Below are 57671 nucleotides of genomic sequence, written 5' to 3' on the forward strand. Positions count from 1 at the left end.
CATATCCTTGAAGGCTTAACGCCTTTCAAGGTTATTTTTTATTTTAGTTATATAAAAAAGTAGAAATTAGAATCTAGTCAGGTAATACAATAAATGCATTACATATTATCAACTTTTCTTAAGCTGCAATAGCTATATTATAAAATTACTTCTCACATGCAATGCCATCTTTATCACGGTCGCTTTTAATGTTAGCTTCATAAATCTCTTTTGATACAAAAGGAGTAAATTTAGTTTTTCCGCCTTTGTTTTTAATATTTGCAGCCTTGGCTACTCCACCTTTATAGGTTTTGTTTAACTCTGTGCAATTGCTAAATTCCTTAGCTGCCGCCTCTGTCTCTGTCGGTGCTGTTGTAGAAACCCCAAAAATTAATGTTGCGGAAAGTATGATTACAGAAAATCGTTTCACAGTAAATCCTCCTAAGTTTTTGAACTAAGTTGTGGTGAGTCAAAAGGTGCGTGTAAAGATAACTACATATCACAATATAATATGGGGAAATCTCCTTTACTTTTACCAAATTATTCAATGTAACCTAGACTTTAACATAAAGTAGACGAATATGTATATAGCATATAAATTAATTCGATTAATTCTACTGACATAAAATCCTCACATCTTTCTTAGTTCTGTCACTTGTCTGTAGTGGCTCCATTCTACTAAGATGGAGAGATGGGGAGGTGCTATGATAATGTTATTGGAAGCACAGGACTTTATTCATCTTTTTTATAGGGAAACTGGTAAGGCGGAAATAGACATGCATATACGTTTAAAAGAAATAGAAAGTCAGATTAATACAGTAGGTGCCTACGAACACACTACTGAAGAGCTAGAATTCGGTGCCAAGGTGGCATGGCGTAATAGTAATAAATGCATAGGTCGTCTGTTTTGGCAAAGCCTTACCGTTTTTGATAAACGACATTTACATAACGAGGAAGCTGTATTTGAGGCACTCATCGCCCATATGCAGTTTGCGACAAATGAAGGTCGAATTCGGCCGACTATCACAATATTTTCACAAAAGGATATTCGCGTATGGAATCATCAGCTTATACGATATGCTGGCTATGAAACGGAGAACTGGATTATTGGAGATTCCGATTCCATAGAATTTACGAAAAAATGTGAGGAACTTGGATGGGAGGGGAAGAGAACCAATTTTGATGTGTTGCCACTTGTTATTCAGGTGAAGGATCACCCACCGAAATTATTTGATATTCCGGAGCAGTATATTTTAGAGGTACCAATTCGTCATCCTGAATATGATTGGTTTGAAGATTTAGAGATGAAGTGGTATGCAGTACCCATGATCTCGAACATGAAGTTGGAGATTGGAGGCATTACGTACGCTGCTGCTCCGTTTAATGGATGGTATATGGGCACAGAAATTGGTGCACGAAACTTAGCTGATGACTATCGCTACAATATGTTACCTTCAGTTGCCAGAGGAATGGGATTAGATACGAAATCTAATGCTTCTCTGTGGAAAGATAGGGCTCTTTTGGAACTAAATACAGCTGTATTGTTTTCCTTCAAAAAAGATGGTGTCAGTATTGTAGATCATCATACGGCTGCGCAACAATTTAAGAAATTTGAAGAAATTGAGAAAGATACAGGTCGTGACGTCACAGGTAATTGGACATGGCTTATTCCTCCAATGTCACCTGCCACCACGCATATTTTTCATAAGCCATATAATAATGAGAAAGTAACGCCGAATTATTCCTATCAACCTTCACCGTATTAAAAAAGGAAAGGAGCATGATTAATCATGCTCCTTTTAAACGTGAATTTAATTGTTCTTTAGACTTCCTTCGAAACAAAACGATCTCTTCCTGCATGCATTCCAGCAAAGAAAAGAAGAATAACAGTAACGATAAATAGTATTTTAGGAATCTCCCAGCTACCCGTTGCATCATGGATAAATCCAAAAAATACAGGACCGACTGCTGCAAGTAAATAACCAAATGACTGCGCAACACCCGATAAATCTGCTGCTCCCATAGGGGTACGCGAACGAAGAGAAAAGAACATCATGACCAGTCCGAATGATGCCCCACCACCTAAGCCTAGTGCAACCATCCATAGAAGTGTCAGTGAGATATCCCCATATAACAGTCCAGTGAAGCCTATTAAATAGAAAATCGTAAATACCAAAACTAATATTCGCTGATCCTTAAATCGACCCGCAAGAATTGGGATAAGAAAAGTCATTGGAAGTTGTGCAAATTGCATAATAGAAAGCATCCAGCCGGATTTTTCGGCCTCCATTCCTTGGGTTTGCAATATTTCAGGAATCCATGCTGCAGTTGTATAAAATATGAGTGATTGTAAACCCATGCATAAAGTGATTGTCCATGTTAGAGGTGATTTTAATATTGACTTGGCTTTTTCTACATTAGTTGAAGAGGGCACGACATCTATTTCTTGTTTTTTCTTGACCTGAGGTAACCAAATAATACATGCAATTATTGCAAGAATAGCCCAAAATCCAAGCGCACCTTGCCAACCATAAGATGTTCCATCTGCTATTGGATAGCTGATACCTGCTCCAATACCCGCAGATAAGTTCATAGAAACAGTGAATACTCCAGTCATAATTCCAAGCTGTAAAGGAAATTTTAGCTTTATAAAACTTGGAAGTAGTACATTTCCAAATGCTATAGCTACACCAATAAGCGCAGTACCTAAAAGTAAAAGAAAGGGCGTTCCGAGCGAACGAATAATAATTCCTATTGCCAACAATAGAATAGCTAGAAATAGTGTCATTTCCATCCCAAGTCGTCGCGCAATCTTTGGGACAAAGGGAGAGACAATAGCAAAAGCTAGCAGAGGAATCGTTGTGATAAATCCTGCTAGAACATTGGAAATGTCTAATCCATCTCGTATATACGAAATAATTGGTCCCACGGCGGTAAGTGGCGCACGCAGAGTGGTGGAGATGAAAACAATTCCAATTATCAATAAAATAAAAGCCTTTTTATTCATTTCATTAGTAGTTAACAAATATCTTCTCTCCTTACGAGATTATGTAGTCCAACTTTAGAAAATGCTACACTCTTTGTCCTTGAAGTTCAATAGTTAGAATTAGAAAGAATTTTCTCTATATCAAAATAATGGAATATTAAGAGTATTGATATGATAATATGAATATGTAAATATTTAGAATTTGAGAATGATATATACAGAGGGGGAGTATGATGAATACTAAAAAAGTGTTGTCACTGAATGGTGTTTCCAAGAGTTTTGGACACAAACAAGTATTAAAAGGTGTCAATTTAGATGTATATGAAGGTCAAATTATTGGCTATATCGGACCAAATGGAGCAGGGAAAAGTACAACTGTCAAACTAATGCTTGGTCTAATAGATGGCTACACAGGGCTTATTGAAATTTTCGGAGAAAATATTATTAAAGGTGATTATTCCTATAAAAAACGCATTGGCTACGTGCCGGAGACAGCCGAGCTCTATGAAAATCTAACTGCCTTTGAATATCTCACCTTCACTGGCGAGCTTTATGGATTAAGCAGTAAAGAGGCGGAGGTAAAGGCTTTCGGATTGATGAAGGAATTTGGTTTAGAGGCTGTTTTTCATCAACGAATTTCCTCCTTTTCCAAAGGGATGAAACAGAAGGTATTAATCATATCTAGTTTGCTACATAACCCAGATTTATTGTTTTTTGATGAACCGTTAAGTGGTCTAGATGCAAACAGTGTCATGGTTATTAAGGAAATACTTGCAAAGCTTGCAGAGCAAGGGAAGACTATTTTTTATTCTTCACATATTATGGATGTCGTTGAGAAAATTAGTAATAGAATTGTACTATTAGTAGATGGTCAAGTTGTGGCAGATGGATCTTTTGAAGAGTTGAAAATGCAAAACCAGGAAGGTTCTTTAGAAGACATCTTCAATCAGTTGACTGGTTTTACTGAGCATGAGGAAATTGCAGAGCGATTTGTGAATTTAGTTCGTGGAGGCAGGAAAGATGAATGATTTTGCGTCACTGAGAATTCTAGATCGCTTTAGGTCCGTTTTTCAAAGGTTGAATATAGACTATGATGTGATGCGTTTGATCTTACAGCTAAAGCTGACGATGGATAGTAGAAGAATGCCTGCAATTTTTAGTGGTTCTAATGTGAAAAAAGAAGGAAATCAGTTTCTTAAATCCTTATGGATGTATGGGTTATTTGGTGTTCTCTTTTTAGTTCCTTTTCTATTTTTAGGCAATGAGTTTCTGTTCTCTCTTACTATCATGTTTAGCTCTTTATTTATCATTTTAATGACATCGATGGTTTCTGATTTTTCTGCTGTTCTACTAGATATACGAGACAAAAATATTCTTCATCCGAAACCTATTAGCGCAAAGACTTTAAATGCAGCGAAGATTACTCATATTATGATATATATGGTTCTATTAACTGGTTCGTTTGTAATTATTCCTCTCATTGTCAGTGTCTTTAAGTTTGGTATTATATTTGCGCTCCTGTTTTTAATCGAAATATTATTGGTTAGCAGTTTGTCTGTAGTATTGACTGCCTTTGTATATCTATTTATCCTACGTTTCTTCAGTGGGGAAATGTTAAAGGATGTTATTAACTACGTGCAAATTTTCCTGGCGATTGGCATGGCGATTAGTTATCAATTAGTGGGTCGTGTGTTTCAAATAGTTAATATTGACATTACGTACACTTTTACATGGTGGCATATGTTCCTCCCGCCATTTTGGTTTGCCGCCCCCTTCGAATTAATCTTAAATAAAGATTTTTCCGTTCCGATTATTATTTTATCGCTGTTTGCTATTCTAGCTCCATTTCTTGCAATAGCACTATATATACGTTTAATGCCGTCCTTTGAAAGAAATCTTTCTAAATTACAAAGTGATGCTAACAGAACGAAAAAGCGAAACCGTAAATTACAAGGAGTTTGGGCAAGAATTCTTTGTAGAACTAAAGAGGAACGGACTTTTTATAAGTTTGCCACTCTACTGTTAAAAGAAGAAAGAGAACTAAAGCTCAAAATATTTCCTTTGTTAGGATTTGCGATTATTTTTCCTTTTATCTTTTTATTCAATACGATAAGCTCTAGTTCCTTTGAGGAAATGAGAAGTGGAAGTTCTTTTATGGTCATCTATTTTTCCTTAATAATGATTCCATCCGTTGTGCAAATGCTAGAGTACTCTGGTAACTATAAAGGGCAATGGATTTTTTATGCAGCTCCTATCAAAAATAAAGCCCTTGTATATAGTGCAACTTTAAAAGCGAGTATCATGAATTATTTCATACCTATTTTAGCGACTTTAAGTGTAATATTTCTCTGGATTTTTTCTTTCCGAATTTTTTTGGACTTAGTGGTTGTTCTACTAGCTACAATCGTTCTAACACTCGTATCCTATGGGATTTTTAGTAAAGGGAAGTTCCCTTTCATAAGCTCACATGAGCATACACAAACTAATGGCTTCATCAAAGTTTTCGGCAGCATGTTCCTAGTTGGGGTTATGGCAGCGATACATGCATTTATTTTGCTCATTCCTTATGGTTTACCGACATATGCGGTCATTCTGTTTATAAGTATTATCATAGGTTGGAAATTAATGTTCTCAAGAGGGTAACAACGAGGGAGGTTAGGGCTTTGCAAACAACAGAAGATATAAAAAATTTAATACTAGAAGATAAATGGATGATGGATATATTAGGAGCAGCTCAACAATTAGACCTTCCAGACTGGTGGATATGCGCGGGATTTGTTCGGTCCAAAATCTGGGATGCATTACATGGCTATATAGAAAGAACGCCTTTAGAAGATATCGATGTAATTTATTTTGATGCTAACAATAAGGAAGAATCAGAGGAAAAAAAGTGGGAGCATCAATTACGTATACTAATGCCCACAATTCCTTGGTCAGTAAAAAATCAGGCGAGAATGCACAAGATCAATAATTTGCCGCCTTATCATTCTTCAGCGGAGGGAATAGCCAATTTTCCTGAAACGGTGACTGCCATTGGAGTGAAATTACTTGGACAAAATGATATTGCGCTCGTAGCTCCATATGGGGTAGCGGACATTCTGAAGCTACATGTGAAACCAGTCCCTCACTTTGCAAAAGATAAAAATCTTATGGCAGTATATGAGCAACGTATTCAGCGGAAAAACTGGCAGTCAAATTGGCCTAAAATAACAATTAAATAGACGTATGATGTGACAAAAAGTGAGTTAATCATGGTTTTCCTCTTTTTATTCTACATAACATTTGTAACAAGATGAACCGATTGGGCGATGGGCGCATATGATGTTATGACTTGATTACAAGGAGGAAAAAAATGAAACACATGCGCCATATTGTGACGAAAGCTGTTGTTGCGAAAGGTAAAAAGAGAACAGAATCCTGTGAAGTGCTTCGTCCACCGAATACACCATCGAGTATTTTAGGTTGCTGGGTTATTAATCACACATGTTCGTCTAAAAAACACGGAAGATATGTAGAAGTAACTGGGAAATTTGATATTAACGTTTGGTATGCGCACCATGACCATTCCAAAACGTCCGTATTCACGGAAACAATCAATTATAAAGATCGCATTAAACTACATTATCGCGATAAAGACACTACAGGAGAAGAAGTACATGTACGTGTGCTGCAACAACCAAACTGCACAGAGGCAATTATTATTTCAGGTGGTACACAATTCCAAGTAACAGTAGAAAGAGAGATACTTGTTGAGGTCGTTGGGGAAACAACTATTTGTATTCAAGTACATGAAGCGGAATTTGAAGAAGAATGGGCATATGGAGAAGAAAGTTCATCTAGTTCATCTTCCAGTTCCTCTAGTTCGAGTTCCACAGGCTCCTCTAAAGAAGTGGATGATTCTTCGTCCATTTAACAAGCCGGCTATTACTACCGGCTTTTTTTTTGACGAAAAATAATTTAAGCACTGTATCATTTTTCTCTCGTTAGCTTTAAAAATACCATTTTCAAATGAAAATATGCAGGCATGTAGTAAAGAAATTTTGGGAAGTGCTTATAAAGTTCATTCCATTATAAAACACTGAATATCTCTAGTGATAAAGGAAAAACTAACAAAGATTAAAAACGAGAGGAGTGTTCTCAATGAAAGAACGTAAGCAACCACATGAAAAGTTCAAACTAAAAGATAACGGATTATCATCGATGCAAGAAGTTATATATCCAAAAGAATTCAAGCGTGCTGACAAAGAGTCATTTAAGAAAAATCCAATTAAAAAGTAACAGACTATTTGAACCCTGATTAGGTTACTTATTCAGGGTTCATTTTATTCGTCATGAATAGATGAATCCTTTCATTGATTCTTCCAACTCCCTCATTTTTCATTGTTTTTTGGTATAATCATTATATTAGTAAAGAAGAGAGAAGGATTTAAATGACTACACAGACTCCAATGATGCAACAATACTTAAAAATTAAAGAAGACCACATAGATGCGTTTTTATTTTTTCGTTTAGGTGATTTTTATGAATTGTTTCATGATGATGCTATTAAAGCTGCCGCGATTTTAGAAATTACATTGACCAGTAGGAAGGACAATATTCCGATGTGTGGCGTTCCTCATCATTCTGCGCAAGGATATATTGAAACACTTATAAGTAAAGGATATAAGGTCGCTATTTGTGAGCAGGTAGAAGATCCAAAGCATGCAAAGGGTGTTGTGAAAAGAGAGGTTGTACGTCTGGTTACACCAGGGACGCTTATAGAAGGAAAAGCAATGCAAACCAAGTCTAACTATTTTATTGCTTCTGCTGACTTACTTGCATCAAACGAAGTTGCTTTTGCTTATTTGGATGTTTCGACAGGTGATGGTTTTACGACTATTCTTTCTGGTGATGAAAAAGAGGTCGTACAGGAACTACTCTCCATCCAAGCAAAAGAACTAATCGTCAGTGAACAAATGTATGTACTGATTAATGATTTATCAACAATCCATGATTTTACGGTTTCGATTGAAAAAGAGGAGTTAACAGATGAAGCGATTCAAAAGTACATTCCGAATCATCCTAAACAAACGCATCAAACAGTAAAAAGACTTTTACAATATATTCAAAAAACACAAAAACAATCTCTTTTACATATTCAGCCTTTCACGTTTCAGCAAAGAGAATCCTTTTTGGCAATGGACTACCATTCCAAACGGAATCTAGAGCTAATATCATCTATCCGAAGTGGTGACCAAAAAGGGACGTTATTATGGCTACTAGATGAAACGGTAACGGCAATGGGAGGTCGAAAGTTAAAGCAATGGATTCATCAGCCACTCGCAAACAAACAATCGATTGAAGCACGTCAAGAAATAGTGACAAGTTTTCTAAATGACTTTATGCTTCGTGAGGAGATTAAAGAAGCTTTTAAGGAAGTATATGATTTAGAAAGACTTGTAGGAAGAATTGGATTTGGAAGTGCTGGAGGAAGGGACCTTGCTCAGTTAAGACAATCTCTTTCAAAGGTGCCAATTATAAAGCAACTACTCAGTGAATCGGAAGATACGGTGTTGCAAAAACTTGGAGCTGCTTTAGAGGATTGTGAAGTTATTTGGAGAAAGTTACAAGAAGCAATCAGTGAAAATCCTCCGATTGCCGTAAAAGACGGTGGAGTGATTAATAACGGTTACCATGAACGACTGGACCAACTTCGCGATGCTTCCGTTAACGGTAAAAAATGGATTGCCGCATTAGAGCAAAGAGAAAGAGAAATTACAGGTGCCAAAAATCTAAAAATAGGATATAACCGTATTTTTGGCTACTATATTGAGTTAACTAAATCGTATATTCATTTAGCAGATGAGTCTAGATATGTTCGAAAACAAACGCTTGCGAACGCTGAAAGATATATAACAGATGAACTGAAAGAAAAAGAATCTCTTATTTTATCTGCAGAAGATGAAAGCCTAGTACTTGAATATGAACTATTTACCCAAGTTAGGGAAGAAATTAAAACATATATACCGCTTGTTCAGAAATTGGCAAAACAAATTAGTGAGCTAGATGTCTTTATATCATTTGCTCAAGTGGCAGAGGACCATCGTTTAACAAAGCCTGTGTTTCATGATTCTAATGCCATGATCATTAAAGAAGGTAGACATCCAGTTGTTGAGAAAATGATGAACAATCAGCTATATGTACCGAATGATTGTGTACTTACGGAAGACACCAATATGCTGTTGATCACCGGACCAAATATGTCGGGTAAAAGTACTTTTATGAGACAAATCGCGATTACAACGGTGATGGCGCAAATAGGGTGCTATGTACCTGCAGAATCTGCAAAGTTACCAATTGTCGATAAAATATTTACTCGTATTGGAGCTGCGGATGATTTGGCGGGTGGCCAAAGTACATTTATGATTGAAATGATGGAATCACAGCATGCTATTATGAATGCAACAAATAAGAGCTTGCTTTTGTTTGATGAGATTGGGCGCGGTACTTCCACATATGATGGCATGAGCTTAGCTCAGGCAATGATGGAATATATTCATGAAAATATAGGTGCTAATACGCTATTTTCTACACATTATCATGAACTGACTGAGTTAGAAGAATCGTTATCGAAGCTTCGAAATGTTCATGTTTCAGCAACAGAAAAAGATGGCAAAGTTGTCTTTCTACATAAGTTAAAAGATGGCCCAGCGGATAAGAGTTACGGTATTCACGTAGCTGAGTTGGCGCAACTACCAGAACAAATTATTTCCCGCGCCCGTGAGATTTTAGCAACTTTTGAAGATCAGGAAGAAAAGGGAGAAAGTGCTGTAAATGTAAGCGAAACGCAATTATCATTTTTTGATGAGCAACCAAAGATACGTAAAGAACTAGTTACTATCCCAGAAAATAAAGCGACAGATAAAATTATGAAAAAGTTAAAGAAAGTCAATATATCGGGTACTACTCCATTAGAAGCGTTACAACTTTTATACGAGCTACAAAAAGAGCTAGAATAACCCAAAAGTAGGTGAATGAAATGGGACAAATCATTGTAATGGACGAATTGCTGTCCAACAAAATTGCAGCCGGTGAAGTGGTGGAAAGACCAGCTTCTGTTGTAAAAGAATTAGTTGAAAATGCCATAGATGCTGATAGTACTTCTATTGAAATTACGCTGGAAGAAGCAGGACTGTCTAAAATTCAAGTTACCGATAATGGTAAGGGGATGGACGCAGATGATGCGCTAAAATCATTTTCTAGACATGCGACCTCTAAAATAACTACAGAGCATGACCTTTTTAGAATCCGTTCATTAGGTTTTCGGGGAGAGGCACTTGCTAGTATAGCCTCTGTATCTAAGATTAGTTTATGGACATCAAATGGTGAAAATATTGGGTCAAAAGTAGAGTTAGAAGGTGGGAGGGTAATATCTAGTACCCCAGGTCCGATTCGGAGAGGAACGGATATTGTTGTAAGTCAACTATTTTACAATACGCCAGCTCGTTTAAAATACTTGAAGACGATTCAAACGGAATTAGGTCATTCAATAGATTTGATAAATCGCTTAGCAATCAGTTATCCAGGGATTGCCTTTAAACTTACGCACAATCAACAAACCATTATGCAGACGAGTGGTAGGGGCGATTTAAAACAAGTTTTGGCTGCCATATACGGAATATCTAACGTGAAAAAAATGGTCGCTTTCGACAATGATTCATCGGATTTTCGTATTTCTGGTTTTGCGACATTACCAGAAATAACGAGAGCATCTAAAAACTATATAACGGTTTTAGTGAACGGTCGTTGGGTAAAGAACTATGGTATAAATAATGCGATAGTAGATAGCTACCATACATTGTTGCCGATCGGTAGATATCCAATAGTAGTTCTAAATATTGAAATGGATCCAATTCTTACCGATGTCAATGTTCATCCGGCCAAGCATCAAATTCGACTAAGCAAAGAAAAAGAGCTAATGGAATTGGTTCGTATAACAATCCGTTCTATTATGCATCGAGTGCAGAAACCACCAGAAATTATAGAGAAGCCAGTTGAGAAAAAGCAACCAAGTGTACAATTCAATTTCTTTAAACAGACGTATGAGCCAGTTCAAAAGGATCCAATAACACCTGCCAATGATGGAGTGTATTTTGACCAGGCTCACAGTTCACCTGAAAAACAGACAAGTATCATATATGAAGAAGTAGATCCGTTTACAGACTTCGAAGTCCAACCAATTGAAAATATCGAAGAGAAGAAGCCATTTCCTGATTTACATGTAGTAGGTCAAATCCATGGAACATACATTGTTGCCCAAAGTGATGATGGTTTTTACTTGATAGATCAACATGCTGCACAAGAACGGGTTAAATATGAGTTTTACAAGGAGAAGATAGGGGAAGTAAATGCAGATGAGCGACAATCGCTGTTGCTGCCGCTAACTTTTCACTATTCTTTGGACGAGGCATACCGTATTAAAGAGTCTTTGGATGAATTAATAAATGTAGGGATATTTTTAGAGGAGTTTGGTTCTTCAAGCTTTGTCGTAAGAGATTATCCTACATGGTTCCCTAAGGGTCAAGAAACAAAGATTATTGAAGGTCTAATCGAACAAGTATTGAATAACCGTAAAACAGATATAAAAAAACTGCGAGAAGATGCAGCAATTATGATGAGCTGTAAGCTTTCTATCAAAGCAAATCATTATTTAACGATGAGGGATATGGAGCAGTTGCTTGAAAGCTTAAAAAATGCAAAGCATCCATTGACTTGTCCACATGGTAGACCAGTTATCATACATTTTTCTACTTATGAAGTGGAGAAAATGTTCAAACGAGTTATGTAGGAGGAAGCCAAAATGGGAAAATATATATTATCGATCGATCAAGGAACGACAAGCTCTAGAGCAATACTATTTGATGAGCTCGGCAATATTGTTCACTCTGCTCAACGAGAATTTAAACAATATTTTCCTAAATCTGGTTGGGTTGAGCATGACGCAAAAGAAATCTGGGGATCTGTATTATCCGTATTAGCTGCTGTTCTAACGGAAAGTGGTAGCCAACCAGAGGACGTTCATGCTATTGGAATTACAAACCAACGGGAGACGACCGTTGTATGGAACAAACACACGGGAAGACCAGTATACAACGCGATTGTTTGGCAATCGAGACAAACACAATCCATCATTGAAGAATTGAAGAAGGCTAATTTAGAAACGTTTTTCCAAGAGAAGACGGGCTTGAAATTGGACCCGTATTTTTCTGCAACAAAGGTAAAATGGATTCTGGATAATGTGGATGGTGCGAGAGAACAAGCAAAAGCAGGCGAATTACTTTTTGGAACGATAGATACATGGCTAATTTGGAAGCTCTCTAATGGAAAAGCCCATGTTACGGACTACTCTAATGCTTCCAGAACAATGCTCTATAATATATATGATCAGCAATGGGATGCAGAGATTTGCGAGAAGCTTGCTATACCTATGGAAATGCTTCCAAAGGTTGCCTCATCATCTGAGGTATATGCACAGACAGATCCTTCTGTTTTCTTTGGTAAAGAAATAGATATAGCAGGAGCTGCTGGAGATCAACAGGCTGCGCTTTTTGGGCAATGCTGTTTTGACAAAGGCATGGCGAAAAACACATATGGCACTGGCTGCTTTATGCTTTTAAATACGGGCGAAGAAGCAGTTGCCTCTCCGTCTGGTTTATTGACAACTATTGCGTGGGGGATTAATGGAAAAGTAACCTACGCGTTAGAAGGTAGTGTATTTGTTGCTGGCTCTGCAATTCAGTGGCTTCGAGATGGGCTTCGCATGATAAAAAGTGCACCTGAATCTGAAGTTTATGCAAAAAAAGTTGGATCCACAGACGGGGTCTATTTTGTTCCCGCATTTGTAGGATTAGGAACGCCTTATTGGGATTCTGAAGCGAGAGGCTCTATTTTCGGATTAACTAGGGGAACAACTAAAGAGCATTTCATCCGTGCAACGATAGAATCCCTCGCTTATCAAACAAAAGATGTTCTTGATACGATGGAAAAAGATTCTGGAGTAGATGTAGAGACATTGCGAGTTGATGGTGGAGCAGTAAGCAATGAGTTTCTTATGCAGTTCCAGAGTGATATGTTAAATTTGCCTGTTGAACTTGCCAAGCTTAATGAAACCACGGCATTAGGAGCGGCTTTCCTAGCGGGTCTAGCTACAGGCTTCTGGAAAGATGAACAAGAGCTTACTAACTTGCGAGAAAGTCAAAAGCAGTACAAGCCAAAAATGGAAACGAAGAAAAGAGATCATCTATATAGAGGTTGGACAAAAGCAGTTGAGGCAACACGTATTTTCAAACTTTCAGATGAAGAGGTGGAATGATTGAAGTCTTCTGTAGAACGCGAGCAAATAGTGAATACTTTAAATTATTATGAGTTTGACTTATTGGTGATAGGTGGAGGTATAACCGGGGCGGGTATTGCGCTAGATGCCGTTACTCGAGGCATGTCTGTTGCGTTAGTAGAGATGCAGGATTTTGCTGCGGGAACTTCTAGTCGGTCAACAAAACTTGTGCATGGTGGTTTACGATATTTAAAGCAATTAGAAGTGAAAATGGTTGCGGATGTAGGCAAAGAAAGAGAAATAGTGTATGAAAATGCAGTTCATGTGACGGAGCCTATATGGATGCTACTGCCCTTTCATAAAAAAGGAACATTTGGTCCTCTCACTACATCAGCTGGGTTGAAAATGTATGATTATTTAGCTGGTGTCAAAAAAGATGAGAGAAGATTAATGCTTTCTGACCATGAAGCTCTGGAAAAAGAACCCCTCCTAAAAAGTAAAGGTTTACTTGGTGGAGGTTATTATGTTGAATATCGTACGGACGATGCTCGATTAACCATTGAGGTCATGAAAAAAGCAATGGAAAAAGGGGCAGTGTGTTTAAACTATGCTAAAGCTCGTTCCTTTATTTATGATGACTATAACCAGGTAATTGGAGCGGAAATTGTTGATACAGTAAGCAATAAAAGAATTTCGATTCATGCAAAAAAAATAGTAAATGCTACTGGTCCTTGGGTAGATGGAGTTCGTGCTTTAGATGCTATTGAAAATAACAAAAAACTGAAGCTCACAAAAGGTGTTCATGTGGTTATCGATCAATCTGTTTTCCCTCTTAAACAAGCTGTCTATTTTGATACTCCTGATAAACGAATGGTTTTTGCTATCCCAAGAGATGGAAAAACGTATGTAGGTACTACGGATACATTCTTTGAAGGTGATATTCGACATCCTGTAGCAACGCCGGAAGATGTCGATTATCTAATTGAAGCCATTCATGCTATGTTTCCATTAGTTCACGTTACAGCAAATCAAGTGGAGTCTACTTGGGCAGGGGTTCGTCCATTAATATATGAGGATGGTAAGGATCCATCTGAAATTTCTCGAAAAGATGAGATTTGGCAATCGGAGGCAGGCTTATTTACAATAGCAGGAGGTAAACTAACAGGATATCGGAAAATGGCAGAAACAATAGTAGATAAAATATCCAAACAATTAGGAAATGAAAAATATGGTCCATGTGTAACTAAGCGTTTACCATTATCCGGTGGGGATATTGGTGGCTCTGAGCAATGGGAAGCCTTTCTTACTCAGAAGGAAGAAATGGCTCCAGCTTATGGTCTATCTCGTATAGAAGGTAGAAAATTGGCTAAAATGTATGGGACGAATGTCGATAAAGTATTTCAGAATGCACAAATTCTTTCTACTATCCCTTCAACTTTGCCTTTATCGCTTATCGCTCAAATCTATTACGCGGTGCATGAAGAAATGGCATATTCTCCTGTAGACTTTTTAGTAAGAAGAACAGGTATGCTCTATTTTGATATACAGCATTTTAAAGAGTATAAAGAAGAAGTAGTAAAAGTGATGGAGCAATTATTGCATTACTCCAAAGAAGAAACGACTGCGTTTAATAAACAACTAGAAATACTTTATACCGAAGCTACATTAAAAGAAAGCAGGGATTAAGCTGAAAACTATCTTAGAAGGCAAAATGTCAGATAATCATCTTATTCATATTGTGAAGTTTTCCCCTGATATACCCCCAATAGCTCATATCCATCTTCTGCATGGAATGGTAGAGCATATCGGTCGTTATGATGAATTCGCAACATTTTTAATGAGTAAAGGTTTTGTCGTTACTGGTCATGATCATCGTGGTCATGGCATAACTGCTGAAAAAAACGGTGAATTTGGCTATTTTGCAGATAAGTTAGGATTCGAGCGTGTAACAGAAGATGTTCGGGAAGTGTTATTGCATGTGCGAGAGGATTTGGGTGATATGCCGCTCATTCTATTTGGCCATAGTATGGGGTCGTTTGTAGCTCGTAGATATATGCAAAAGTATAGCGACTCATTAACTAAAGTGGTCCTCTCAGGTACTACTTTTAGTCCTGGAGTTATGGGTGAAATCGGTAAAGTGGTCGCTCAGCTTGTATCCGCTGCTAAAAGCCCAAAATCTGAAGGGACTTTGATAAATGGTATGGCATTCGGAGGATTTAATAAACAAATTCAAGATACGAAGACACCATTTGACTGGCTTACAACTGATGAAACAGAAGTACAAAAATATATAGAAGATCCACTATGTGGTTTCGTACCATCGAACCGATTTTATATAGACCTATTTGATGGGTTAAGAATAATCCACGATGACAAAAAAAATAATCATATAAAAAAAGATTTACCTGTTTTAATTATTAGTGGTATCAAGGACCCTGTTGGTAAGGATGGCAAGGATTTATTTAAAGTCGCAAAGGGCTATAAAAAAGTCGGAATGTCTAAAGTTACTGTCCATTTGGTAGAGGATGCAAGACATGAAATACTAAAAGAGGTAAACAAACTTCAAACATATGAAATAATTGTAAATTGGATGTTGGAATAATGCTAAGTAGAACAAACGTAATTGCTATAGTCGGGCCAACTGCTGTTGGGAAAACAGCTTTAAGTATTGAATTGGCTAAAGCATTTAATGGAGAAATTATTAATGGCGACTCCATGCAGGTGTACCGTGAGCTTGATATTGGAACTGCAAAAGTTACAAAAGAAGAAATGGAGGGAATTCCTCATCATCTTCTAGATATTAAAAGTCCAGAAGAGAGTTTCTCTGTAGCGGAGTACCAAAGCCTCGTCCGAGGAAAAATTGAAGAAATTACAGCAAGAGGTAAACTTCCGATAATAGTAGGAGGAACTGGTCTATATATTCAGTCGGTTCTGTTTGACTTTAGATTTACGGAACAACCGGATCGCGATGAAAACAGACTCGCCGAATTAGAAAAAATGTCTCCTGTTGATCTATTTGACCTTTTGCATTCTCTGGATCCAGAAGCAGCAATGGAAATACATCCGAATAACGTCCAACGGGTAATTCGGGCAATTGAACGAGTAGAGCTTACAGGGAAACAAAAGAATGCTATAGAGCAAAACCAAGGCCATGAGAAAGTATATCATCATTATATTATTGGCCTATCCATAGATCGGGAGCAATTATATAATCGTATCAATCAGCGAGTAGATATAATGTTGGAAAATGGCCTTCTAGGAGAAGTGAAAACGCTCCATAGTAAAGGGATCAGAGATGTGCAATCCATCCAAGCAATTGGCTATAAAGAAATATATGCTAATTTGGACGGAGAAGTTTCCTTCGATGATGCAATAGAACAATTAAAGCAAAACTCGAGAAGGTATGCAAAAAGGCAACTAACCTATTTCCGAAACAAAATGGCTATTAATTGGTTTAATCCTTTCACGGATGCAAAAAAAATATTGAAAGAAATTAATGAGTTTATGCAGGAAAAAGAATAAAAAAAGCGAATATTAACATAGTAGTGTGTTTAAACATGCAAATTGTATAATGGGGGTATTGGGATGAAACCTACAAATATTCAGGATTTATATTTAAATCAACTTAGAAAAAACGACATTTTTGTAACAGTATTTTTGTTAAATGGTTTCCAACTAAAAGGGTTAGTTAAGTCATACGATAATTTCACTGTTCTGTTTGAATCAGATGGAAAGCAACAGTTAATCTACAAACATGCAATTTCCACATTTGCTCCTTCAAAACCAGTTAAACTTACAGAAGAATAATATGGATTGTTTGACAGATAGCTATGCTCCCATTATGATTTTATAGAAGAAATCACAGAAGCGGAGAGTTTAAAATGAATGTTATTACAACAGAACAACTTTTAGAAAAATTAGATGCTGGTGAGCAAATCAGTGTCATAGATGTACGTGAAAGTGATGAAGTGGCAACTGGGATTATTCCTGGAGCTAAACATATCGCTTTAGGTCAAATCGAAAACAGCATGGATCAACTCGACAAATCAGTTCCTCATTACATAGTTTGTAAAGCAGGTGGGCGTAGTGCGATGGCCTGTGAGATTTTAGAGGAAAACGGATATGAGGTTACGAACATTGCTGGTGGTATGATGGACTGGGACGGCGAGTTACAGTTCTAACTTAACTTATCAAATTACAGTGGTCTTTATCGATAGAGCTCGATAAAGTCTGGGCTCAAATAGGCCAAGGTATATTTGATAATAACTAAGGGCTAATTTCATTTATGAGATTAGTCTTTTCTATTTGTAATATAAATATTAGGAGAATATAACATGACATTTACAACAACTTTATCGAAGGAAATATTAGAGCTTGCTGAGAAGGTAGAATCCAAAGTAGCGCCATATCAAAAGCTTGTAGAAAAAACTGCCTTTTTAAATCAACAAAAAGTAATTCAAGCCTTTAAGACACATGGTGTTAGTGATCATCATTTTCACCCATCCTTTGGATATGGCTATGATGATGAGGGACGAGATACATTAGAAAAAGTGTATGCAACGACATTTGGTTCAGAGGCTGCGCTTGTTCGCCCTCAAATTATTTCAGGTACACATGCTATTTCTATTAGTTTGTTCGGCGTCTTAAGACCACAGGACGAATTGCTATATATAACCGGTAAACCATACGACACGTTACAATCGATCGTAAGTGGTGGAGAAGAGGATACAGGGTCTTTAGCTGACTTTGGTATATCGTATAATCATATAGATTTACTGGAAACTGGGGACATCAATTGGGATGCTGTAAAAAATGCTGTAAAAAGCAATACTAAGGTAATTGCTATTCAACGTTCGAAGGGCTATGCGGTACGTCCTTCGTTTACAATAGATCAGATTAAGCAAATGGTTATCGAAATTAGAAGTATAAAAGAGGATGCAGTAATTTTCGTAGACAATTGTTATGGAGAATTTGTAGAAGAGTTGGAACCTACAGATGTAGGGGCAGATCTAATGGCTGGTTCTCTGATTAAAAACCCAGGTGGTGGGCTAGCGAAAATTGGTGGCTATATAGCGGGTAAAGAAGAATTTGTCACTAAATGTGCATACCGTATGACTTCTCCTGGTATAGGAGCGGAAGCAGGCGCTTCTTTACATGCATTAATGGATATGTATCAAGGATTCTTCCTTGCCCCACATGTCGTATCTCAGGCAGTCAAAGGAGCTATCTTCACTTCAGCTCTTTTAGAGGAGGTAGGAATGAACACGGAACCCCATTTTGCCGAGCCGCGCACCGATTTAATACAATCGGTCTCTTTTCAAAATGCTGAACAAATGATTCAATTTTGCAAAGCAATACAAATGCATTCTCCGGTAAATGCTCAATTTATGCCTGAACCGGCTTATATGCCTGGTTATGCAGATGATGTCATAATGGCGGCAGGTACATTTGTACAAGGTTCTAGTATGGAGTTAACAGCTGATGGACCGATTCGTCCTCCTTATACAGCGTTTATCCAAGGTGGATTAACATATGAACATGTGAAATATGCTATTTTAGGGGCCGTACAAACGTTAAACAGATAGTAAAGTCAAGCCATTTCGGATTAAAAGGGAGTGGTTTTAATTTTCTGAAAAATAATTGTTAGTTTTCCTGACATGATGTTGACATGTTAGCTAACATAACATATAATAATCTTATAACCTACTAGGAGGTGCAGTGATGGAAAAGGAATGGAGACGCTCAATGCCATTACTTTCGATGAATATTGTTATGCAGCTGACTGGTTTGACCGCTAGACAAATTCGTTACTATGAAGAGCAAGAACTGGTACACCCTGCACGGACGGAAGGTAAACAACGCATGTTTTCATTGGATGATATAGATATACTTTTGGAGATTAAGGATCTACTAAAAACAGGAGTTAATATTGCTGGGATTAAACAAATCTTTGAAATGAAAAATAGTCCAATTACTACGAAAGATGTTCGACAAGTGATTTCGGACAGAGAACTACGTGCGATTGTAAAAGAAGAAATGCATTTAGCTCAAAGGCAACAAAGAGCTTCTTTACGACAAGGGGACCTATCTCGATTTTTCAGATAATCGAGGTTCATATATAACTTAAATAGGAGAGTGAAATAATGAGCAAGTATACAAAAGAGGATATTAAAAAGTTCGTTCAAGAACATGAGGTGAATTTTATTCGTCTTCAGTTTACAGACATACTAGGTACTATTAAAAACGTAGAAATTCCAGTGGGTCAGCTCGATAAAGCTCTTGACAATAAAATGATGTTCGACGGATCTTCTATTGAAGGATTTGTACGAATTGAAGAATCAGATATGTACTTAGTACCAGATTTAGATACATGGGTAGTTTTCCCGTGGATTACGGGCAAAGGGAAAGTAGCTCGTTTAATCTGTGATGTAAATAAAGCAGACGGAACTCCATTTGCAGGAGATCCTCGTAATAATTTAAAACGTGTCTTGAAGGAAATGGAAGAGTTAGGATTTACAAGCTTTAACTTAGGACCTGAACCTGAATTTTTCCTTTTCAAATTAGATGCGGCGGGAGAGCCAACACTTGAACTGAATGACCATGGTGGTTACTTTGACTTAGCACCTATGGATTTAGGTGAAAACTGCCGCCGTGATATCGTTTTAGAACTTGAGGAAATGGGCTTTGAAATTGAAGCATCTCATCATGAGGTTGCTCCAGGTCAACATGAAATTGACTTTAAATATGCTGATGCAGTGACAGCATGTGATAATATTCAAACGTTCAAACTGGTTGTTAAAACAATTGCACGTAAACACGGATTGCATGCGACATTCATGCCAAAACCACTATTTGGTGTAAATGGTTCAGGAATGCACTTTAACGTATCTCTATTTAAAGGGAAAAACAATGCATTCTATGATGAATCAGCTGAAATTGGCTTAAGTGAAACAGCTATGCAATTTATGGCTGGAGTACTGAAGCATGTACAAAGCTTTACAGCGATTACAAACCCGTTAGTTAACTCTTATAAACGTCTCGTACCTGGATACGAAGCACCTTGTTATGTAGCTTGGTCAGGACAAAATAGAAGTCCTTTAATCCGAATTCCTTCTTCAAGAGGTGTAAGTACACGTATTGAAGTTCGTTCAGTAGATCCTGCAGCAAATCCATATCTTGCAATGGCAGTAATTCTACAAGCAGGATTAGATGGTATCAAAAATAAACTAACTCCTCCACCAGCAGTAGACCGTAATATTTACGTGATGACAGAAGAGGAACGTATTGAAAATGGTATTCATAATCTACCTCCTACTTTACATGCTGCTGTACAAGAATTAGGTAAGAATGAAATTATTCGCGGAGCACTTGGTGAGCATATCTACGCTAACTTTGTAGAAGCGAAAGAAATCGAATGGGATATGTTCCGTACAACTGTACACCCATGGGAACGTGAGCAATACTTGAAAATGTATTAAGCTTGATATAACAGGGTTTATTGAATAAGATCATGGGGTGTTTAAAGCGAAATAATTATGCGAAATTATCCGCACCCCCATTTCACCCCGAAAAAAGAGAAAAAAACATCATTTAAAACATCGTTCAGTCGTGAGTTGACTCGTTCGGTGTTTTTCTTTTTTATTTTACTTGAAACATGAGCATATACATCTGCGGTTATTTGATTACTACCATGACCTAGTTGTTTTTGAATATATTTAATGTCCGTTTCTGCTTCCATAAGCAAAACTACATAAGTTATGAGCACTTTTATCCAACAGTTAAACGAGGGGATAAGTAATGAAATTGCAGGATTGAAAGGAAGTCGTTTTGTAAGTGCCCAAGAAACAGAAAAAGGACGAGCATTTGGAGAATCAAAGATTAAACAACTTACTGGTGGAGATACGGTAAAAGTTCGATTCTTACACAAAGAGTTTTTTGAATACAATCCACAATTTAAAATTTTTATTGTTGGTAATCATAAGCCAACTATTAACGAAACAAAAGAAGCAATTTGGAATCGAATAAGACTTATACCTTTTACAGTAAGAATTGAAGGCCATGAAATAGACCTACACCTACACTTGAAAGAGAAGCTAATGGCTGAAGCTCCAGGTATTCTGGATGATTAAAGGGTGCATGGATTGGTTGGAAAATGGACTGCAATGCCCATCAAGTGTAAAATCTGCCACTGAAGAATATCGAGAAGAAATGGATGTAGTGAATAGATTCTTAAATGATTGTTTCGATATTAACCCATTAGCAAAAGTATCATTTAAAGAAATCTACGCTAAATTTAAAATATGGGCTCACGACAATGGAGAAAATGAAATGAGTGGTAAAGCTCTAGGGGGAAGTTTAATAGAAAGAGAGTTTGTCCCTAAAGGAATCAGCGGACAACGATTTTATGTAGGATTATCATTAAGAAAAGATGAATAGCTAGATAACAGCTGAACTACTCTAATCATCTACAAATCTTCCACAAATAGTAGATGATTAGTAGATGATTTTTTTGCAATGTAGAGACTGTTTCCCTTATGATTCTAAAGCCCCAATGATTTTAGTAGACGATTGTAGATGATTTTTTCTAACAATAAAAATATATATAAAGAAATTGAAGCTGAAGTACACACTTTGACTCTATTGTTTTTAAGCTATTTACTTGAAAAATCATCCTTATCGTCTACCAAATTATCTATCCTTATCGCTCTAAGTTCAAAGTAACCTAAACATCGTGGGATATTTTTTTAATGCTAACCCAACGTACATAATCATCTACTAACTAATAAATATACGTCTAAAAAGAGCAAGGTAAAAGGTAGCATTTACGGTTTCTTATTAATGTGGAATGAAGGAGCGATGGCACATGGGGGAAAAGTCAAATGTCTCGTCAGGCGTTATAAAAACTGTGAGTAAGAAAAAGGTTGTCGGAAACCCCTTTATACTGAATGGCTCACTGAAACAGGGTTAGCACTAGTAAATAAGTGGTCAGAAGAGGGGTTAATTATCAAACAGATTGCACACAAAATAGGGATAAACGTTGCGACATTATATGAATGGCAGGATCGCTTTTCCGAAGTTTGCCGATGCCATTAAGAAGGGGAAGAAGGTAATTGATGACGAGGTAGAGAGCTCTTTGTTAAAGAGAGCACTAGGATACCAATATGAAGAGGAATCCTGGGGAAAGAACCAATTAGGAGAGATGGTAATAGTAAAACGAATTGTGAAGTTGCATGCTCCGGATGTTACGGCTCAAATTTTTTGGTTGAAGAATCGTAATCCAAGAGAATGGCGTGACAAGGTAGAAATCAAAAACGAGCATGAAGGCACTATTAAAGTTGTAATGGGAGAAATGGAGCAATTAATGAGTAACAAACTTTTATGAGCAACATTTAAAAGTGTTAGAAGAGATCCCACTAAGCAATTTAAAACTATAACTTAGGCAATAAAAAGATGACTCTGGTATCGTTCCAGAGTCTTTATTTATGTTTCTTTGAACATTATAATCTTCCTATTTATTGGGGCAATACTCCACGAGAACTTCCCTGTTTATCATCGGGTTATCCACTTCATATGCAACACTTCCAAATTCACGTCCTCCACTTACATCTCATTTCTCAAGGTAACATGTACTCCCCTTTATAAAAAGGTCTTTCTATTACAAGCTTTATTAACAACACAAGAGACATTCAACTTATCCCCTTTCTCCACACCTGAATAGATTATTAACAGAGCAATCTTTGTTTCATCATGTGCGATATACCAGATTGTTCCAAATAAATTATAAAGGAGAGAGCAAATGTCGCAACCAAATATCCCCAATATTTCCCCTACCATTTCAATCACGAGGGATGATGCTATTAATTTACTCTTAGCTTCTATTGCCATGGAAGAGTTGGGACTAGCACATATCATTAATGCCGAAGGGGAAAAAATACAATATGCACTCGGCACAATACCAGGCTTGTCACCTTCAGCTTCGCTAGAGGAGATCTTACAAGTTAATGACAGTGTTCAAGATACGCTGGAATTGGCGATAAAAAAAGAACTACTATTAGATAGTAAATTGAAACAAGTAACTCAAATTACTTCTGGAAGTGGAGTTACTGGTCCAACCGGTGCAACTGGCGCTACCGGAGACACCGGACCTACCGGAGATACTGGAGCAACTGGCGCCACCGGAGACGCTGGTCCAACTGGTCCTACTGGAGAAACCGGACCTACTGGAGCTACCGGAGACACTGGCCCTACTGGAGCTACTGGAGACACTGGTCCAACTGGAGACACCGGACCTACTGGAGCTACTGGAGGCACTGGAGCAACTGGAGCAACTGGCGCAACTGGTGCTACTGGACCTTCTGGAGACACTGGTCCAACTGGGACTACTGGAGATACCGGACCTACTGGTGCTACTGGTCCAACTGGTCCAACTGGTGCTACTGGAGACACTGGAGCTACCGGAGACACTGGCACTACTGGAGTTACTGGCCCTACTGGTGCAACAGGCGCTACCGGGGCTACGGGAACTACTGGTGCTACCGGGAATCCTGGAGCTACTGGAGCTACTGGACCTTCTGGAGATACTGGACCTTCTGGAGATACCGGACCTACTGGAGCTACTGGAGCTACTGGTCCAACTGGTCCTACTGGAGACACCGGACCTACCGGTGCTACCGGAGACACTGGAGCAACTGGCGCTACTGGAGATACCGGACCTACTGGAGACACTGGAGACACTGGAGCAACTGGAGCAACTGGCGCAACCGGAGACGCTGGTCCAACTGGTCCAACTGGTCCAACTGGAGCTACTGGAGACACTGGCACTACTGGAGCTACTGGTGACACTGGTCCAACTGGGACTACTGGAGACACCGGACCTACTGGAGCTACCGGAGACACTGGAGCAACTGGCGCAACCGGAGATGCTGGTCCTACTGGAGCTACCGGAGACACTGGTCCAACCGGAGACACCGGACCTACTGGAGCTACTGGAGACACTGGACCTATCGGAGACACTGGCCCTACTGGTGCAACAGGCGCTACCGGGGCTACGGGAACTACTGGTGCTACCGGGAATCCAGGAGCTACTGGACCTTCTGGACCTTCTGGAGACACTGGTCCAACTGGGACTACTGGAGACACCGGACCTACTGGTGCAACCGGAGACACTGGAGACACTGGAGCAACTGGCGCCACCGGACCTACCGGTGCTACCGGAGACACTGGTCCTACTGGTCCTACCGGAGACACTGGAGACACTGGCACTACTGGTGCTACTGGTGCCACTGGTCCAACTGGTCCAACTGGGACTACTGGAGACACCGGACCTACTGGTGCAACCGGAGACACTGGAGCAACTGGCGCCACCGGAGACGCTGGTCCAACTGGAGATACTGGTCCTACTGGAGATACCGGACCTACTGGAGACACTGGAGATACTGGTCCTACTGGAGATACCGGACCTACTGGAGACACTGGAGCAACTGGCGCCACCGGAGATGCTGGACCTACTGGAGCTACCGGAGCTACCGGAGACACTGGACCTACTGGAGCTACCGGAGACACTGGCACTACTGGAGCTACCGGAGACACTGGCACTACTGGAGCTACTGGAGACGCTGGTCCAACTGGGACTACTGGAGACACCGGACCTACTGGTGCTACTGGACCTACTGGTGCTACTGGACCTACTGGTGCTACTGGACCTACTGGTGCTAGTGGACCTACTGGACCTACTGGACCTACTGGAGCTACTGGAGACACTGGAGCAACTGGCGCCACCGGAGACGCTGGTCCAACTGGTCCAACTGGTGCTACTGGTGCCACTGGTCCAACTGGAGCTACCGGAGATGCTGGACCTACTGGAGCTACTGGAGACACTGGTCCAACTGGGACTACTGGAGACACCGGACCTACTGGAGCTACCGGAGACACTGGAGCAACTGGCGCAACCGGAGATGCTGGACCTACTGGAGCTACCGGAGACACTGGCACTACTGGTGTTACTGGAGACGCTGGTCCAACTGGGACTACTGGAGACACCGGACCTACTGGTGCTACCGGAGACACTGGAGCAACTGGCGCCACCGGAGACGCTGGTCCTACTGGCCCTACTGGTCCTACTGGAGATACCGGACCTACTGGAGCTACCGGAGACACTGGCACTACTGGTGCTACTGGACCTACCGGTGTAACCGGACCTACTGGAGTTACTGGTGCGACCGGGGCTACTGGAGTTACTGGCACTACTGGTGCAACAGGCGCTACCGGGGCTACTGGCCCTACTGGTGCTACGGGATCTACCGGTGCTACTGGGGCAGGTGCTACAATACAAAACGGACTATTTAGTGTTAATGTAACATCTGTAGCAAATGGCACAGCCATTTCATATTCAACCACGTTTATTAATGGCACTGACATTTCTCACCCTTCAAACACAACCTTTGTACTAGCAACTGGGCACATTTATTTGGTTTCGTATACTTTCAGAGCAACTAGTTCTTTAATTGGAAATATTACTGTTACACCAAGATTTAATACGGTATTTCAGAGTCGATTTTCAGGTAAATCAGTTACTGGAACTTTAGATGCTAATGTTAGCGTATCAGGAACGTTCTTAGCTAATGCTACCGCAGGTGCCATTACATTAGATTTTATTTATAATGGATCTGCAACTACCACTTTGTCTGATGGTTCTGTTTCGATTATTGAAGTTCAGTAACATACAAGGGGTTGGCACTTGCCTTGCCATCCCATCCCATCCCCAATAATAGAGTTAGCTGCTACTGATTTTAATGCAGATTTAATTACTTAAACAATCTTTTATATAGACCATGATTTTTCACTAACGGATCCTTTAGTACTGTAATTAATTGAAACCACAAACACCTATTGATTGAGAAATATGCACTGCAGTTGCTGAAGAAATACGGCCATCAACCTGACAGTGGAGTTATTCATTTTGGAAGGGTTTAGAAAGCAATAGTGAACCTAAAATGATTAATAATGGGGTAATCAAAATCGATGATGTATATTTTAATGCAGTAAACGTAGAAGAATTAATAATAATAGAAAACCACCAACCATAAAGGGAGGTGGTTTGTTGTTATATTTATACCAAGCGCTGGTATTCGTATAATGTCATTATTATTTGCTCCTTCAATGTTTATGATTCACCCCATAAACCACCCCAAGAATACCCCAAAACTTAAGATATAACATGAAATCCTACAAAAAACTAAATTAACAAGCACCTGTTATTAGAAGGTTTATATGGACTGTATGACATTTAAAAACATGCTGGTATATCATCCGTACGACTGTACACCCATGGGAACGTGAGCAATACTTGAAAATGTATTAATAGTAAAAGCGTTGGGGCACTATGCTCCCAACGCTTTTTTATTTGTTATAGGTTCGTGGTAAGTATTTTAAATAATACCACATTTCTAGCATGAAATTATTCAATTTCTTTCATGTACAGAACGTGCAGCAATCTTCTTGGAAACATGTGCATATTCGTCCGATGTATTTTGCATAGAACCGTGGCCCAGTTGTTCCTGTACAAACTTCATATCAGTACCAGATTCCAATAACAAAACAGCATGTGTGTGTCTAGAGAGATATTCCCAATTTCCTCTAAGCATTCTTTAAAAGCATTAAAAGGGTAGACTTAGGTAAAGGTGTACCATTATCACGACACAAAACAAGATTCAAAACGTGAGTAACCAGTGCTTTACTTCAAGAAAAAAGAGTTGCCTATGCAACTCAATTTACTTTAAATGTAGCCTACTTTTTAATTTAGTTAATGAACGATTGATTAGATATCATTTATTCAAAACCATTTTGAGGATAGCGCAGGAGATGCACATAAATACTAAAGTATTTATTGCATCTCCTGTTTCTATATTTTACAAACAAGCCTCTAATGCAATTTTCATCATATTATTTAATGATGTTTGCCTTTCTTCGGCACTAATTTCCTCATGGGTTACTAAAGAATCTGAGATAGTTAGTATACTCGCTGCTTTTTTCCCTAATATTCGTGCGTTATGGAATAATGCATAGCTTTCCATTTCTGTACAAATACAATTATGGTCATTATAAAAATCAACATGATTTGGAACATTATCTTCATGATAAAATACATCACTTGAATGTACTCTACCTTTAACAATAGGAGTGTGGATGCTATTTGCAGCATCTTCAATTTTCTTCGTTAATAACTCGTTAGGAAGTTGGATATCATTTTCTACCCCAGCTTGAACCTTTGCAAATGTTGATTCACTCCATGCACTATCTACAAGAACAATATCATGAATGTTAAGTTCATCTGTATAAGCACCTGCACTACCTACTCGAATAATATTTTCTACATCATAGAACTTAAATAACTCGTAAGAATAAATACCTATACTTGCCATTCCCATCCCAGATCCCATTACGGATATTTGTTTTCCTTTATAACTTCCTGTATAACCAAACATGTTACGTACACTATTAAACTGAACTGGATTTTCTAAATATGTTTCTGCAATATATTTCGCACGCAAAGGATCTCCTGGCATTAAAACTGTTTTTGCAATATCTTCAAATTTTGCAGTATTATGTGCTGTTGTCATGTGATATCTCTCTCCATTTCGTATTTAAGACAGACCACTTAAAATCAGTTGCCTGTATAGTGGTCTAACTTACATTATATTGTCGAGTAATTGTCACGGTCAAGGTTATATGATTAATGTCCGGCGAAACAAGCCGATAAGGGGTGAGAGGGGATACCCGAAAGAGTTGGACTAAGTAAGGTCGAGGGAAATTATAGATCAACAATCATGGTCACTCCATCTGAAATTGTATAAATTGTAAATTCTTAAAAAGTGTCTGTTTATTTTTTCTATGGTACTATCAAAATAGTAATATTTTGAGTGCTATAATCGTGAATTTATGACGAAAGTAGGAAATCAATTGGACAGAAATCAAAAGTTGTATGATTTTCTTAAAAGTAAAACATGGCAATTAACAGAAAGATGGTATGAGAGTCTAAACAAAGATCAAAATGGAATTTATGGTACTTCTAATCTAGAAGAGATACAATTGCTTAAACAACAGAACCATCTATTCCATGAAAAATTCGTTGAAATGTTTAATAAATCAGATGAAGTATGTGAAAAAAGTTTTGATGATTTTATTACAATGGTTGTTAATGATGAAGGTCACCAACATACTCCGCTTACAGAAATAATAGGGGAATTTTTTAGGCAACAACAACTTTACTTGGAATTGCTCGAAGAATTTATGGATCAGTATCCTAATGAACTTTCAAGCAAACAAATAATAGCGTATACAAACGCTATATTGACTACAATCAATAACGTTGTACTCAAATTTACTAATGAATTTATTGAACAATCCAAAATAAGATTAAAATCCCAACAAGAGATGATTATTGAACTAAGTGCCCCGGTAATTAAATTAGATAGCACCATAGCTTTGTTACCACTAGTTGGAGAAATTGACACAAACAGAGCCAAAGTAATTTTAGAATCAACACTGCAACAATGTTCTAAATTGCAAATCAATCACTTATATATTGATTTGCTAGGGGTTCCTATTGTAGATACAATGGTTGCACATCAGCTTTTTCACATGATTAATGCGCTAAAATTAATTGGAGTGAGTACTTCATTATCAGGTGTGCGTCCAAGTATTGCACAAACAACCGTACAACTAGGGATTGATTTTAGAGATATAAAAACTTATTCAAGTATTGAACAAGCTATGAGAAAACATAATAACAATTAATAAGGGGACGTTCCATTAGGAGCGTTCTTTTTAATTATCTATATATCTAAAGGGGATTGAGAGAAAATACCGCACAAATTGGTATCGGTTTAATAGTTAACAGCTCAGGTCTAATAGATTTAGCTGAATACAATAACTATGTGGATGCCTTTATACTAGTTTTAATTGCCAGTGGTGTAGTTGCAGATCCTACTAAACAAGGATTGTCTGAAGTAAACAAGCTTTAATTTATAACAAACCAAAAGAGAAATGAGGTGAGATTATGACTGTATTAGTAAAGACATTAATAAATCGTTCTGTTAATCGTATAGGAGCTGTTCATCCTTCTTTGAAGGAATATACAATTGAATTAATTAAGCGTTGTTACAATGAAGGTATTTACATGCAAATATCATCTGGATTCCGTTCGAATGAGGACCAAGCTCATATTTATGGACAAGGTAGACCGAATTATATTTGGAATGGTAGAGTATATGGTTCAAAAGGGAGTATCGTTTCTAATGCTCCACCAGGAACGTCCATCCACAATTATGGACTATCTATTGATTATTTCCTTGTATCAGATGATGGAAATCAATCATTGTGGACGGTCGATGATAAATGGAAACGTGTTGCAGCTATTGCTAAATCAATGGGTTTTGAATGGGGCGGAGATTGGAAGGGTTTTAAAGACTATCCTCATTTGCAGTACAACAAAGGCCTAACAATCGCTCAATTAAAGGCTGGACATCGACCTGTATTTCTACCACTTAAAGCAGCAGAAGATGTTGCTAATGATAAAATCATGTGGGGTAAAACGGAACTTAAACCAAGTCAGATTGGTAAGGTTACAATCTTGAAACGCATTAACCTATGGCAAGATGGCCCAGACGGTAAACTTCAAATGGTTCGTATTCTGAATCCTGGTGAAGAGTATCGAGTGTATCGATATCGTGACAATCATGGTGGCCAATATAATGTTGGTGGCGGTATGTGGGTTACTAAGATGCCAGAACATGTTAAATATGAAACACCATCTAAAGCATTGTTAGCAAAATTAAATAGTAAATAATTCTATTGCCCTGCTCATTAGAGTGGGGCTTTTATTATTTGCCTTCTCATGTAAAATATTAGTAACTGTAAGAGTTTTCTTATTGAACTAACGCGGCAGTTTAGTTGAACAAGGAATGATTTGAAACATATACACTATCTTCACGTCTAACAATTTAAGGAGGCGACTTTTTGAAGAAATTAGTTTTCACTTTTATATCACTGTTCTTATTATTAGCGGCTTGCCAAGCAAATGATCCCGATGCAATTACACTGGTGGGTCAAGACAACGAACATCCTATACACGGTTCTGATAATGAAAATCTCACCTTACCCGAGAGTGAAGAATTAGCGGTAGACACGTCTGACATTGAACAAATGAATATAGGTTCCGAAATGCCCAGACTTTTATATGCCGATAACAACATTGCGGTTATGCAAGGTACATTTGGAGTAGTCGTATATAATATGCAAGACTCAATAGTTACAAATCGAATTTCATACGAACAAATTAAGTCATATGACCTTCCGATGATGCTGGCATCTGTATCACAAGATGGTACAACCATCTTTATTGGGAATGATGATATGTACAATGAATTTATTTATACTTATCAATACAATATTAGTACGAGAGTAATCAAAAAAACAATACAACAGCCTTCAAGCTTATTTAGTCCTATAACTATCGAGACACCTGGTTACAACGAGGAGTACTACGATAAATATTTCGATTTACATTATCTTACGGCTGACAAAATTGTAGAATTGGATAATACGTTTATCTATCTACGCTCTAAAGACTGGAATATGAAAAACCTACAAATCGTTATTTGCCAGTATGAAGATGGCGAAAACAAAGTTTTTGATGTGTTCAAATAAGAATTAAAGTCATCGTCATTGTTCACCAATCGGGCAGGATGAGGGAATAAACAGCTCTTTCTTCTTCAACTAACGGGTGCTTTACTTCAAGAAGGACCTACTTTTATTAGGGGAGATTTGTTAATGAATGAAATCAAGAATTACTTTATCAGAACTTAAAAAGTATAAAGGACGTTTGGAGAGAATCAGCAGTTGATAGTTTGAATCCAAACACAGATTTAATTGCTTGGACTGATGTGGAAGAATCTCTTAAAATAATGCAACAAAAACTCTCAAGTCGAGAGGAACTGGAAGCGTATAGGAAAGTAGTTAATAACGTGATAGAGGGTGTAATGCATTCAATATTAGTTATGATTGATGGTGGCGATGAACTTGCTGATAAATTTTTAGTTGATTTAATTGATAGAGACACTAAAGAATCACTACAAGAAGATATTGCTTTGCACGAAGAATTTTATGGCTATTTACTTGATAAAGAAGAGGTGTAAGGTAGTTTCCTTATTAAGATAATGGATGCTTTAGTTAAATATTCGCTTTCCGAAATAACCTATATAAAATTACTGCGTATTTAAAGGTTAAAATGTTACCACGAACATATGCGAATTCTACCACGGATCTACCACGAAGCAGTTATACCTAGTTGTTTTTGATTATAGGACAACGTCTGAAAAGTCATATAAATAGCGTTGGTTTCATGTTATTTCACCTAATGATCTGTAGGTATATTATCCGTACAACTGTACACCCATAGTAACGTGAGCAATACTTGAAAATGTATTAATCTGATAGTATAGGATTTTATAATGGGGTGAGTGATAAAGAGTTTCACTCAAATGTCGATACCCCAATTTCACCCCAAAATTTAAAAACACCTTTCAGTCTTTTATTGACTTGATCGGTGTTTTTTTATTTATTATTGGTCGATCTACTGAGTTAAAAGGCAATGAAGAGAGTTAATATTACTTTAAATAAGGGCCTCAAACTAAAAAAGAGGAATGTGCGTAAAGAAACTCGAATAGATTGTTATTATATATATTTTTTTGAAATTTTAGTTTTTTAATTTTGCACTAAATTGGTTAAAAGTTATTATTAGGAGGCAAGATGTGTAATGCATAATAAGTTAAGTTATTCTAAAAAACACCCTATAATAAGTATCATACTTATTGAAGTCATTTTTTTACTAGTCGTTTTTATAGCAGGTGCAATCGCTACGATTAAACAATTAAGTTACAATACACCTATATTAATATCGTTCATACCAACAGCGCTATTTTTACTTTTTTATTTTTCATGGAAGAGAAAGTGGACTTATTATGGTTTTAAACGAGAAATTAAACGAGCAAATTGGATACTGTATTTACCTCTACTGATTATTTTAATCGTATTATGCCTTCAAGGGTTTAGTTCGAATGCGCTTGAAACGATTATTTTCTATGTTGGCTTTGCTATTTTAATCGGTTTTGTGGAAGAAAGTATTTACAGAGGAATAATGATAAAAATATTATTACCACTAGGTATTCTTCCAGCTATCCTGACTTCGAGCATATTATTCTCTGTCACACATATGCTTAACTTGTTATCTGGACAAAGTTTGGGGCAAACTGGACTACAATTGGCTTATTCTTTTCTAATTGGTATTGTACTAGCGCAATTATTTATTAAAACTGGCAACATTTTACCACTGATTCTGTTTCATAGCCTTCATAATCTAATTCAATTTTTAGGAAGCGGAGGATCTAGTGCAACTCTTGACACAATCGTGATTATTATATTAGGTGTCACTGCTATTTGGTTGTCATTATCTCTGAATAAAAAACAGAGCGAAAACTTGAGCTCATTAGTGAATGAATTATAAATAAAACAAACTAACCTTATTCTACGATTGAGGTGCTTTGAATTCTTCTATGATTTCACATAACGTAAAATTAACAAGTATCCTATCCGAAGGACTGTACTCCCAAAGGATCTTGACGAATACACTGAAAATGTAAAAGCGTTGGAGCTATATGCTTCCAACGCTTTTTATGTATAATCCAATTAAGTTTCAGGCATCTCGACTTGTTTCTCACCTTTGGAAGCACTGAATAAGCTATTTTATAAAATTTCATAGTGATACCATAACTGAAATGAGTAGAATTGGTAGATTTAATATTGAAAATCAGAATCGACAATTAATAAGGCATCAGTTAAAAGATTAATATCTATGAGGATCTGTTCTTTAATATGTGTGAAGGGACATTTATAATAATCATCAATTAGATTATTTAATTCTTTATAAATTAATATCATAGTTAAATATACACCCCTTTGAACTATATTGCCTATTACTTATTATCTAACAAAACTAGTGTAAATGGAAGTGATTTGCATAAAATTTTAAGTGATAAAAATTACTCTACTAACAAACTGGAGAGTCACGGCGTTATTAATGCTTGACCCTCCATATGCATTTCTTATTAACAAAAAGAGTTTTGTTCTTGAAAAACATAATTATCTTTTGGAGATAATGTTTAGTTTATAAACTAAACTGCCAATATGCTATGCACTGTAAGTTGTCCGAGATATCGACCGGGATTTGCGGAATATCCAGATACGGTTGGAGAAGTGACAGTAGTCTCAACTACAATTCGTCCAGAGTTGCCTAATAGGCCTATTGCTAGTAACGTATCTCCGGATGTAATTGCAACGTCCTGAGAGCTACCTGAATTGTTACCTGAAAAAAGTGGAATAGTAGCAACTACGATTCCAAGAAGATTAACAACTTCTAGAGTTGCAGTTACAGAAGCCGTTTCGTTAGCTGCAAACGCAAAATAAGCGGAAAGAGGTAATGCTAGAGTGAGTAGTGGCAAAGTTCCAATATTAAAGATACTTTGAAATGTCACGGTTTGACTGGACTCTGTGTTAGGAGACCAAATATAAGCACTACTTCCATCTACTAAAGGTGAAACCATTGCTGGTAGAGTTGGTACAGCGGGTGTCGGAAGCGTTCCAGGTGGTGCAGCTGTATCTGCAATTACATTAGTATTTGCAGGGGTAGTAAACTCTTGAAGTACAAGAACCATATAATTCACCTCCTTATAATAGATTAGCCGTTTGGACGGCATAATATAATATATGTAATAGAAATTAGGAGGACTAGTCATTTTGATTGTCTCGTAAGAAAAAGAATGAAATACTATTAATATTGAAATCTAACACTACATGGAAAACTATATAGTGTGGGTAAATAAGAATAATAAAAAAAGCTCACTTCGTTAAAAAATAAGTGAGCTTTCTGTGTTTATATCTAACTTTCTTTTTTCTAAAATTCTTAATGCATCTTTCAACAGATTAATGTCAATCAAAATTTCTTTCTTCAAATAGTGGTTATTGCATCTATAATAATCATTAATAAGCTTTTTGAGTTCTTCTATAATTAGTTTCATAAATTATTGCCCCTTTATATAGTTATATAGGTCTACAAAAAATAATATTAGTAATTTAACATATGCTTGATTATAAATATTAATACCCAAATTTACTTATTTCTAATCTTTTTTACAATTTATTAGGAAAATATGATGATTATTGACTATATGTTATTAATCATTCGAGCATTAACTAGTGAGAGGGATTGTTCTCTACTTATTAATAGGAGGGAGGTTATAAATTGTTTATAAGACCAAGCGAAGGAGAAATTACATCTCGTTTTGGAGAAATTCGAAAAAATAGTAATGTTAAAGTCCATAAAGGAGTTGACATTGGGAGTGATGGTAGTCCGATTATAAGAGCATCTGCCAGTGGTAAAGTGACTAGAGCGAAAGTTATTGGAGGATATGGAAATACTATAACGATTGCACATACTTTAAACGGTAAAAAGTACGAAACCTTATATGCGCATCTAAAAACTATTACTGTGAAAGTGGGACAAAGTGTTAAACAAGGTCAACAAATAGGTATTAAAGGGAGTACAGGAAATAGTACAGGTATCCACTTACATTTTGAAATTCACATACCATCTTACGATGTAGGTCAGCCAAATGCGGTAAATCCTTTAAAGTATATAAGTGAAATAAATGTCACTGAAGTTCAGAAACTCTTAAATTCAGCAGGTTATAAATTGATAAATGACGGGATAGAGGGACCATTAACTATTTCGGCTATTAAAGACTTTCAAAAGAAAAAGGGCTTAACAGTTGATGGGGTAGTCGGAACAAAGACTTTAGCTGCCCTCAAGAAGAAGAAGTAGTATTACTAGTTTACCAAAGCTACTAATTACTTATGTATAAAAATAAAACCCCTCAACCATTAAGGTAAAGGGGTTTTTCGATGATTTCAACGAAAATGTCCACTTTTCGTTGAAATATGATATCGGCTCTTTGTTATCTTACGTTTACTTGTCTATATTGTCAAGTTCGACAAAACTATTGAATATTACGGTAAACTCCAACTACTTTTCCAAGTATACTAACTGAATTTACAATGATAGGTTCCATGGAAGAATTTTCGGGTTGCAGACGGAAATAGGACTTTTCCTTGAAGAATCTTTTAACTGTTGCTTCATCTTCATCAGTCATTGCGACAACAATATCGCCATTATTGGCAGATTGCTGTTGTTTTACAACCACATAGTCACCATTTAATATTCCAGCCTCTATCATACTATTACCCATAATCTCTAACATAAATAAATTATCATCTGCAGTTCCAAATGTTTCTGGAAGTGGGAAGAATTCTTCTATATTTTCAATTGCTGTAATAGGGATACCAGCAGTAACTTTACCGATCAACGGTACATGAACCACATTGTGTTTTTCAGCAACGCTGCCCAAGCCATCCAGAATCTCAATAGCGCGTGGTTTTGTTGGATCTCTCCTAATTAAACCTTTACTTTCCAGTCGTGCTAAATGTCCATGAACAGTTGAACTAGATGCTAAGCCCACAGCTTCTCCAATTTCTCTAACGGATGGTGGATAACCTTTTTTACGAACTTCTTCTTTTATAAAAGCAAGTATATCTTCTTGTCTTTTAGATGCTTTTTTCATATGTTCACCTCTTTTTGAATAATTATCTCTATCCTTTTCTATCTTAATAATAGTATAACAGGGGAAGAACAGTAATGCAAACATAGGTTCTAATTATTGTTGACAAAAACAAACGTTCGCATTAATATTAAAATATACATTACGAACACACATTCTATTAGGGGGATTTTAAATGACCTGGATGAAAGAAAATTACTTTTTAACAATATTTGTAGCATGCAGTATTGCATTTACAATGTTTATAATAATCTCGAATTCTTTTTCGACAGACGAGAGCCAACATATTAATATAGAACAAGGAGATTCTTTGTGGGCTTTAGCACAAGAATATGGAACGAATGAAGATAAGCTAAAATGGATCGATAAAGTAATTGCGATGAATAATTTGCAAGACGGTCATATTAAAGCGGGGGAAGTTATTATTATTCCAGTCATTGAAAAAAGTTACCATTTCAATCATGATACGGAGATAGCGGGCGATACAAAGTGAAATCAGTTATATATTGTCGAGTGAGTACAGAAAAAGAGTCTCAAGAGACTTCATTAACAAGGCAAGAGGAAGAATTGATAGAATTTGCAAAACTAAATAATTATGAAGTTGAAAAAGTATTTTCAGATCAACATAGTGGATATGATATTGAACGCGAAGGCTTATTAGATTTACTTGACTATATTAAACAAAATGAAATTAAAGCGGTATTTGTACAAGATGAGACACGTATTGGCAGAGGAAACGGTAGAATGGCCGTTCTACATTTACTTCAAAAAACCAATACTTCGATTTATACGTTACAGGATAAAGGTGTCATTAATCTAAACGAAATGGATACTATGCTCTTGGAAATATTGGCGCTAGTGGAGGAGTATCAGCGGAAATTACACAACGCAAAAATTAAAAGAGGTATGAAAAAAGCAGTGTCTCAAGGATATAGACCTGAAAAAAACTTGAAAACAAGAGGTAATCCCGATGGAAGAGAGAGAATAGACGTGCCATTAGAAGAAGTAGTTAGACTTCGTAATGCTGGTCTTACCTATGAAGAGATTTCGATGACTCTAAAAGGTTTGGGGTTTAATATTAGTAAAGCAACTGTCCATCGACGTTATATGGAGTACATAGAAACACACGGAGTGAAATGACTTGCACTCTGTGTGTTTTTTCCTTACCTTTATATAAGGATAAAGTGAAAGGGTGAAAAGAATTGTTAAGCAAAGAAAAATTAGCGAGAATTAGTGAGTTATCGAGAAAATCTAAAACTACAGGACTTTCCATGGAAGAAGCAAAAGAACAAAGCTCTTTACGTAAAGAATATTTGGAAACTTTTCGCTCTACTATGAGAGATACCATTGAAAGTGTAAAAGTAATTGACCCTGATGGAAATGATGTAACACCTTCAAAAGTTCAAGAAGCAAAGAAAGGAAAGTTTCTGAATTAAATTATCATTTCAAAACCATTGATAATACAGACATTCTTGTCTAAACTAGATATATAGCAAAAAATTTGTTTGAGAGGATGTCATTCATGTCATTACAATCCGATTTATTAGCAATTAATACTATTAGAACATTATCAATTGATGCAATTGATAAAGCAAATTCTGGTCACCCTGGTTTACCAATGGGGGCTGCTCCAATGGCATACACATTATGGACAAAGCATTTACGTCATAACCCAAGTAACCCAACGTGGTTCAACCGTGACCGTTTTGTGTTATCTGCTGGACATGGTTCTATGCTTTTATATAGCTTGCTTCATCTTGGTGGGTACGATTTACCAATGGAAGAAATTAAGAACTTCAGACAATGGGATTCTAAAACTCCCGGACATCCAGAGTTTGGTCACACTGCAGGAGTAGAAGCAACAACAGGACCACTTGGTCAAGGTATTGGTATGGCGGTCGGAATGGCAATGGCAGAAGCACATTTAGCTGCTACGTACAATAAAGACAACCATTCAATTATTGATCATTATACGTACGCATTATGTGGTGATGGTGATTTAATGGAAGGTGTGGCTGCAGAAGCAATTTCTTTAGCTGGACATCTTAAGTTGGATAAATTAATTGTATTATATGATAGTAATGATATTTCTTTAGACGGTGATTTACATAAATCATTCTCTGAAAATGTTGAAAAACGTTTTGACTCGTATGGTTGGAACTATATTCATGTAAAAGACGGAAATGACATTGAAGAAATTTCAAATGCCATTGAAAAAGCAAAGTCTCAAAATGACAAGCCAACGATTATTGAAGTTAAAACTGTTATTGGATTCGGTTCTCCTAATCGTTCTGGTAAATCCGATGCGCACGGTATGCCATTAGGAAAAGACGAAACTCTTTTAGCTAAAGCTGAATATAAATGGTTATTTGAAGAAGATTTCTATGTACCTGAAGAAGTTTATGACACATTTAAACAAGCTTCAAACGTATTGGGTGTTGAAGAAGAATCTTCGTGGAATGAAAAACTTAAGCAATATGAGTCGGAATTCCCTGAATTAGCTGCAACATTAAAAACAGCAATTTCTGGTAAGTTACCAGAAAACTTTGCAGATGCACTTAAAACATACGAAGCAGGTACTTCTCATGCAACCCGTTCGGCTTCAGGTGAAGCGATTAATGCAATTGCTCAAAACTTACCTTCATTCTTTGGTGGTAGTGCTGATCTTGCCGGTTCAAACAAAACTACTATGAAGAATGTAGGAGATTTCTCAGCTGACGATTATGCAGGGAAAAACATTTGGTTTGGTGTGCGTGAATTTGCAATGGGAACTGCTTTAAATGGTATGGCTTTACACGGGGGACTAAATGTCTTTGGTGGTACATTCTTCGTATTTAGTGACTATGTTAGACCTGCAATTCGTTTATCTGCCTTGATGGGTCTTCCAGTAACATACGTATTTACACATGATAGTATCGCAGTTGGGGAAGATGGACCAACTCATGAACCAGTTGAACATTTAGCTTCTTTACGAGCAATGCCAGGTTTATCGGTAATCCGCCCTGCAGATGCAAATGAAACAGCGGAAGCATGGAAATTAGCAGTTTCATCTAAAAATAACCCAACAGTTTTAGTCCTTTCTAGACAAAACTTGCCAACACTAGATCATTCAGTAGAACTAGTAAGAGAAGGAGTTTCAAAAGGGGCTTATGTAGTAGCACCTAATGAAAAAGCAGAAGCAATATTACTTGCAACTGGTTCTGAGGTAAGTCTTGCAGTGGAAGCACAACAAGCACTTTCTAAAGAAGGTATTGAAGTATCAGTAGTTTCTATGCCATCATGGGATCTTTTTGAGAAACAAGATGCTGCTTATAAAAACTCTGTATTACCTTCTCATTTAACAAAACGTCTTGCAATTGAAATGGGTGCATCATTAGGATGGCATCGTTATGTTGGATTTGATGGAGACGTAATTGCTATTGATAAATTCGGTGCAAGTGCTCCAGGTGAAATCGTTATGAAAGAATATGGTTTTTCCGTGGAAAACGTAGTTTCAAAAATGAAAGCATTACTTCAAAAGTAAAAAGTTGTACGAGCAATTCGAATACTTTGTCATATAAGTATTCGAATTGCTTTTTTATTTCGAATTATATAGAATGCCAAAAGAATCTATAGTATAATTTCTAATGGTGTCTTGTACACGTAGATAAGTATGTAAAGGAGGAGAATATATGCAAACATGGATTTGGATCGTTATTATAATCGTTGCGTTAATTGCTGGTGCAGCATTAGGTTTCTTTGCAGCGCGTCAATATATGATGAAATACTTAAAAGAAAACCCACCTATTAATGAACAAATGCTTCGTATGATGATGACACAAATGGGTCGTAAGCCTTCAGAAAAACAAGTTAAACAAATGATGAATCAAATGAATAAAATGCAAAAATAATAAAAAGCACTCAGCTGAGTGCTTTTTATTTGTTTAGCAAATTGTTTTCTTGTAGGAAATCAGCCACCACTTGCTCATATTCCTTACTATTTTCATTGAAGGATTTAGCATGTTCGCCAATATCAAACATTTTCAAGGTTTTTGGGCCTTGTTTTTTTTCATATAACTCCTCGGTCATTTTAGGTAATATAAAATCATCCTGTAAACTATGAATAAATAAAACAGGTTTTTCTATTTTGTCAATAACATCAATTGGAGAGACGAGATTTAGCGTATATCCATCCCGCAACTTCAGAAACAAGTTAGCAAACCGAATGGCAAGACTTGATCTGAGAGGCGTGGACTGGGTCATTATATGATAAACTTGTTTCTCAAAATCCGAAAATGCACAATCAGAAATATAAAAATCAGCGTCATCTATAATAGAACCAGCATAGAGTAATGTTGTAGCAGCCCCCATAGATTCTCCGTGAATACCTAAAACAGCATCTTGACCAGCTCTTTCTCTTACAGCTTCTACTACAGATTGTAAATCTATTTTTTCATAAAACCCAAAACTTGTTGTTTTGCCACCAGAATCTCCATGTCTGCGGTGGTCATAAACAACACTATTGAAACCGAGTCGCTCGAACATACGAACAAAACGAAGTGAGTTAATCTTGTTTTCTGTAACTCCGTGGCAAATAACGACGTAATTATTTGTTTCTAGTGGTTCAACAAATATTGCTTTTAGGGAATACCCATTCTTAGATTCAATCCATTGCTCCGTTTTGTTTACAGCATTAAACCAAGCTTCATCTAATCGTTTTGATGTAATTTCACGATTCAAAATAAAATCATTTTCTTTCTTTTTCATATACATAAGTCTATTAGTTACAAAGAAACCAAAGAACGTAGCCATAGCTGTTAAAACACTAGTAAAAATACTCGTCCAAATAATTACACGTTTCTTCATCCGATCAACCCCTACTTACTTTTGAATAGTTTATACATTCCCGTATCTATCGGTCTGGACACATAAGGTTCAACTACTTCTACTGCTTTAAGTAATGAATTGAGATCTATATTCGTCCTTATACCCATTTGATGTAGCATATTCACAACATCCTCAGTTGCTACATTTCCTGTAGCCCCAGGTGCAAAAGGGCATCCTCCTAGTCCGCCAGCAGATGTGTCAAAGCGATTAATACCTGCTTGTAAGGTAGCTAAAATATTGGCGATACCCATTTTACGTGTGTCGTGAAAATGAGCGGTAATGAGCGTTGCAGGGAATTCCTTCTTGAGTGCAGTAAATAATTCATAGCTTTCTTGTGGATTAGCCATTCCAATCGTATCAGCGACACTAAGTTCGTTTACACCCCATGAAACGAATTCTTTGCATAGTGCTAGTGTGTCCGAAGACTCCATTTTGCCCTCATATGGACAGTAAAAAGCAGTTGAAATACAGGCACGTACGAAATGACCATCTTGTAGTAGTTTGCCCACAATAGGTCTTAGTTCATCCATACTTTCTTTTGTAGTTTTATTTATATTATTTTTATTAAAACTGTTAGAGACACCTACAAAAACAGCGAAATTTTGTGCTCCGGATTGTTTGGCTAATTCGACACCTTTATTATTTGGTGTAAGTACTAACTGTCTACCCATCTTTTTCACTTGAGTCACTATGTCGTTCGCATCTTTCATTTGTGGCACCCATTTCGGTGATACGAAAGAAGTTATTTCCATTTCTTCAATTCCGGCTTGCTGAAGTTTTTCGATAAAAGATAATTTTATATCGGTTGGTACCTCATTTTTTTCATTTTGCAAACCGTCTCTCGGACCTACCTCGATAATTGTCACTTTATTTGGTAAACTAAACATAATCATCCCTCCCTCTTTATTGTAAAGAAAGGATGGTTAAACAAGCAAATTTAAATTGAACTTTGTAAAAATTTGTTTGATACAGGGGAAACAAGGAGGAAATCACATGACAAATGAAGTTGTGATCGTAAGTGCAGTTAGAACTGCAATTGGTTCGTTCCAAGGGGCTTTGAAAGATGTACCAGCTACTAAACTAGGTGCTATTGTTATTGAAAAAGCATTAGAAAAAGCGGGGGTTTCTAAAGAAATCGTGGATGAAGTAATTATGGGGAATGTCCTTCAAGCAGGTTTAGGACAGAACCCAGCAAGACAAGCCTCCATCCAAGCAGGGCTGCCACAGTCAGTTTCAGCTTTAACGATAAACAAGGTATGTGGTTCTGGTCTAAAAGCAATTCATCTTGCTACGCAAGCTATTATTGCGGGAGATGCAGACATTATTGTTGCAGGTGGAATGGAGAATATGAGTCAATCTCCATATTTACTAAAAAACGCAAGAGATGGCTTCCGTATGGGTGATCAGAAGGTAGTAGATAGCATGATTTCAGATGGTCTGTGGTGTGCATTTAATGATTATCATATGGGTGTGACTGCTGAAAATCTATGTGATCAATATAATATTACTAGAGAAGAGCAAGATAAATTTTCTGCACGTTCTCAAGAGAGAGCTGCACTGGCGATGGAAGAAGGTAAATTTGCAGATGAGATCGTGCCTGTAGAAATTCCTCAACGAAAAGGAAATCCGGTTGTCTTTTCGCAAGATGAGTATCCGAAAAAAGGTTCTACGGAAGAAAAACTAGCGGGTCTACGTCCAGCGTTTAAAAAAGATGGCTCTGTAACTGCTGGTAATGCTTCAGGTATTAACGATGGAGCAGCAGCGGTAGTAGTAATGTCCAAAGCTAAAGCAGATGAACTTGGCCTCAAACCACTTGCGACAATCGTTGCAAATGCATCGGCAGGAGTGGATCCAAGCGTCATGGGGATTGGACCCGTAGAAGCAGTTAAAAAAGCATTGAAAAAATCGCAATTATCATTAGCAGACATAGAGTTAATCGAAGCAAATGAAGCTTTTGCGGCACAATCGATTGCTGTTGATAGAGAGCTGTCGTTTAATCATGATATACTAAATGTAAATGGTGGAGCAATTGCATTAGGTCATCCTATTGGGGCAAGCGGTGCTCGTATTTTCGTTACTTTACTTCATGAAATGGAGAAGAGAGATGCAAAAACCGGTCTTGCTACACTTTGTATAGGTGGTGGCCAAGGGGTTGCGACTATAGTTAAACGCTCATAAAAAGAAGGTGAATCAATTGGCTAAGAAAAAACAAAGACAACAACAACAACAACAAGTAAAGCCTGCTAAGCAAGTAGAAGAAGGTAACTCGTTATCCGATCAGCTTTCTTCTGATATTTTAGCGAAACTAAAAGAAACGAAGAACCAATTAGTATCAGCTGAACAAGAAAAAGAAGAAGAAAGACAAGCACAGCTAGCTTTTGAAAAGAAAGAAAAAGAAAAAAATAAATCTTTTGAAGAACTGTTAGATGAATACGGCTTTGGTAATAGTTCAAAATTTTAAACAAGAAAACCTATTTGCTTCGGCGAATAGGTTTTTTAGTGGGAAAAATATCTTCTTCCAAAGTTATAAAAAAAGCCAGTCGTGAAGTAGATCACGGCTAGCCATCCTGTAATATTATATTAAATTCGATGTTCTATATAAATATTTTTTTTTGTTAACTCACTTGCTTTTTGTAATATACTTTCTGGAACTTCCAAGTGGTATGACTGAAGAGATTCTAACAGCTGCTTCTCACTACTTGCGCCGAGAATCATGGAACCTGTTACATCTTTCTGTAAAACATAATGTTGAGCAATGGAACTTAAAGGAGCTTCCAAATCATTTAGTTCTTTTAGAGCCTCTAGTAATTCCTGGTGACTATAGCTTAAATAATCCTCAGTTTTAGATGCTCTAGATAAACCTTCCTTGGTTAATAGTCCTTTAGCTAGTGTTCCTCTACTAAAGAGCGTAGCCGAGTTATTTTCTAATAGAGAGAACCATTCTTCAGGTCTTCTATCTAGCAAACTATATTGCATCATTACAGAAACTGCATTACTTTTACTTAAAAAACGTTCTATGACATTTGGACGAATGGAGGAGATTCCATATTCACGGATAAGTCCTTCTTTTTGAAGTGACTCCATCGTGTCTATCACTTCGTCTACATTATCTTCCATCGTGCCTCCGTGCAACTGATATACATCTATATAATCAGTTTGGAGACGTTTCAGGGAAGCGTGTACGGCATCCGTTATCCATTCTTTTGATGGATCCCATGACCAACCATCTCCAGATTTGTTTAAACGATTTCCAACTTTCGTAGCTAATATTATATTTTGTCTTTTATCCTTAAGGGCATTACCGACAATTTTTTCATTTTCGCCTTTATCATATAGATCAGCTGTATCAAAATACGTTATATCGTTTTCCAAAGCTACTTGAATAATTTTATTGGCAACCGTTTGGTCTGTAGGAAGGGACATACAACCTAATCCGATTTCTGAAACGTATAGATCACTTTTACCTAATTGTCTTTTCTTCAAGTTTTATCACGTCCTTTTCTACATGGTACAATGTCAATTAGATAGATTCAACTAAAGTGAAATGATATATAGGAGAGGGAGATATATTATGAAAAAATTTGAGGAAAAAACAATTCAATCTGAGCTTAAATTTAAAGGTAGAATCATTACTTTACAAGTAGACGAAGTAGAATTACCAAATGGTAAAACTAGTAATAGAGAGATTGTTAAGCACCCTGGTGCGGTAGCCGTGATAGCTGTGACAAAAGACAACAAAATAATTTTAGTAGAACAGTTTAGAAAAGCATTAGAACGATCCATTATCGAAATTCCTGCCGGGAAAATAGAAATTGGAGAAGCGCCTGAAATAACTGCATTGCGGGAATTGGAAGAAGAGACGGGCTATACGACTGACAATTTACAATACATTCAATCATTTTCCACATCACCAGGGTTTGCTGATGAGATTATCCATTTATACTTTGCAGATAATATTGTAAAGATGGAACAACCAGTTGGGTTAGATGAAGATGAGTTTGTAGAGTTATTACATGTTAGTCTTACCGAGATGGAAGAAATGGTGAAGAAACAACAAATCTATGATGCTAAAACTGCATTCGCATATATTTGGTTGAAAGATTATTTTAAAGAAGCATGATTTAAGTTAGTACAAGCATATGATGGAAGTAGATAGGGGGTTGTTCCAATTTGAACCAGACTTATACTATTTTCATCTCATTATGTGTGCTTGTAGTTAGCTTTGTCGGAGGTTTAATATTATTTGAACAAAGTACGGTAGAACAGCAGCAATGGATTATAAATCTCTTGGATGCACGCGTTCTATTAATAGAGCGGCCTACTTTTTTAGAAACTATTTTTCCTCATTTAATGGTTGCGATTGTGTTTTTCTTGTTTTATCAACATCGTTATTTACGAAAACTTATTTTAGTTATTTGTGCGTTTAAAATTACATTCTATGGGTATTGTTCTAGTTATCTACTGCAAACACAGGAATCTACTTTTCCATATGTGTTCTGGTGGTTTCCATTTCAACTAGTTTATTGTATCTTATTATTAGCATTAGCAAATCGGATTAATATTTTTTCGCTATCCTTTTATATAATTGTTATAATTATAGAGTTCATCTTAATACCATTTATATTATTTAATAATTAGTTCTTTCTAATAATTATTATTATGTGAATCTCTTGTAATGAGAATTCAATTATTGGTATAATGGATTCAGGTAAGGAGGCGTCATATGGAAAGCCGTATTGATCGTATAAAAAAACAATTATCTGGTGCGAGCTATAAACTGACGCCACAGCGTGAAGCGACAGTCCGAGTTTTGCTTGAAAATGAGGAAGATCATTTAAGTGCAGAAGATGTATTTTTACTAGTTAGAGAGAAATCAGCTGATATAGGACTAGCAACAGTTTATAGAACGCTTGAGTTATTAAACGAATTGAATGTAGTAGACAAAATTCAATTCGGGGACGGCGTATCTCGCTATGATTTAAGACAAGAAGGTGCAGCACATTTTCATCACCATTTGGTTTGTATTGAATGTGGAGCTGTAGATGAAATTCAAGAAGATTTGTTAGAAGATGTCGAAGCAATTGTCGAGAAAAAATGGAACTTTAGGATAAAAGATCATCGTCTAACATTTCACGGTATTTGCTACCGTTGCCAAGAAGAGAAATAGGGATGTACTATTACCTAAGTCAGTAATGACAACGTTCTGAGGTTAACTCTTCTTAGAAGTAAATTAGAGCCGACTAGAGGGTCTAGGTACTGTCGCTAGACAGTTGCCGATTAATTATCATTACTTTCTTAAATAAACAAAAGGATAGCTTTTTAGCTATCCTTTTTTTAAATGATTATTTTATATGAGGGGTGAAATACATGAACAATGGACAACTGCATTTAGAAGATTATTTGCACTTTCTACAAATAGAACGTCAATTAGCGAGCAATACACTAATTTCTTACAAAAAAGATTTATCCGATTATTTGCATCATATATTTGAGATTCAACAACTACATAGTCTTGATGAGATAGAACGCACACATATCGTTCTTTATCTTCGAAACTTAAAAGAAAATGGCAAATCTGCACGGACGATTTCAAGGCATATTTCATCTATTCGTTCTTTTCATCAGTTTTTATTAAGAGAGAAAGTGGCAAATACAGATCCAACTGTCCATCTGGATCTACCTCAAATGGAACAAAAGTTGCCAACATATTTATCCGTAGAGGAATTGAATAACCTTTTAAATAGTATAGATATATCTAAGCCACAAGGGCAGAGAGATTTAGCTATGTTTGAGCTTATGTATGCAAGTGGAATGCGAATTAGCGAATGTTTAAACTTAAATCTAGAGGATATACATTTATCCATGGGATTTGTTCGTGTATTTGGGAAAGGTGGCAAAGAACGAATCATACCTTTAGGTGGTTCTGCCATTAGAACTTGCACAGATTATATAGAAAATGCTAGATTGACTTTATTGAAGTCTGAAAAAACAGAAGCTATTTTTATCAATCAACGTGGGAAACGTCTAACTAGACAGGGTATATGGAAATTACTGAATAAGCATGCCGCCGCTGCTGGAATTTCTAAGGAAATTACTCCTCACGTACTACGGCACTCGTTTGCCACTCATCTAATAGAAAATGGTGCAGATTTGCGTGCTGTTCAAGAGATGCTGGGGCATTCGGATATATCTACAACACAAATTTATACGCATGTTAGCAAAAGCCGATTAAAGGATGTTTATAAACAATTTCATCCTAGAGCTTAAATTGTCAGAGGTCTGACCTGTACATTTTTCAATTTTTTGTTAAACTAGAAGAAAACAGTAGGAGGTTATGTTATGAGTAAATTTAAGCGCATACATGTGATTGTTATGGATTCTGTTGGTATTGGTGAAGCACCAGATGCAAACGTATTTGGTGACGTAGGATCTCATACTATTGGACATATTGCCGAAAAAATGAACGGCCTACATATGCCCCAGATGGAACAACTGGGACTTGGTAATATTGATGATATACAAGGGATTAAACATGTTGCAGCACCTACCGCTTATTTTGGAAAAATGCAAGAAGCATCTGTGGGAAAAGATACAATGACAGGGCACTGGGAAATCATGGGTTTGAATATTGACACACCATTCAAAGTATATCCAAATGGATTCCCGGATGAACTAATCTCTCAATTAGAAGAAAAAACTGGTCGCAAAGTTATTGGGAACAAACCTGCAAGTGGAACAGAAATTTTAGACGAGCTTGGCGAAGAGCATATGAAAACGGGGGCAATCATTGTTTATACATCTGCTGACCCTGTGCTTCAAATTGCAGCACATGAGGAAATTATTCCTTTAGAAGAATTATATCGTATTTGTGAAATTGCTCGTGAGTTAACACTTTCGGAGGAATTTCTAGTAGGTCGTATAATTGCTCGTCCATTTATTGGAGAGCCTGGGAAATTTGCACGTACATCAAATCGTCATGACTATGCGTTAAAACCTTTTGGCCGCACCGCTATGAATGAATTAAGTGATGCTGGATTAGACGTAATTGCAATTGGAAAAATAAATGATATTTATAACGGTGAAGGTATTACTTCTACAGAAAGAACAAAAGATAATATGGATGGTATGGATAAATTCATTGCAACGTTGGATAAAGATTTCACTGGCATTAGCTTTTTAAATTTAGTAGACTTTGATGCACTATTTGGACACCGTCGTGATCCACTAGGTTATGGTAAGGCATTAGAAGAATTTGATGTTCGTCTAAATGAAGTACTGCCAAAGTTAACTGAGGAAGATTTATTAATAATTACAGCGGATCATGGAAATGATCCAACGATGCCAGGAACTGACCATACGAGAGAATATGTTCCGTTAATTGTATATTCTCCACAATTCAAGGAAGTAAAAGAGTTACCATTACGCAACACATTTGCTGACATTGGAGCAACGATTAGTGAAAACTTTGGGGTTAAAAAACCTCAATTTGGAGAGAGTTTCCTTTCTCTATTAAAATAACACTATGCTAAAAATGGAAGCAAAATCAAAATGAAGGAAGTGTATATACGATGAGAATGATCGATATTATTGAAAAGAAAAGAGACGGTAGTGCTCTTACAAAACAAGAAATTGAATTTTTTATAGAAGGATATACGAATGGGTCGATTCCAGATTATCAAATGAGTTCACTTTTAATGGCTATCTTCTTTCAAAATATGACGGATGAAGAAAGAGCTAATTTAACAATGGCTATGGTTAATTCGGGAGAAACAATTGACCTTTCTGCCATCGAAGGCGTTAAAGTAGATAAGCATTCTACTGGAGGAGTTGGCGATACAACTACTTTGGTACTCGGACCGCTCGTTGCTGCTTGTGGTGTCCCAGTTGCTAAGATGAGTGGTAGAGGACTTGGGCATACTGGTGGAACAATCGATAAACTAGAAGCGATTGAAGGCTTCCATGTAGAGTTAACATCAGAACAATTTGTGAAACAAGTAAATGAACTAAAAGTAGCGGTAATTGGCCAAAGTGGTAATTTAACTCCTGCGGATAAAAAATTATACGCTTTACGTGATGTTACTGGTACTGTGAATAGTATTCCATTAATAGCAAGTTCGATCATGAGTAAGAAAATTGCTGCTGGAGCCGGTGCTATCGTATTAGACGTTAAAACTGGTGACGGAGCATTTATGAAAACGACAGAAGATGCGAGAGCCCTTGCAACAGCAATGGTTCGTATAGGGAATAATGTTGGAAGAAAAACAATGGCAATTATTTCAGATATGAGTCAACCCCTTGGAAGAGCAATCGGGAATTCATTAGAAATCGTAGAAGCTATTGATACCTTAAAAGGTAATGGACCTGATGATTTAACAGAGCTATGTTTGACACTTGGTAGTCAAATGGTAGTAGTAGGAGAAAAAGCTGAAACTCTAGAAGAAGCAAGAGAAATGCTGCTTGCTGTGATCGAAGATGGGTCAGCATTAGAAATCTTTAAACAATTCATCAAATGGCAAGGTGGAAACGAAAAAATCGTTGATGATGTTTCTTTACTACCTCAAGCAGCGTTCAAATTCGAAGTTCCAGCATCCGAAGATGGTTTCATCACATTTATGGAAGCAGACGAAATCGGAACTGCAGCAATGCTTCTAGGAGCAGGAAGAGCTACGAAGGAATCTGAGATAGATTTAGCTGTTGGCATAGTACTCAACAAAAAAGTTGGAGACGCTGTCAGCAAAGGAGAGTCACTTGCTACGATCTATTCAAACAGAGAAGATGTTCAAGACGTAATGGATAAATTAACTAAATTTATCGATATTGAAGCTGCTAAAAAAGATGCACCACCTTTAATCTATGAAGTAATAACTGCATAAATTATTGATTGCGAAAGAGTATTATGACTTCGGTCATGATACTCTTTTCTTTTTTTGTGAATTTGGTGTTGCTTTGTTTTCTATGGTTTTGGCGCTCTCTCGTCGGTCACATACAAGCGAAGTTGCTATGAATTCTTGCGCTCCATATTTACTTACTTACGGACGACTTGCTTTACTCGTGCTAGAGATTCCATTACTAACGAATCAGATAATTATTACAATTACAGAGTTTAAATAGGCATCTTACTAAAAGTTTTTAAAAACTTTTGTGAGATGCCTATTTTTTGATTAAAAAAATGTTTATATTCCCATACTTTATATGACCATCCTCTGTCGAAAATCGACTAATAACCGATGTTTTCTTCTACTTTTGTCACGCGCAAGGAATTATCAAGGAGCATGTGGAATAGCGCTATCTAAGGAGGCGATTTTATGATTCATGAAGTTGAAAAAGTAGGAGACGAAATAATTATTATTCGATTAAAAGGTGAATTAGATCATCACAGTACAAATGACATTAGAAATGAGATAGTTCCAATGATTAAAAACGGGTCTATTAAAGTATTAGTTTGGAATTTGAAAGATTTACATTTTATGGATAGCTCGGGAATAGGATTGATCTTAGGAAGAATGAGGGAGCTTGCTCCAATAGATGGACAAACGATTATTGTTAACCCATCTCCGACTATGCGTAAAATTTTTCAGTTTGCAGGTTTAAGTCCTTATATTTATAGCGAATCCGAAATTGAAATAATGTCTAAGTTAGGGGGAATAGTTTATGGACAATGAGATCACATTATCTTTTATCGCTAAAAGTGAAAATGAGGCTTTAGCAAGAATGGTTATGTCTAGCTTTATCGCGACGATTGACCCGACTATTGAGGAGTTATCTGAATTTAAAACGGTTATTTCTGAAGCGGTGACAAATGCTATCGTACATGGTTATGAAGAAGACGGAGTAGGTAAAATTGAACTGCATGCACAACGAATTGATAGAGAAATTGTCGTTTCGGTTGTAGATTATGGACGTGGAATTCGTGATGTCAATCAAGCTCGTGAGCCATTATTTACGACAAAACCTGAGCAAGAACGTTCAGGGATGGGCTTTACGATTATGGAAAGCTTTAGTGATGGTGTTGAGATTTACTCCATTCCTGATAGGGGGACAACAGTAACGATCACGAAGCAATTTGTACCAATTCAAGAATCATGCAGGATCGTCTAATGATAAATAAAAAACCGTCTACTTTACTTACTCAAGAAAAAATGCGAGAGCTCATAGCGCTATCACAGACTGGTGATAAACTAGCAAGGCAACAAATGATTGAGGGTAATACAAGGCTTGTATGGTCTATTGTTCAGCGTTTTGCTTCCAGAGGAGCAGATCTAGAGGACTTGTTTCAAATTGGCTGTATTGGCTTGATGAAATCCGTGGACAAGTTTGATTTGTCCTACGAGGTTAAGTTTTCGACGTATGCGGTTCCTATGATAATAGGAGAGATACAGCGATTTTTAAGAGATGACGGAATGGTGAAAATTAGTAGGTCGATTCGAGAATTAAACTTCAAAATTCGGCATGCAACCGATGACTTTTTGAAAACGTTCGAGCGTCAACCGACTATTTTGGAGCTTGCACATATTTTAGAGGTAACTAGAGAAGAAGTAGTGATGGCTACAGACGCTCTTCGTGATCCAGCATCATTGCAGGAGCAACTGTATGAGAACGATAGTGGAGATGCTTTGACGTTAATGGACCAGATGAAGGATGAGCGGTCTGAGAAACCGTTCGAGCATATTCCTCTACGAGAGCTAGTTGAGAAGCTAGAAAAAAGAGAGCAAATGATTATCTATTTACGCTATTACCTAGATTGTACACAGAGTGATATTGCGGAACGCTTGGGAATTTCTCAAGTTCAAGTATCCAGATTAGAAAAGAAAATATTAACCCAGTTAAAAAGTTGGCTAGTACCTGTAGGTCAAACGAATACAAATGCAAAAGATAGGTGATTGAAACGAAACCTTTGTTTAATAGTATGGATGAAGCCGAATCTTATTTAAAAGAAAAGTTCGGAGTAAATGAGTCTTATGATGTGGGAATTTTACATACCCATTTATATGAATTTCCAGTTCTACTCGTCTATATTAATGGGTTAATTGATGGAATGGTAATTACTCAATTATTGACGAACACTCAAATGAAAATTGCAGATAAAACTATAAGTGAAAATGAAATTATGGAACATTATTTTCCTTATTATTCTATAACGCAATATGACTCCAAGGAAAAATGGATAGTTGCACTGTTAAGTGGACAAGTAACGTTTATATTATCGAATGGAACAGTGTATACAATTGATGTACGTTCTTATCCCGGAAGAACACCTGAAGAACCGGACAATGAAAAGGTTATCAGGGGCTCTAGGGATGGTTTTACAGAAAATATAGTTCAAAATACGGCGCTCATTAGAAGAAGGATTCGAGATACTAATTTGCGCTTTGAGTTACACCAAATTACAGAGTTAGGTCAAACAGATATTGCAATATCTTATATAAAAGATATTGCAAATGAAGATAATCTTACGCAAATTCGTGATCGAATCAAGCAAATCAAGCATGATGGAATTACGATGACAGATAAAGCCTTGGAAGAATGGCTTTTTAAACAAGGGTTCCATCCTTTGCCTTTTGTGCGATTTACAGAAAGGCCAGATATAGCTGCCGCACATTTACTAGAAGGACATATAATAATAGTAGTAGATACATCTCCATCCGTTGTGATAGTCCCTACGACCCTGTTTCACCATCTCCAACATGCGGAAGAGTACAGGCAAGCACCAGCGATTGGGACTGTTGTCAGATGGATTCGATTTTTAGGTTTTCTGCTTAGCTTGTTTCTATTACCATTTTGGTACTTGCTATCGGTTCATCCGGAGTTTGTACCAAAGGCACTAGATTTTATTGGTCCTAAAGAAATGACTGATATACCATTATTATTACAGATATTATTTGCAGATATTGGGATAGAATTTCTAAGACTGGCTGCTATTCATACTCCAACTCCATTATCAACGGCAATGGGTATTATAGCTGCATTAGTCATTGGACAAATGGCTGTGGATGTAGGCATTTTTGTTCCAGAAGTTATATTATATACAGCTATAACAGCGATCTTCACTTTTTCTATTCCCTCATATGAGCTTAGTATTACAACGAAAATATTTAGGACAATTATCCTGCTGAGTACAGCGTTATTTGGACCAAATGGATTTTTTGTCGCTTCTCTAGCACTGCTTTGGTATATAAGTTCTGTAAAACCTTTAAATGTACCTTATTTATGGCCACTTCAGCCCTTTTTTCCAAAAGCATTTTTGCGCTTAATCATACGATATCCTATGCCTAATGATGCTAAAAGACCATTTATCACAAGATCACCTGATCGTAAACGGTCATAATGTGCATTGCCATTTCCTTATCTATTGTGATAAAGTTCTAATAGATATAGGGAAAAGAGGCGAACTAAATGGTGCTAGTTTCACAGCATGCTGTAAACGAAAAAGGTCACTTAATGATTGGTGGAATAGATAGCTTAGAGCTTGCGAAAACATATGGAACACCATTGTTTGTGTACGATTTATCTCTTATTAGAGAACGAGCACATGCATTTATCCAGACATTCCGAGATCAACATATATCGGCACAAGTTGCCTATGCGAGCAAAGCATTTTCTAGTGTTGCAATGTACCAAGTGATGCAGCAAGAAAACTTATCTTTAGATGTAGTATCTGCAGGAGAATTATTTACTGCGATTAAAGCGGGATTTCCAGTGGAACGAATTCATTTTCATGGAAATAATAAAAGCAAAGAAGAATTATTATTAGCGCTTGAGCATAATATTGGTTGTATAGTTGTCGATAATTTTTACGAAATAGAATTATTAAAGATGCTTACTGCAACGCACAAGCAAAAAGTTAAAATTTTACTTAGAGTAACGCCTGGTGTTGAAGCTCATACACATGATTATATTACGACAGGCCAGCAAGATTCTAAGTTTGGCTTTGACTTGTTGAATGGACAAGCGGACCAAGCATTTCTGGATGTGTATCAAGATGAATATATTCAGTTACTTGGTCTACATTGTCATATTGGTTCACAAATATTTGAAACAATAGGCTTTAAAGTGGCAGCAGAGAAGCTCATTACTAAAATGATCGAATGGCATACAGACTATGGCTTCTTATGTAGCGTTTTAAACCTAGGTGGTGGCTTCGGTATAAAATATACGGAAGAGGATTCTCCACTTGAACCTGCCGTATATGTGAATGAAATGATCCAAATCGTAAAAGAACTCGTGCACAATTCTTCCTTTAAAATGCCAGAAATCTGGATAGAACCGGGTAGGTCATTAGTTGGGGATGCAGGGACGACATTATATACAATTGGATCTGAGAAAGAAGTACCAGATGTTCGGAATTATTTAGCGGTTAATGGGGGTATGTCTGATAATATTAGACCTGCTTTATATGGAGCACAATATGATGCAGTTATTGCAAATAAAATGGATCTCCCGGCGACTAAGAACTATACAATTGCAGGAAAATGTTGTGAGTCTGGTGATAAATTAATCGAAGATATTCAGTTGCCTGTATCTGAGCCTGGTGATATACTGGCAATGTTCTGTACAGGTGCCTATGGTTACTCCATGGCAAGTAATTACAATCGGTTAACGAGACCTGCAGTAGTATTTGTAGAAAATGGAAAACATCAATTAGCTGTAAGAAGAGAAACTTTGGAAGATCTTATACATCTTGACCTTCCTCTTGCAATGGAGAAGGAGTGAACAAGATGAAAAAGGCAAACGTTATACTGTTTCTAATGATATTTATCGTAGGAATTGTATGGGGATTAATATATTGGTTATTTATAGCTCCTAATGCTAATTTGTAAAATCGATAAAATTCAGGTACTATAAAACAGATATTTTAACAAACTGGACTTTGTTAAATTTAATGTGAAATAATGCGTTTATAGAATCTATGAATCTGAACGTATAATTTTGCGATAAATTATAACCAAGCCATGAAATTAAAAGAGGGTTTTAATGATGCTACTTCGCTATAAAAAAACATTTGAGAAAATTTCAATGGGACTACTTTCCTTTATGCCCCACGAAAAAGATGTAAAAAAACTATTAGAAACAATTCATGAGTATGAGACAAATCCATTGTGGCATTTGTTTCTTTGGAAGAAAGAGGACGATTTAGTAGGGTTAATAGGGGTGCGGATGGAAGATACTGAAGCAGTTATACAACACATCTCGGTCAATCCTTCCCATCGCGGAGAAGGACTTGGAAAAGAAATGTTGCTAAAACTGCCAACTGTCCTTCAAACAACTTCTATAAAGCCATCAGAGGATGTTGAATCATTTTATACTAAATGCCAAACAAAAAAAGAAGGAGAATGACTTGGAACCTTATAAGTCATCTCTCTTTTTTTTCTCTCTATCCCGTTCCTCCAGTATTTCAGAGCGATCTCGAAGCATATGTTTATGAATAAGAAAATGTAAATCATCGTTCATTTCTATATCGAGGTTATTAACTAACGTTTGTAAAGAAGGATTGGTTACCTCAATGTAGAATGTTTGGAAGTCTTGACTACTAGTCATTAATTCAAGTGCGAGATTCATATTTTCTGTTAACTTTTGGTAGTTGATGTTCTCAAAGAAAGGAGAGTTCTTTGTTTCATCCATTCTTTTTAAACTTGTTTTCATCGTTTTAATCGCTCCACTAAAATTCCCGCGACGCCAGTGATACATAGAAGTTGCTAACAAGATTAAAGCAGTCAATGCGTGTTTTTTATGTCTTGGGGAAACTTCCTTCCAATAGTCTTCCAATAACTCATGACACTCAAAATAATCGAAGGTTTCATTGAAATGTTTTAGAAATGACACAAAACTAGTATGAAATGTAGGGTGCAATGCAATCACCTTTCCTCTATAATAATGTTAAAAATCGATATTAGGTGGAGTTTTATGTCTTATGAAGTAAAAACAGATGCGTTTGAAGGCCCTCTAGATTTATTATTACATTTAATAAATCGTTTGGAAATAGATATATACGATATTAAAATGGCAGAAATCACAGAACAGTATATGGATCATGTTCACGCCATGCGAGTACTAGAACTCAATGAAGCCAGTGAATACTTAGTAATGGCAGCAACCTTACTATCTATTAAAAGTAAAATGTTATTACCAATTCACCAAGACGATGATATGGACGATGCTTTCGATGTGGATTTAGCAGATCCTAGGGATGAACTCGTACAAAGATTAATAGAATATAAGAAGTATAAAGAAGCGGCAGAAAACTTGCATGAGATGGAGGAAACCCGTTCACTCTATTATTCTAGACCACCAACCGATTTAAGTGAATACCAAACTAGTAAACAAATTGAATTACTCGAACTAGACGCAAATGTGTACGATATGCTTGGTGCTTTTCAAAAAATGTTACGTAGGAAACAACTAAACGCACCTCTTAATACGAGAGTAAGTAAGCAAGATATATCCATTAAAGCTCAGATGAAAAATGTCATTGACGTATTAAGAAAAGGTGGAGGGAAACTATCATTTTATGATTTGTTTCCAACTAGAGATAAACAAACGATTGTCACTACTTTTTTGTCCCTACTGGAATTGATGAAACGCCAGATTATTTCAGTGGAGCAAAAAAGTAATTTTGATGATTTGTTTGTACAGTTGCGAAAGGGAGATATCGAAAGTGAATTCCAAGATGAAATTGATGAGTAATTTAGAAAGCCTATTATTTGTAAGTGGTGAGGATGGGCTAACTAAAAAACAATTAGCATTTTTAACAAGTTCCAAAGAAGAGGAAATAGAACAGGTACTCCACGAAATGATGCAAGAATACAAACTGAATAGCAGTAGAGGTATTGAGATAAAGCAATTAGCAGGAACTTATCAGTTAGTAACAAAACAACAAAATATAGAAATTATCCAAAGGCTAGTAGAAAATCCTACACCGCAGTCATTGTCTCAGGCATCTCTTGAGGTGCTAGCTATTATTGCTTATAAGCAACCTATTACAAGAGTGGAAATGGAGGAAATTCGGGGAGTTAAGTCGGAGCGACCAATTCATACTCTTTCTGCTAAAGGTCTTATACAAGAGGTAGGTAGGGCAGATGGGACGGGTCGAGCTATTTTATATGGAACGACCAATGAATTTCTACAGTACTTTGGATTAGAAGATATTAAAGCACTTCCACCGCTTCCAGAAGACTTATCTGTTGATGAAATGGAAGACACAGATTTGTTTATGACAAAATTTCAAGAGACATTTGAAGGGTAGAAATAATTGAATGAGGAGTATGGTTCATTTATAAAAAATTAGGATTATTTTTGTTGCTGTTTCTTTTGTGGAATGTGAATGAGGCAAAGGCTTCATCTTCTTATGTTGTTATTGATGCAAGTACGGGAAGACTATTAGAAGGTAGCAATGCTAACGCAGAGCTTCCTATTGCGAGTCTAACTAAAGTATGGACTGCTTTAACGGTGTTGGATAATGTTCCGCTAGATGATGAGATAACCATCTCCAATGCTGCGGCAACTCAAGAGGGGTCCTCCCTATATCTACAAGCAGGAGAGGTTTGGACGGTGGAATCCTTATTGTATGGATTGCTGTTACATTCAGGAAATGATGCAGCTTATGCGCTTGCTGAGCATACAGGTGGCTCAATAGACGGTTTTACTAAGTTGATGAATGAAAAGATACAGTTGGCTGGGTTAGAAAATGCTCATTTTACTAATCCTTCAGGACTTCATCATGAGGAACACTATGCTTCTGCATTAGATATGGCTAATATGTTTCGCTTGGCAATGCAAAATGAAGCATTTACAAAAATTGCTTCTG

62 protein-coding genes (1 of these 62 running past the window's edge) are annotated in these 57671 nt (G+C 36.9%); 50 read left to right on the forward strand and 12 right to left on the reverse strand.

Annotation, left to right across the window (positions count from 1 at the left end; genetic code table 11):
• Positions 1-145 precede the first annotated feature (145 nt).
• Entirely contained in the window at positions 146-409 is a 264-nt protein-coding gene (locus tag MKX39_RS07010) for an excalibur calcium-binding domain-containing protein (protein ID WP_340762021.1), read from the reverse strand.
• Between the two features lie 274 nt (positions 410-683).
• Between MKX39_RS07010 and MKX39_RS07015 the strand changes: the two genes are divergently transcribed.
• Positions 684-1745, forward strand: coding sequence for a nitric oxide synthase oxygenase (locus MKX39_RS07015; RefSeq protein WP_340768915.1), 1062 nt, complete (start codon positions 684-686; stop codon positions 1743-1745).
• Positions 1746-1801: 56 nt separating this feature from the next.
• On the opposite strand, the gene MKX39_RS07020 is transcribed toward MKX39_RS07015, so the two are convergent.
• Positions 1802-3004 (reverse strand): CynX/NimT family MFS transporter, encoded by a 1203-nt coding sequence (locus tag MKX39_RS07020; protein ID WP_340768917.1) that lies wholly within the window; start codon positions 3002-3004, stop codon positions 1802-1804.
• A 194-nt stretch (positions 3005-3198) separates the two neighbouring features.
• Between MKX39_RS07020 and MKX39_RS07025 the strand changes: the two genes are divergently transcribed.
• The 16 genes from MKX39_RS07025 (at position 3199) to glnA (ending at position 20755) form a co-directional block, all read left to right on the forward strand.
• A complete protein-coding gene (locus MKX39_RS07025; protein ID WP_093534903.1) occupies positions 3199-3993 on the forward strand; it encodes an ABC transporter ATP-binding protein in 795 nt (264 codons plus the stop codon).
• Positions 3986-5608, forward strand: a complete 1623-nt coding sequence (locus tag MKX39_RS07030; protein ID WP_340768919.1) for a hypothetical protein — start codon at positions 3986-3988, stop codon at positions 5606-5608. Before MKX39_RS07025 ends, MKX39_RS07030 begins: the two co-directional genes overlap by 8 nt.
• Before the next feature lie 68 nt (positions 5609-5676).
• A complete protein-coding gene (locus MKX39_RS07035; RefSeq protein ID WP_340771367.1) occupies positions 5677-6186 on the forward strand; it encodes a nucleotidyltransferase family protein in 510 nt (169 codons plus the stop codon).
• 131 nt (positions 6187-6317) lie between these two features.
• Entirely contained in the window at positions 6318-6878 is a 561-nt protein-coding gene (cotE, locus tag MKX39_RS07040) for an outer spore coat protein CotE (protein WP_093534899.1), read from the forward strand.
• 227 nt (positions 6879-7105) lie between these two features.
• Entirely contained in the window at positions 7106-7243 is a 138-nt protein-coding gene (locus MKX39_RS07045; protein ID WP_340762025.1) for a YfhE family protein, read from the forward strand.
• 152 nt (positions 7244-7395) lie between these two features.
• Complete coding sequence (gene mutS / locus MKX39_RS07050; RefSeq protein ID WP_093534897.1) at positions 7396-9963, forward strand: DNA mismatch repair protein MutS; 2568 nt, start codon at positions 7396-7398, stop codon at positions 9961-9963.
• A gap of 20 nt (positions 9964-9983) precedes the next feature.
• Positions 9984-11792 (forward strand): DNA mismatch repair endonuclease MutL, encoded by a 1809-nt coding sequence (mutL, locus tag MKX39_RS07055; protein WP_340768920.1) that lies wholly within the window; start codon positions 9984-9986, stop codon positions 11790-11792.
• A 12-nt stretch (positions 11793-11804) separates the two neighbouring features.
• Entirely contained in the window at positions 11805-13316 is a 1512-nt protein-coding gene (gene glpK, locus MKX39_RS07060) for a glycerol kinase GlpK (protein WP_340768921.1), read from the forward strand.
• Positions 13317-14963 carry a glycerol-3-phosphate dehydrogenase/oxidase gene (locus MKX39_RS07065; RefSeq protein WP_340768923.1) on the forward strand — a complete coding sequence of 549 codons (1647 nt, stop codon included), beginning with the start codon at positions 13317-13319 and terminating at the stop codon, positions 14961-14963.
• 25 nt (positions 14964-14988) lie between these two features.
• Positions 14989-15879 (forward strand): alpha/beta fold hydrolase, encoded by an 891-nt coding sequence (locus tag MKX39_RS07070; protein ID WP_093534889.1) that lies wholly within the window; start codon positions 14989-14991, stop codon positions 15877-15879.
• A complete protein-coding gene (gene miaA, locus MKX39_RS07075) occupies positions 15879-16799 on the forward strand; it encodes a tRNA (adenosine(37)-N6)-dimethylallyltransferase MiaA (RefSeq protein ID WP_340768924.1) in 921 nt (306 codons plus the stop codon). Before MKX39_RS07070 ends, miaA begins: the two co-directional genes overlap by 1 nt.
• A 63-nt stretch (positions 16800-16862) precedes the next feature.
• A complete protein-coding gene (hfq, locus tag MKX39_RS07080; RefSeq protein WP_093534885.1) occupies positions 16863-17084 on the forward strand; it encodes an RNA chaperone Hfq in 222 nt (73 codons plus the stop codon).
• Positions 17085-17158: 74 nt separating this feature from the next.
• Entirely contained in the window at positions 17159-17458 is a 300-nt protein-coding gene (locus MKX39_RS07085) for a rhodanese-like domain-containing protein (RefSeq protein WP_093534883.1), read from the forward strand.
• 153 nt (positions 17459-17611) lie between these two features.
• The gene (locus tag MKX39_RS07090) at positions 17612-18862 is read left to right on the forward strand and encodes a methionine gamma-lyase family protein (protein WP_340768926.1); all 1251 of its coding nucleotides are present in this window, start codon (positions 17612-17614) and stop codon (positions 18860-18862) included.
• Between the two features lie 136 nt (positions 18863-18998).
• Entirely contained in the window at positions 18999-19382 is a 384-nt protein-coding gene (locus tag MKX39_RS07095; protein ID WP_093534879.1) for a MerR family transcriptional regulator, read from the forward strand.
• Between the two features lie 38 nt (positions 19383-19420).
• Complete coding sequence (gene glnA / locus MKX39_RS07100) at positions 19421-20755, forward strand: type I glutamate--ammonia ligase (RefSeq protein ID WP_093534877.1); 1335 nt, start codon at positions 19421-19423, stop codon at positions 20753-20755.
• 65 nt (positions 20756-20820) lie between these two features.
• Here the strand turns inward: glnA and MKX39_RS07105 are convergent, their stop codons facing one another.
• The gene (locus MKX39_RS07105; RefSeq protein ID WP_340768927.1) at positions 20821-21015 is read right to left on the reverse strand and encodes an integrase; all 195 of its coding nucleotides are present in this window, start codon (positions 21013-21015) and stop codon (positions 20821-20823) included.
• A 19-nt stretch (positions 21016-21034) separates the two neighbouring features.
• Between MKX39_RS07105 and MKX39_RS07110 the strand changes: the two genes are divergently transcribed.
• The 4 genes from MKX39_RS07110 (at position 21035) to MKX39_RS07125 (ending at position 25995) form a co-directional block, all read left to right on the forward strand.
• A complete protein-coding gene (locus tag MKX39_RS07110; protein WP_340768929.1) occupies positions 21035-21406 on the forward strand; it encodes a phage/plasmid primase, P4 family in 372 nt (123 codons plus the stop codon).
• Positions 21407-21413: 7 nt separating this feature from the next.
• The gene (locus MKX39_RS07115) at positions 21414-21713 is read left to right on the forward strand and encodes a primase-like DNA-binding domain-containing protein (RefSeq protein WP_340768931.1); all 300 of its coding nucleotides are present in this window, start codon (positions 21414-21416) and stop codon (positions 21711-21713) included.
• 613 nt (positions 21714-22326) lie between these two features.
• Positions 22327-22659: a hypothetical protein gene (locus MKX39_RS07120; protein ID WP_340768932.1), complete on the forward strand. Its 333-nt coding sequence runs from the start codon at positions 22327-22329 to the stop codon at positions 22657-22659.
• A 414-nt stretch (positions 22660-23073) separates the two neighbouring features.
• Positions 23074-25995 carry a beta strand repeat-containing protein gene (locus tag MKX39_RS07125; protein ID WP_340768933.1) on the forward strand — a complete coding sequence of 974 codons (2922 nt, stop codon included), beginning with the start codon at positions 23074-23076 and terminating at the stop codon, positions 25993-25995.
• A 742-nt stretch (positions 25996-26737) separates the two neighbouring features.
• Here the strand turns inward: MKX39_RS07125 and MKX39_RS07130 are convergent.
• Positions 26738-26848, reverse strand: a complete 111-nt coding sequence (locus tag MKX39_RS07130; RefSeq protein ID WP_340768936.1) for a hypothetical protein — start codon at positions 26846-26848, stop codon at positions 26738-26740.
• Between the two features lie 336 nt (positions 26849-27184).
• Complete coding sequence (gene deoD / locus MKX39_RS07135; RefSeq protein ID WP_340768938.1) at positions 27185-27895, reverse strand: purine-nucleoside phosphorylase; 711 nt, start codon at positions 27893-27895, stop codon at positions 27185-27187.
• 340 nt (positions 27896-28235) lie between these two features.
• On the opposite strand from deoD, the gene MKX39_RS07140 reads away from it, so the two are divergent.
• The 6 genes from MKX39_RS07140 (at position 28236) to MKX39_RS07165 (ending at position 32838) form a co-directional block, all read left to right on the forward strand.
• Positions 28236-29072 carry an STAS domain-containing protein gene (locus tag MKX39_RS07140; RefSeq protein ID WP_340762047.1) on the forward strand — a complete coding sequence of 279 codons (837 nt, stop codon included), beginning with the start codon at positions 28236-28238 and terminating at the stop codon, positions 29070-29072.
• A 56-nt stretch (positions 29073-29128) separates the two neighbouring features.
• On the forward strand, positions 29129-29299 hold the full coding sequence (locus tag MKX39_RS07145; RefSeq protein ID WP_340768939.1) for a hypothetical protein: 171 nt from the start codon (positions 29129-29131) through the stop codon (positions 29297-29299).
• A 35-nt stretch (positions 29300-29334) separates the two neighbouring features.
• On the forward strand, positions 29335-30123 hold the full coding sequence (locus tag MKX39_RS07150; RefSeq protein ID WP_340768940.1) for a M15 family metallopeptidase: 789 nt from the start codon (positions 29335-29337) through the stop codon (positions 30121-30123).
• A gap of 170 nt (positions 30124-30293) precedes the next feature.
• A complete protein-coding gene (locus MKX39_RS07155) occupies positions 30294-30983 on the forward strand; it encodes a hypothetical protein (RefSeq protein ID WP_340768941.1) in 690 nt (229 codons plus the stop codon).
• 200 nt (positions 30984-31183) lie between these two features.
• Positions 31184-31471 (forward strand): histidine kinase, encoded by a 288-nt coding sequence (locus MKX39_RS07160; RefSeq protein ID WP_340762053.1) that lies wholly within the window; start codon positions 31184-31186, stop codon positions 31469-31471.
• A 620-nt stretch (positions 31472-32091) separates the two neighbouring features.
• Positions 32092-32838, forward strand: a complete 747-nt coding sequence (locus MKX39_RS07165; RefSeq protein ID WP_340768942.1) for a CPBP family intramembrane glutamic endopeptidase — start codon at positions 32092-32094, stop codon at positions 32836-32838.
• Between the two features lie 667 nt (positions 32839-33505).
• On the opposite strand, the gene MKX39_RS07170 is transcribed toward MKX39_RS07165, so the two are convergent.
• Positions 33506-34045, reverse strand: coding sequence for a hypothetical protein (locus MKX39_RS07170; RefSeq protein ID WP_340762055.1), 540 nt, complete (start codon positions 34043-34045; stop codon positions 33506-33508).
• A gap of 192 nt (positions 34046-34237) precedes the next feature.
• Positions 34238-34408, reverse strand: a complete 171-nt coding sequence (locus MKX39_RS07175) for a hypothetical protein (protein ID WP_340762056.1) — start codon at positions 34406-34408, stop codon at positions 34238-34240.
• 224 nt (positions 34409-34632) lie between these two features.
• Between MKX39_RS07175 and MKX39_RS07180 the strand changes: the two genes are divergently transcribed.
• Positions 34633-35211 (forward strand): peptidoglycan DD-metalloendopeptidase family protein, encoded by a 579-nt coding sequence (locus MKX39_RS07180; RefSeq protein ID WP_340762057.1) that lies wholly within the window; start codon positions 34633-34635, stop codon positions 35209-35211.
• A 175-nt stretch (positions 35212-35386) separates the two neighbouring features.
• Here MKX39_RS07180 and lexA read toward each other — a convergent pair whose 3' ends face one another.
• Positions 35387-36007: a transcriptional repressor LexA gene (gene lexA / locus MKX39_RS07185; protein WP_093534865.1), complete on the reverse strand. Its 621-nt coding sequence runs from the start codon at positions 36005-36007 to the stop codon at positions 35387-35389.
• Positions 36008-36179: 172 nt separating this feature from the next.
• Between lexA and yneA the strand changes: the two genes are divergently transcribed.
• The 5 genes from yneA to MKX39_RS07210 all read left to right on the forward strand — a co-directional run bounded on the left by yneA (position 36180) and on the right by MKX39_RS07210 (position 39894).
• A complete protein-coding gene (yneA, locus tag MKX39_RS07190) occupies positions 36180-36497 on the forward strand; it encodes a cell division suppressor protein YneA (protein ID WP_093534863.1) in 318 nt (105 codons plus the stop codon).
• Positions 36494-37144: a YneB family resolvase-like protein gene (locus tag MKX39_RS07195; RefSeq protein ID WP_340762058.1), complete on the forward strand. Its 651-nt coding sequence runs from the start codon at positions 36494-36496 to the stop codon at positions 37142-37144. Before yneA ends, MKX39_RS07195 begins: the two co-directional genes overlap by 4 nt.
• A gap of 62 nt (positions 37145-37206) precedes the next feature.
• Positions 37207-37440: a DUF896 domain-containing protein gene (locus tag MKX39_RS07200; protein WP_093534859.1), complete on the forward strand. Its 234-nt coding sequence runs from the start codon at positions 37207-37209 to the stop codon at positions 37438-37440.
• A gap of 86 nt (positions 37441-37526) precedes the next feature.
• Complete coding sequence (gene tkt / locus MKX39_RS07205) at positions 37527-39527, forward strand: transketolase (protein WP_093534857.1); 2001 nt, start codon at positions 37527-37529, stop codon at positions 39525-39527.
• Between the two features lie 148 nt (positions 39528-39675).
• On the forward strand, positions 39676-39894 hold the full coding sequence (locus tag MKX39_RS07210; RefSeq protein ID WP_093534855.1) for a YneF family protein: 219 nt from the start codon (positions 39676-39678) through the stop codon (positions 39892-39894).
• A gap of 25 nt (positions 39895-39919) precedes the next feature.
• Here the strand turns inward: MKX39_RS07210 and MKX39_RS07215 are convergent, their stop codons facing one another.
• Entirely contained in the window at positions 39920-40849 is a 930-nt protein-coding gene (locus MKX39_RS07215; protein WP_340768943.1) for an alpha/beta hydrolase, read from the reverse strand.
• A gap of 11 nt (positions 40850-40860) precedes the next feature.
• Positions 40861-41757 carry a hydroxymethylglutaryl-CoA lyase gene (locus MKX39_RS07220; protein ID WP_340768944.1) on the reverse strand — a complete coding sequence of 299 codons (897 nt, stop codon included), beginning with the start codon at positions 41755-41757 and terminating at the stop codon, positions 40861-40863.
• 106 nt (positions 41758-41863) lie between these two features.
• On the opposite strand from MKX39_RS07220, the gene MKX39_RS07225 reads away from it, so the two are divergent.
• Both MKX39_RS07225 and MKX39_RS07230 read left to right on the forward strand, forming a co-directional pair.
• Complete coding sequence (locus tag MKX39_RS07225; RefSeq protein ID WP_340762061.1) at positions 41864-43048, forward strand: acetyl-CoA C-acetyltransferase; 1185 nt, start codon at positions 41864-41866, stop codon at positions 43046-43048.
• 7 nt (positions 43049-43055) lie between these two features.
• Complete coding sequence (locus MKX39_RS07230) at positions 43056-43331, forward strand: DUF3886 domain-containing protein (protein ID WP_340768946.1); 276 nt, start codon at positions 43056-43058, stop codon at positions 43329-43331.
• A 119-nt stretch (positions 43332-43450) separates the two neighbouring features.
• Here the strand turns inward: MKX39_RS07230 and MKX39_RS07235 are convergent, their stop codons facing one another.
• A complete protein-coding gene (locus MKX39_RS07235; protein WP_340768947.1) occupies positions 43451-44353 on the reverse strand; it encodes an aldo/keto reductase in 903 nt (300 codons plus the stop codon).
• 88 nt (positions 44354-44441) lie between these two features.
• Here MKX39_RS07235 and MKX39_RS07240 point away from each other — a divergent pair, with 88 nt between their 5' ends.
• From MKX39_RS07240 to MKX39_RS07295, 12 genes are all read left to right on the forward strand, one after another.
• On the forward strand, positions 44442-44990 hold the full coding sequence (locus MKX39_RS07240) for an NUDIX hydrolase (RefSeq protein ID WP_093534843.1): 549 nt from the start codon (positions 44442-44444) through the stop codon (positions 44988-44990).
• A 50-nt stretch (positions 44991-45040) separates the two neighbouring features.
• On the forward strand, positions 45041-45508 hold the full coding sequence (locus MKX39_RS07245; RefSeq protein ID WP_093534841.1) for a hypothetical protein: 468 nt from the start codon (positions 45041-45043) through the stop codon (positions 45506-45508).
• 85 nt (positions 45509-45593) lie between these two features.
• Positions 45594-46037, forward strand: a complete 444-nt coding sequence (gene fur / locus MKX39_RS07250) for a ferric iron uptake transcriptional regulator (protein ID WP_093534839.1) — start codon at positions 45594-45596, stop codon at positions 46035-46037.
• Positions 46038-46237: 200 nt separating this feature from the next.
• Positions 46238-47137 (forward strand): site-specific tyrosine recombinase XerD, encoded by a 900-nt coding sequence (gene xerD / locus MKX39_RS07255; RefSeq protein WP_340762063.1) that lies wholly within the window; start codon positions 46238-46240, stop codon positions 47135-47137.
• Between the two features lie 72 nt (positions 47138-47209).
• On the forward strand, positions 47210-48388 hold the full coding sequence (gene deoB / locus MKX39_RS07260; protein ID WP_093534835.1) for a phosphopentomutase: 1179 nt from the start codon (positions 47210-47212) through the stop codon (positions 48386-48388).
• A gap of 50 nt (positions 48389-48438) precedes the next feature.
• The gene (locus MKX39_RS07265; protein ID WP_093534833.1) at positions 48439-49743 is read left to right on the forward strand and encodes a pyrimidine-nucleoside phosphorylase; all 1305 of its coding nucleotides are present in this window, start codon (positions 48439-48441) and stop codon (positions 49741-49743) included.
• Positions 49744-50175: 432 nt separating this feature from the next.
• Positions 50176-50532, forward strand: coding sequence for an STAS domain-containing protein (locus MKX39_RS07270; RefSeq protein WP_093534831.1), 357 nt, complete (start codon positions 50176-50178; stop codon positions 50530-50532).
• Positions 50522-50968, forward strand: a complete 447-nt coding sequence (spoIIAB, locus tag MKX39_RS07275) for an anti-sigma F factor (protein ID WP_093534829.1) — start codon at positions 50522-50524, stop codon at positions 50966-50968. Before MKX39_RS07270 ends, spoIIAB begins: the two co-directional genes overlap by 11 nt.
• Positions 50968-51750: a SigF/SigG family RNA polymerase sporulation sigma factor gene (locus MKX39_RS07280; RefSeq protein WP_340762065.1), complete on the forward strand. Its 783-nt coding sequence runs from the start codon at positions 50968-50970 to the stop codon at positions 51748-51750. Before spoIIAB ends, MKX39_RS07280 begins: the two co-directional genes overlap by 1 nt.
• A 26-nt stretch (positions 51751-51776) precedes the next feature.
• Positions 51777-53195, forward strand: coding sequence for a spore germination protein (locus tag MKX39_RS07285; RefSeq protein WP_340764422.1), 1419 nt, complete (start codon positions 51777-51779; stop codon positions 53193-53195).
• A 68-nt stretch (positions 53196-53263) separates the two neighbouring features.
• Entirely contained in the window at positions 53264-54580 is a 1317-nt protein-coding gene (lysA, locus tag MKX39_RS07290) for a diaminopimelate decarboxylase (RefSeq protein WP_340768949.1), read from the forward strand.
• 264 nt (positions 54581-54844) lie between these two features.
• The gene (locus MKX39_RS07295; protein WP_340764425.1) at positions 54845-55204 is read left to right on the forward strand and encodes a GNAT family N-acetyltransferase; all 360 of its coding nucleotides are present in this window, start codon (positions 54845-54847) and stop codon (positions 55202-55204) included.
• Positions 55205-55213: 9 nt separating this feature from the next.
• Here the strand turns inward: MKX39_RS07295 and MKX39_RS07300 are convergent, their stop codons facing one another.
• Complete coding sequence (locus tag MKX39_RS07300) at positions 55214-55717, reverse strand: DUF309 domain-containing protein (RefSeq protein WP_340768950.1); 504 nt, start codon at positions 55715-55717, stop codon at positions 55214-55216.
• Positions 55718-55771: 54 nt separating this feature from the next.
• Here MKX39_RS07300 and MKX39_RS07305 point away from each other — a divergent pair, with 54 nt between their 5' ends.
• The 3 genes in view from MKX39_RS07305 to MKX39_RS07315 are tightly spaced (at most 53 nt apart) and all read left to right on the forward strand, a layout consistent with a single transcriptional unit that may run on beyond the window.
• Positions 55772-56551, forward strand: coding sequence for a segregation/condensation protein A (locus tag MKX39_RS07305; RefSeq protein ID WP_093534819.1), 780 nt, complete (start codon positions 55772-55774; stop codon positions 56549-56551).
• Complete coding sequence (gene scpB, locus MKX39_RS07310; protein ID WP_445678019.1) at positions 56523-57110, forward strand: SMC-Scp complex subunit ScpB; 588 nt, start codon at positions 56523-56525, stop codon at positions 57108-57110. Before MKX39_RS07305 ends, scpB begins: the two co-directional genes overlap by 29 nt.
• Positions 57111-57163: 53 nt before the next feature.
• Positions 57164-57671: the 5' portion of a D-alanyl-D-alanine carboxypeptidase family protein gene (locus MKX39_RS07315; RefSeq protein WP_340768952.1), read on the forward strand. 452 nt of this gene lie beyond the right edge of the window; the window shows 508 of its 960 coding nt (coding positions 1-508); it begins with the start codon at positions 57164-57166; its stop codon lies off the right edge, out of view.

Source organism: Psychrobacillus sp. FSL K6-1464, assembly GCF_038003145.1.
Lineage (GTDB): Bacteria > Bacillota > Bacilli > Bacillales_A > Planococcaceae > Psychrobacillus > Psychrobacillus psychrotolerans.

Bases quoted from the DNA above. Each gene is read 5' to 3' on its own strand.
- MKX39_RS07015 (WP_340768915.1), top strand. From the start codon at position 684: ATGATAATGTTATTGGAAGCACAGGACTTTATTCATCTTTTTTATAGG.
- MKX39_RS07025 (WP_093534903.1), top strand. From the start codon at position 3,199: ATGAATACTAAAAAAGTGTTGTCACTGAATGGTGTTTCCAAGAGTTTT.
- MKX39_RS07030 (WP_340768919.1), top strand. From the start codon at position 3,986: ATGAATGATTTTGCGTCACTGAGAATTCTAGATCGCTTTAGGTCCGTT.
- MKX39_RS07035 (WP_340771367.1), top strand. From the start codon at position 5,677: ATGATGGATATATTAGGAGCAGCTCAACAATTAGACCTTCCAGACTGG.
- cotE (WP_093534899.1), top strand. From the start codon at position 6,318: ATGAAACACATGCGCCATATTGTGACGAAAGCTGTTGTTGCGAAAGGT.
- MKX39_RS07045 (WP_340762025.1), top strand. From the start codon at position 7,106: ATGAAAGAACGTAAGCAACCACATGAAAAGTTCAAACTAAAAGATAAC.
- mutS (WP_093534897.1), top strand. From the start codon at position 7,396: ATGACTACACAGACTCCAATGATGCAACAATACTTAAAAATTAAAGAA.
- mutL (WP_340768920.1), top strand. From the start codon at position 9,984: ATGGGACAAATCATTGTAATGGACGAATTGCTGTCCAACAAAATTGCA.
- glpK (WP_340768921.1), top strand. From the start codon at position 11,805: ATGGGAAAATATATATTATCGATCGATCAAGGAACGACAAGCTCTAGA.
- MKX39_RS07070 (WP_093534889.1), top strand. From the start codon at position 14,989: ATGTCAGATAATCATCTTATTCATATTGTGAAGTTTTCCCCTGATATA.
- miaA (WP_340768924.1), top strand. From the start codon at position 15,879: ATGCTAAGTAGAACAAACGTAATTGCTATAGTCGGGCCAACTGCTGTT.
- hfq (WP_093534885.1), top strand. From the start codon at position 16,863: ATGAAACCTACAAATATTCAGGATTTATATTTAAATCAACTTAGAAAA.
- MKX39_RS07085 (WP_093534883.1), top strand. From the start codon at position 17,159: ATGAATGTTATTACAACAGAACAACTTTTAGAAAAATTAGATGCTGGT.
- MKX39_RS07090 (WP_340768926.1), top strand. From the start codon at position 17,612: ATGACATTTACAACAACTTTATCGAAGGAAATATTAGAGCTTGCTGAG.
- MKX39_RS07095 (WP_093534879.1), top strand. From the start codon at position 18,999: ATGGAAAAGGAATGGAGACGCTCAATGCCATTACTTTCGATGAATATT.
- glnA (WP_093534877.1), top strand. From the start codon at position 19,421: ATGAGCAAGTATACAAAAGAGGATATTAAAAAGTTCGTTCAAGAACAT.
- MKX39_RS07105 (WP_340768927.1), bottom strand. From the start codon at position 21,015: ATGGAAGCAGAAACGGACATTAAATATATTCAAAAACAACTAGGTCAT.
- MKX39_RS07110 (WP_340768929.1), top strand. From the start codon at position 21,035: ATGAGCACTTTTATCCAACAGTTAAACGAGGGGATAAGTAATGAAATT.
- MKX39_RS07115 (WP_340768931.1), top strand. From the start codon at position 21,414: ATGGATTGGTTGGAAAATGGACTGCAATGCCCATCAAGTGTAAAATCT.
- MKX39_RS07120 (WP_340768932.1), top strand. From the start codon at position 22,327: ATGAATGGCAGGATCGCTTTTCCGAAGTTTGCCGATGCCATTAAGAAG.
- MKX39_RS07125 (WP_340768933.1), top strand. From the start codon at position 23,074: ATGTCGCAACCAAATATCCCCAATATTTCCCCTACCATTTCAATCACG.
- MKX39_RS07130 (WP_340768936.1), bottom strand. From the start codon at position 26,848: ATGAAGTTTGTACAGGAACAACTGGGCCACGGTTCTATGCAAAATACA.
- deoD (WP_340768938.1), bottom strand. From the start codon at position 27,895: ATGACAACAGCACATAATACTGCAAAATTTGAAGATATTGCAAAAACA.
- MKX39_RS07150 (WP_340768940.1), top strand. From the start codon at position 29,335: ATGACTGTATTAGTAAAGACATTAATAAATCGTTCTGTTAATCGTATA.
- MKX39_RS07165 (WP_340768942.1), top strand. From the start codon at position 32,092: ATGCATAATAAGTTAAGTTATTCTAAAAAACACCCTATAATAAGTATC.
- MKX39_RS07170 (WP_340762055.1), bottom strand. From the start codon at position 34,045: ATGGTTCTTGTACTTCAAGAGTTTACTACCCCTGCAAATACTAATGTA.
- MKX39_RS07175 (WP_340762056.1), bottom strand. From the start codon at position 34,408: ATGAAACTAATTATAGAAGAACTCAAAAAGCTTATTAATGATTATTAT.
- lexA (WP_093534865.1), bottom strand. From the start codon at position 36,007: ATGAAAAAAGCATCTAAAAGACAAGAAGATATACTTGCTTTTATAAAA.
- yneA (WP_093534863.1), top strand. From the start codon at position 36,180: ATGACCTGGATGAAAGAAAATTACTTTTTAACAATATTTGTAGCATGC.
- tkt (WP_093534857.1), top strand. From the start codon at position 37,527: ATGTCATTACAATCCGATTTATTAGCAATTAATACTATTAGAACATTA.
- MKX39_RS07210 (WP_093534855.1), top strand. From the start codon at position 39,676: ATGCAAACATGGATTTGGATCGTTATTATAATCGTTGCGTTAATTGCT.
- MKX39_RS07215 (WP_340768943.1), bottom strand. From the start codon at position 40,849: ATGAAGAAACGTGTAATTATTTGGACGAGTATTTTTACTAGTGTTTTA.
- MKX39_RS07220 (WP_340768944.1), bottom strand. From the start codon at position 41,757: ATGTTTAGTTTACCAAATAAAGTGACAATTATCGAGGTAGGTCCGAGA.
- MKX39_RS07225 (WP_340762061.1), top strand. From the start codon at position 41,864: ATGACAAATGAAGTTGTGATCGTAAGTGCAGTTAGAACTGCAATTGGT.
- MKX39_RS07240 (WP_093534843.1), top strand. From the start codon at position 44,442: ATGAAAAAATTTGAGGAAAAAACAATTCAATCTGAGCTTAAATTTAAA.
- fur (WP_093534839.1), top strand. From the start codon at position 45,594: ATGGAAAGCCGTATTGATCGTATAAAAAAACAATTATCTGGTGCGAGC.
- xerD (WP_340762063.1), top strand. From the start codon at position 46,238: ATGAACAATGGACAACTGCATTTAGAAGATTATTTGCACTTTCTACAA.
- deoB (WP_093534835.1), top strand. From the start codon at position 47,210: ATGAGTAAATTTAAGCGCATACATGTGATTGTTATGGATTCTGTTGGT.
- MKX39_RS07265 (WP_093534833.1), top strand. From the start codon at position 48,439: ATGAGAATGATCGATATTATTGAAAAGAAAAGAGACGGTAGTGCTCTT.
- MKX39_RS07270 (WP_093534831.1), top strand. From the start codon at position 50,176: ATGATTCATGAAGTTGAAAAAGTAGGAGACGAAATAATTATTATTCGA.
- spoIIAB (WP_093534829.1), top strand. From the start codon at position 50,522: ATGGACAATGAGATCACATTATCTTTTATCGCTAAAAGTGAAAATGAG.
- MKX39_RS07280 (WP_340762065.1), top strand. From the start codon at position 50,968: ATGATAAATAAAAAACCGTCTACTTTACTTACTCAAGAAAAAATGCGA.
- MKX39_RS07285 (WP_340764422.1), top strand. From the start codon at position 51,777: ATGGATGAAGCCGAATCTTATTTAAAAGAAAAGTTCGGAGTAAATGAG.
- lysA (WP_340768949.1), top strand. From the start codon at position 53,264: ATGGTGCTAGTTTCACAGCATGCTGTAAACGAAAAAGGTCACTTAATG.
- MKX39_RS07295 (WP_340764425.1), top strand. From the start codon at position 54,845: ATGCTACTTCGCTATAAAAAAACATTTGAGAAAATTTCAATGGGACTA.
- MKX39_RS07305 (WP_093534819.1), top strand. From the start codon at position 55,772: ATGTCTTATGAAGTAAAAACAGATGCGTTTGAAGGCCCTCTAGATTTA.